Consider the following 57,671-nt stretch of genomic DNA (forward strand, 5'->3'; position numbering starts at 1 on the left):
GCCAAGTTAGCTCAAATTATCCCCAACAAGGCTTGCCAGTTAATGGCTTTGAAATCCATCAAGGGCGATCGCGTATCGAACAGCAAGGCATAGATATTCAATCGTACCATGCCCTATTTGACGATATTAATTTAGGGTTAGTAGATAGTTGTCAATCGGTGTGGGGAAGTTACCTCCACGGGCTTTTTGACAATGGGCCTTGGCGACGGGCTTGGTTAAATCGCCTCCGTCAACAACGAGGTTTAAAATCTTTGCCTACCGGTGTTGCTAACTACCGAGAACAGCGAGAGCAAATTTTGGACTCTCTAGCCATTGAAATTGAAAGCCATTTAGACTTAAGTCTGTTTTTGTCTTAAGCTAAAATTCCTTGAAATGTCATTGGTCATTTGCAAAGGACAAATGACAACTGACAAATGACAACTCTATTAAATGCGTAATATTAATGATTGTTCGTGTCCGTTTTTTACCAGATGATGTCACAGTAGATGCCGAAGTGGGAGAAGCCCTCTTAGATGTAGCAGACCGGGCTGGGGTATTTATTCCCACCGGTTGTCTGATGGGGTCTTGTCACGCTTGCACCGTCGAATTAGAGGATGGAGAGATCGTTCGCGCTTGTATTAACGGAGTACCGCCACGCGAGGAATTGACGATTAATTTGTTTAGCGACCCAACTTGGTAGTTTTTTAATCCTCTAAGTTCAAAATATCAGATGAGGAAGTAGAGGAAAAGAAACAAGATGAGTAAACTTAAATACCAAATGCTTATTCAATGGTCTGAGGAAGATGATTGCTTTTTAGTAGCATTCCCTGATTTTCCAGGACAACGCTGGCGGACTCATGGGGATACTTACAAGTTAGCTGTGGCAAATGGAATTCAAGCTTTAGAGTCTCTAATTATTGCTTACAAAGCTGTAGGTGATGCACTTCCAGAACCAACAGTAAGTAGAGTGCATTAACGCAATTGAGTAGGTGGTAACTAATGCTGCACAATTTGTGCGATCGCCTTTTATTGAGATTAAAATAGTATTTTTACGTAATCTCACTGTTATTTTGGTGGCTGAACTCATGTTATATTTTTTTTGGCTGGGACTTACTCAGCTTTATTGATTATTAATAAATAAAGGTTAACTATAGTGAATAAACTGAATAACTGTCAGCTTGCTGCTGTCCTCGTGGGTGGTATTGGGTTTGGCTTTGCTGTTGTACAGGAAGACTGTCGTTTTCCCTATGTACAAACAGTTATGCCTGCTGCCTTGATTACCTATGTTAAGGCTGATGATTCCAAGCTCCCCTCTGATTCTGACAAGAAATTAGAGGGTAAAGGTAAACGGTAAGCAATTTACCCTCAGCATATATAAAAGTGCTGAGGGTGGGCAAAACTAAATTGATAAATTAGGAGGATAAATGTTTCATTCTGGACAATGCCCTAACTGTAAAAAGTCAATTAGTTCTGTAAAATTTTGTTCTTTAAAAGCAGAGAGTCCTACAACTCATGACATTGTTGGGTACTTGTGTAATTCTTGTAATACTATACTTGGAGTTCAGATTGACCCTACTTCTCTAGCAGAGCAAATAATACGGAGCTTAAAATCTTAGTTTCTTTCAGGCAGTAAGAAACTTTTACACATTGTTTCCTACTGCCTATTTTTGCTATCTATATCAATTAGCTTTAACATTCAGTGCATATTCTTTAAACCTTTCCAAATCAGCTTGAATCGTTGATTCAACTATCCGTCCCAAAAATAAGTTATCCATAATTTTGCCAAGAATGCCGGGGATAGCATAGGAAATAGTCATTTTCACAATACTACTATTGTGGCGATCGTAAAAGCGAATTGCTCCCTGATTTGGCAAACCATCAACCGATTCCCATTGAATAATTTGGTTGGGAATAACTTTGAGAATTCGGGATTGCCAATTAAATTCTAGACTGCCCGTCTTTAATTTCCAAAGAGATATATCTGGATTATCTGGCGGAATTTTCACTGAATCAATCCACTTCATCCACCGGGGCATTTGCTCTAAATCAGACCAGAGGCTCCATACTAAATCTATGGGAGCCTCTACTTCTACCTGCACAGTATGCTCTAACCAGTCTGGCATTTCTCTTTTTCCTTCTCTACGAGATGCTTTGCGATCGCGTTCTTTGCACTCTTTGAAGTAGCCTGCGGCAAGCCACTGGGTGTCTACGTTATTTCTTCAAACTCTCCAAAATCACTTTTGCCGCACGCCGTCCAGAAATAGTAGCACCTTCCATGCTGTCGATGTAGTCTTGCTGAGTATAACTCCCGGCAAGGAAGAAATTATCTACTGGTGTTTTTTGGTTGGGACGGTACGCATCCATCCCTGGCGCTTCTCGGTAAAGAGACTGAGCAAGCTTTACAACACTGTACCAAGTCATATTTAGCTCCCGCGACGAGGGAAACAGTTCATGGACTTGCTTGAGAACATGTTGTGCGATCGCTTCATTACTTTGGGCAATAAACGGATCTCCCGGTGTCAGCACTAACTGTAATAAAGACCCCTGTCCTGGGCGATAATAATCAGCAGGGCTAGTCAACGCTAAATCGGCAAAACAAGAAAAGTCAGCATCGGCTGTGTAAAGTAAATTATCGATTCCAGCCGCCTGATTTAACTGTTTGCGTTGCTCTCGATCGTTCAGTTCTGTTACCCAACCGTCAAAGCGTAACTGCACTGTAGCCACTGGCACTGCATCCAGTTTGTAAATATTGTCAAATTCTGACCACTTACGCCACTCCTGGGGTAGGATGCGTTGAATTCCTGGAACATCACAGGCAAAAACGTAAGCATCAGCTGCGATCGTTTCTACTGCATCACCTTGGGCAACTACTATACCAGTTACACGGGTTTGTTCGGCTGACTCAGTAAACTTAATTTCTCGAACTTGTCGGCGCGTGTAAACTTTGGTGCCTCTAGCTTCCAAATATTCCAGAATCGGTTTGTGTAAATATTCAGCTGGAGAACCTTCCAGCATTCGCAAAACTGAAGCTTCAGTTCTAACTGCAAATAGCTGGAATATGGTTAACATACAACGGGCAGACATATTTTCGCAATCAATAAATCCCAATGCGTAGGCAATGGGGTTCCACATCCGCTTGATGCTGCCATTACTCCCACCATGACTGCGAAACCAATCGGCAAAGCTAACTTTATCTAAATTGCGGATAGTTTTCATCGCCCCATTAAAGTCTACTAATCCGCGAACTACCGGACTAGTACCCAAAGCGATCGCATTTTGCAATTTATCCTGCAACGATAGTTGGGAAGTAGTAAAAAATGCCTTTAACCCATTGAAAGGCGCACCTGTAAGAAAGCGAAAATCCAAAGCACCAGTGCGCCCCCCTTTATTGATAAAAGTGTGGGTATGTTCCTTGAGGCGTAAGTTTTCTAACACCCCCACTTTTTTCATTAAGTCAAATAGTTGGTAGTAGCACCCGAAAAATACATGCAACCCCATTTCTAGATGGTTGCCATCTCCATCAACCCAACTGCCAACTTTACCGCCGACAAACGGACGAGATTCAAAAATCTCTATTTCACAACCAGCATCAGCTAGATCCACTGCGGTTGCTAGCCCAGCCAGTCCCGCACCTACGATTGCAACACGCATTCCGTCGTTCCTTTTCAGTTTCTTTACAGATTGTAACTGGGTTGGTGTCGGAATTTGCTACTTAATATCAACTCCAGCAGCATATTAATACTTGCCAATATCGATACTAAAAACTCTTTGATTACTTCTTTTAGTCCCGGTAAATGACCAGACGCGATAAAAACGCGTCTGTATCATCTAGACAAACTTTTGTCCATAGTAGCGGACTCTCAAAAGTATCAGAGATATTTTTTGGTGGCAAAGCAGTTTTCTGGATAAGTTGTGAAAGTCACTTCTTAGTTGTTTCCATCTTTACCGTCGTCGGAGATAGGCAAACTTCTAATCAGTTCACGAATCACATCAGTTGCAGGTCTACCTGTTTGTTGGCAATATTTTTCTAGTTTTTCCGCTTCCTGCGTTGCAAGATTAACTGTTATGCGTTTAACTGCCCATTTTTTATTTGTCATTATCATGCTATCTGCTGTATATTTAGATGGTCGAAAGGGTCTAAATTAAAGAGGGAACCGATAAGGTTATCAGAGTTTGTCTCACGAAACAAGTAATACCATTAATATTAAGAATGTTTGTTTTGTCAAAGGATCGATCATTTTCTAAAAAAATCAAAATACTACACTTTATTTGTTACTATTGTGACAGCATAAATAGCACATCGTTGCTTTTGAAGATAATAACCCCACTAACAGCATGAGTAAACCCTAACAATGAAATTTTATAAAGGAATTCTAGATACCTACTGTTAACTCAATGAAGATTTCCAAAGTTATTCTCCATTGAAAGCATTTGACCTTCTCTCTTAACTAAGTTCGTCAAACCCAGTTGGAGAGAATATCTGCTAGAACATCAAAAAATAAAGCTTCAGAATCATTATGATGCTGAAATGCTGATTTACAGGAGGTTTGAAGTGGTGTGTGTAGAGCGTTAATAGGGACTTAGAAAGTAGACAAATAAGCGATCGCCTTAAAACAAACACCTACATCTAACCAGACTGTAACCAAGAACTTAAGAGCTACTTGAACTGTTATCAATTTTGGCTTACTTCGATCAAGCTGATTGCTTTTCATTGCCAACATAGTAGCCCGAAAAAAAGGGACAACGCTCAGTCTACTGAGTCAAAATTGCCAATTATCTTGGTAATTTTGACAGTAACATCTGTAATTTTACACAGACGAATTCATCCAGAATATATGTGATGTTATTTGACTGTTGCCGATAATATTTTAGTTTTGCTTCATATTTTTACAATAAATCATCGTCAGAATGCTATAAAGCATTGCATCTTTTTTATCTTCTTTCTAGCGATATAGCTTGCTTTGAAACCAGCAATATTTTTACGATTTTTCGTCTTCATTTATCTAGAGGTTATATAAATCCTTTTTAGCCAAGTAGGGCGTTAGAAGTTTGACATAAAAATCTTTCCTCATATCTAAGCCAAGATATAAATTCCTGCAAAGAAAATTTTTGTCACAACTATTTTTATCTGGTAAGTATACCCGTAAAAACAATCGTATATTTTAATTTTTTCGGCAGTGTGTTTATTATAGCTATTATTTACGCGCTTTAAATAATCTTCATTTAGACACTAGCAAAGCTATTTTTTCTCCTTTATAAAAAAATTACAAAGAAAAACATATTATCTGAACTTTTGCTTAATGATATTGATATATAACAGGAGGCTAAACTCAAAAACTTGTTAAAAAAAAGATTCCAGTATCTCAATGTATTGGTTAGGTTTGATTCAAGCAGTCTTTGGAGATAAAATTTTAGGCTTTTGTAGTTATTTATACTTAGAAATCTGAGATCAAATAATTAGAAAACTATGAAAATATAGGTACTTCATGAAATTTAGGTAAAGTTAGCTTCTCAAGATTGGTCGCGTATTCGTATTGACATATACATGAATATTCATGAAAAAGTGCCGCACGCTGATAAGTACGCAGATCGCGAAGACTGAGTAGAACCGGAAATACTCTGCCTCTACTTGACAGACTAGCTACCAGGGATGGGTTATATACCAATACGATTTAGTTAAAAGTTATTGGTGTAGACAGTTGGTCTTTCAAGACGCGATAAAACGCCTGTCCACATCTGGGTTTTGTTGCTCATTCTGAATTGTATTGGGGTATATACAAAAGTGAAAATCCTGAGTCCTTTTTACTTGCCTGAAACAGTTACTGCTTAATTCAAAATTCTGAATTAAGCAGTAAAACACGCTTGATATTTAGGTAACAGACTTAGCTTGTGTAACTCACTTTCCTTGAAATCTGCTGTCAATGATGCGCCCTTACTTTCATCCGCACGTTTTGCTATAGGGTAAGACAGTACTCAGGACTGGTGAATCAACACTCCGTTGGTAAAGAGAACAGGGGTAAACGTTATAGCAAGGGACTGGGGACTAGGGACTGGGGACTGGGTGAAAAGCCTTTTTGTGTCTAAATTTTATCATCTGTTAATGTCCTAACCTTTTTGACTGTTGCTATAAAAGGCAAAGCCTTCCCTTTTATTCCTCTCAAATGCAGTTTTAATCAATCAAATACACATCAACTTAATTTCTCATACCGATAATTTGAGATTGAGGATTGCGGCAATTCATGTAATTATTCAAATTTCAGTTGGGGCATAAGTTGGAGAGTGCCAATACCTAAATCTTTAGGTGAAAGCGATCGCCCTTCAAACAAAGCCATCATATCTTTTAACTGAGGATTGCCACGGGAGGCTCCCGTTAGTCCTTTGGCAATGATTAAGCCACAGTAGCCCTTAGTATTTTTACACCGCTGATTCCATTTTTTTCGGGCTTCGACATGAATCGGATCTTCATCTAAAAATTCACCGAATAGGAACAATTCGCCATTTTGAGTTTGCAATAAACCCAGGTCGTAGCGATCGCCATCAAAAGGATCGGCACCTGGATTGAAGCAAATTGCTTTCAGTCCGCCTGCTGCTTCAATCCTTTCAATTACAGTCTTCGCCTTGGGCCGAGAAGTTTGAATTAAAATCACCGGCAAACCGTCACCCACTGGTTCGATTTCACTAGCCTGGTGGTAGCTGACCCCCTTTCGCAGAAACTCCAACATTTCCCAAGACACTACACCTAAGCTGAGGAAGGAATCTTCTGGTATCAAGTCATCTCGCAATGATTGGAAATCAAGGTTGTTAATCTCCTCGTCATCAATACCAAAGCCTGCCATTTCCTCTAATTCTGCTGCTAACTGCGGCATGGTAGAGACTGTCACAGCCACAGATTTAGTTGATTCTTCCGACTGCGGTAGAGAAATGCGATAGCGACGGCTTAGAGTTGGGAAAATGTCCTCATGAAGTTGGCGACGGTGATCGCGAATAAAGCGGCTCAGGCTTTCGATCGCAACCAAGATTACCAATGCTTCTTCGTCATACAAAACAGACCGTAGTCCTTCTAAGGGGTGGATATTACCAAAAGTAGGGTCAATTTCTGATAATGGCAGATCCGCCAAATCATCTTCTTCATCGTCATCTTCATCGGTTTCGTCAACGCTCTCAAAAGTGAGAAACAGGCAATCTTGCTTAAGGAACGCTTCTTCTAGATGCTCTGTTGATTCTTCATCCGTTAAAACTGCGGCGCGAAACTGTTTTAAAGAGTCTTCTGAGCGATAAAACAAAATCCCATACTCCATTCCCAGCATTCCCATAACTGAGGCGTAGAGTGTGCCTACATCCCACCTATTAATCTCGATTGACAAAATTTGCTGTTCTTGCAAAAATTCCCAAGGTGCTGCTTGCCAAATTGCAAATGCTTTCTCTCGCAAGATTTGCGCATACTGTGGAGGTAAATCGGGGGTTTGACTATCGAGGATGTCGGCGAATCCCCGAAATAGTTCGTCAATTAAAGGTAGTTCTGCTGCGTAGTCAATGGCGATATCCAAATCTTGCAGCACTCCCCGCAGGTAAAATTGGATCTCGCGGTCTTTGACTACAATTCTTTGGGGTCTAGCAGGTCTTGCCGGACTCTGGGGATGCTCCATTGCTTGCATTAAGGTGCGAACTATTGCTTCTGGTCCGGTATCAGAAGCTACCACGTCCATTCCTCGAACAACACCTTGGGAGTAATCTACCCAAAGAATGCATTCTCCCTTTGCCTCTGAGTCTGACAGCTGGTTTGGTGATGACAACGGACGGCGATCGCCCTCCCATACAGAAGGAATTTGAGTTAATTTCTTCAACCGGCGACTGGTAGAGCGATTAAAACTTGTCATAGAATCAAAAGAAGCAATTTGGAAGTAAACTTTGGGGGCTAGCTAGCCTCGGATTAAATTTTTATGGCTGCACCTGAAGGGTGGTTGCTTCTGTTGCTGCCGTAAGGCTGGAATTTTAAGAATACCGAATGTATAAACACATTGAGTCTCTCAATTCTAGAATAAAAATCTTTGGCTACTTTTGACGGAGTGTTTACAATTTGGTATCTAGCAACATCTAAGCCGCTAGAATGAATACAAAAACACCAAGAGCAACCCAGAAGCATTACAAGCCGATATAGGGTAACGCTTATACTAATTAAGGAGTTGAAAAGCAGATGACACAAGCAATTGAAGCTCAACAACGTGGAATTCTGTTGAGCGAAGCCGCATTGCACCAGGTAAAATCCCTCCGGGACAAGCAAGGCACAGACTTGTGCTTACGGGTAGGAGTGCGTCAGGGTGGGTGTTCTGGGATGTCTTACATGATGGACTTTGAAGATACCAGCAAAATAACCCCTCATGATGAAGTTTTTGATTATGATGGCTTCAAAATTGTCAGCGATCGCAAGAGTTTGTTATATCTCTACGGTTTAATGCTCGATTACAGCGATGCCATGATTGGCGGTGGTTTCCAATTCACTAACCCCAATGCTAATCAAACTTGTGGTTGCGGCAAGTCATTTGGGGTGTAATATTGTCAGTTGTCATTTGTCCTTTGTCATTTGTCTTTTGCAAATGACCAATGGCCGATGACCAATGACCAATGACTAATGACTAATGACCAATGACCAATGACTAATACAGTTGAATCCCTGTTTGATACAGGTTTAGAACGCTATAAAGCAGGAGAATCAGCAGAATCTTTAATCCCTGTATTTAAAGAAGTGTGCGATCGCGCTCCTAAAACTAGTGCAGCTTGGGTTTGTTTAGCGTGGTTGTATCTACTCGATAACAAACCCAATTTGGCTTACAAAGCCGGACAGAAGGCAGTCAAGTTAAATCCACAAGATCCCCAAGCTAGAATTAATCTCGCCTTAGCAATGCTGGAAACAAAGCAAAAAGGCTTGCGGGAACATATAGACGTGGCACAACAGTTGATTTTTGTCAACGAAGAATGGAGTGATGAAATAAAAAATAGTATTGAGGACGGTTTAAGTAGAAAACCAGATTGGCAAAGTTTAGCAAAAGTCAAAAGTTGGCTGTTTGAAAAGTAGAGGATGGGGACTGGGAACTGGAAACTGGAGGTTAGGGACAACGAGGAGAAAAAAGAATTTATTGAAGTAACTCTCTAAGTTGTCTCTTCCCAATTCCCAATGCTCAATTCCCAATGCCCAATGCCCAATGCCCAATGCCCAATGCCCAATGCCCAATGCCCAATGCCCAGTACCTAATCCAATCATGAAAGATAAATTGTTAAATTGGCTAAACATAGTTTTAGTCGCCGATGTTTTTTTGGTTTTATTTGGCTTTGGCTGGTTAGCGATCGCAGCGATCGGTGATGCCGCTGGAGTAAACCTGGGTTTAGATTTGTGGCATCAACTGTGGCAACCCTTGTTTAACCCCGCAATTGGCATTCTCATGGGCGGTGCAATTCTCAGCGGTATTATCAGTTGGGTTTCCAAAAAATTTCTCTCTAGTCAATAGTCAAGGAACTGGGTACTGGGGATTACGGACTGGGGACTGGAAAAAAGCAGGGGAGCAGAGGGGAAGGAAGTTGCAGTAAGTCTTTCCCCTAAGCCTCTTTGCCCCTGTGCCCTTGTCCCCAGTCCCCACTCCCCACTCCCCACTCCCCACTCCCCACTCCCTTTTAATTAAGAATTTGTGTTAATGCCGATTGCAAATTAGGATATTTGTACTCAAAGCCTGTTTGCACAGTGCGTTTTGGGATAACTTGTTGACCTTCTAAAACTACTATTGCCCCGTCTCCTAAAAGAGCTTCGATCGCAAAAGCAGGAACAGGCAACCAAGAAGGGCGATTCATCACTTGTCCCAAAGTTTGGCTTAAATCTGCCATCCTAACTGGGTTAGGGGCAGTGGCATTATATACGCCTTCTATTTCCGGTTTAGTTAAAGCTTGCAAAATCAGGTTAACTAAATCGTCTACGTGAATCCACGAGAACCACTGCCGACCACTGCCAATAGGCCCGCCAGCAAAGAGTTTGAAAGGCGGAATCATTTTACCTAAAGCACCACCATTGCCGAGGACAATTCCAAAACGCAGAATTACTAGTCGCACACCAGCATCTTTTACTTTTCTCGCTTCAGCTTCCCAGGCTTGGCAGACTTGGGCAAGAAAATCGTTACCAGATAGGCTGGTTTCATCAAAGGTAGCAGTTTCACTGGTGCCGTAGTAGCCAATAGCCGAAGCGTTAATTAACACAGATGGTTTAGGGTTCGCCTTGGCTATTGCTTCAACTATTTTTTGTGTACCTAATTTTCGGCTATTGAAAATTTCTTGTTTCCGTTCTGGTGTCCAACGTCCTTCACCAATAGGTTCTCCTGCCAAATTAACTACGCCATCACAACTAGCAATGACACTTTGCCAAGAACCAGATGCATTTGGTGTATGGGCAACAATTTCTACATTAGGGAAAGCCTCAGATGGAAAAACCTTTTGAGCAAAAGCAGTATTCCGAGTTAATGCTACTATCTTATGACCTTCTTTGTGTAATCGTTGTACCAAACGACTACCGACAAATCCTGTTGCTCCAGTAATTGCGACTTTCATTTTCTACCTCAGCCAAACCTTTATTGTAAAGTTTTCGATCAAACTTTCAGCTTACCAAAGAAGGCAGGAGGCAGGAGGCAAGAGGAAGAAAACACATTTTTTGCCCTCTACCACTTTCTTCTAGATCGAGTAAATTTATTTATGTTCGCGAAGCCTATCTTAGAGAAGAAAGAACAAAGTATATATTTCGAGCGAAAAGTGCCACAAAAAACACTGCGTCCTTATTGAAACCCTATTTAGCTGACGCTCTCGGAACGCCTAAATTATTTATGACGTTTACCTCCTGCCCCCAGCAAGAACTGCCTCTTGATTGACTGTATATCTGGTAATACCTGCTCTCAAAAACTTTGATTTTTTAATGACTTTATATTTAGATACTTCGGTATTATAGGATGGACGGAGTGTTGCAAGGCTTGGGGCTATTATGGCTCGCTATACCTGTTCATTTATTATTTCTGTTCCTAGTGACCATCTGGTGCCGTTACTTGTAGAACTTCTACAGGACTGTCAGTTGGATATTCAGTATCACACAGCCGAATATATTATCGGTCGTGAGGTTCCTGGAAATGTTCCTTTTCCTAAATTAATAACAGTAGAAGTACTGATTGACAAATCAAAATCTACTGAAACAGAAACTCGGATGAGTATTGTGATTAAAAATGAAGAACTACCAATTCACCTAGATAATTACTGCCGACAAATGTTTGAGTTAATCAAGCAAGCTATTGAAAGTAGCCGCCATTGGCATTTGATTGAAAGTATTGCAGGATAGTTTTGGTGATTGAATTGATACTTCCACGGTTTGAAGCCGTGGAAGCATCAGACTGTGATTGGTAGTTATAATTCACTCTCTTAATCCTCTAAATCCTCGGCCATACCGGGGTTTATTAGTGTAATGTCGTACTCGCTCGAATCCGTTTGTCCTAAACGCTGAGTGTTTCTTAAAAGGTAATAAATGGCACGTACTTGAGGCCCAAAAACGATCTCGTCTTCATTTCTGAGATCGTGGGCTGGTATTTTACGTCCATTAATCATCAAACCATTGGAACTAGGCTTACCTTTGGCATCGCCATCTACAATCCGGTAATAGTAGCTATGACTATTATGCTCTCGTGGCAATCTCACTAATGTGGCATGGCGGCGGGAGACAAACTGCGACATCAAACGGATATTACATTCGCGGTCTCTACCAATAGAGTAGACGGGGTGCTCCAGAGAAAATTCTTTGCGACCTTGATCGTCTTCAATAATTAGTAGATGGTTTTCATTGGTTTCTGCTGCCATTGACAAATCGTGGAACTGTAATTGATTAAACTTTGTTTAGTATCGTATCTTGCCATTTTTGCGCACCAAAAGTTTGTGGTGCTAATCTAAATAAGCTTTAAAATTGCATAATACCTTGAAAGAGTAGAACATGTCCGTTCTACTCCAGTAGCTATGATAGCTTTGGTAAGTGTCTTAATCTGACGACTGACTCCTAAATTCTGTTTTGATAACCAAGATTTGTGGTGACAAATTGGACGTGTAAAGGAGTATTCTACACGCGATGAGCGAATCGCCGTAATAATATTGAGTTGGTGACGACGCTAACAGAACTAAAAGCCATTAATGCAGCAGCACCAGATGGATTAAGCACAAAACCCAGACTAGGAAATAAAACACCTGCTGCTAAAGGAATGCCAACTGTATTATATGCAAAAGCCCAGAATAAATTTTGGCGGATTTTGTTGAATGTGGCGCGACTAAGCTGAATAGATTCGACGACATCGTTTAGGCGATCGCGCATTAAAATAATTTCAGCAGTTTCCATCGCCACATCTGTCCCGGAGTGTAAAGCAATCCCGACATCAGCTTGAGATAAAGCTGGAGCGTCGTTGATTCCATCTCCTACCATTGCCACAACGGATTGGGGATTGGGTATTGGGGATTGGGTATTAGGAAGAATTTTTCCTAGTCCCCAGTCTTTAGTCCCCAGTCCCTCTTTCTGTAGAGACTGTATTGCCGCCGCTTTTTTAGCTGGGGGAACACCTGCGATTACATCAGCGCTATCTAATCCTAGTTGTTTAGCTATGGCGCTAGCTGCTTCTGGACGATCGCCACTGAGCAACATTACCCGTAAGCCCATCTGACGCAACTTATCTACTGTAGATCGAGCATCCGATCTGAGGGTATCAGAAACACCAATTAGTCCGGCAAAAGTTCCGCCAATTGCTACACAAACAACTGTTTTACCATCTGTTGCTAAATCCTGTGCTACCTGTTGTGCGGTTTCGTTAATGGCAATGCCGTGCCAACTCAACCATTCCCAGTTACCCAATAATACAACTGTGCCTTCTACTACAGCAGATACCCCTAGCCCTGGTTCCGTGTGAAAGTCTACGGCTTCTGGAATAGATAACTGTTGCCGTTGTGCTTCTTGTTGAATCGCTTTTGCTAGGGGATGGTAAGTACCACTTTCTACGGCGGCTGCTAGTCGGATTAGGGATTGAGCATTGTTATTCTTCCCCAGTCCCCAGTCCCTAGTCCCCGATCCCTCAATTAGCAGACAATCTGTAACAATGGGATTACCTGTGGTAAGAGTACCAGTTTTATCAAATACTACGGTGTTTAACTGGTGTATTTTTTCTAAAACATCGCCACCTTTGATTAACAAACCTCTTTCTGCGCCCATAGCAGTTCCAACCAGAATGGCTGTTGGTGTGGCAAGTCCCAAGGCACAGGGACAAGCGACTACCATAACTGCGATCGCTAGTTTTAAACTAATTAATAAGGGAGAGGAATGGGCGTTATGTGTAGCGTGGCTCATCATTTCCATACCACCAGACATAGTGATATCAGTCCAGATGTGAGTGCCGAAAAAGTACCAAAATCCAAATGTTAAGACAGATGCTGTCAGCACACCGTAGGTAAAGTAACCAGCTACTGTATCTGCTAATTTCTGTACTGGTGCTTTGCGAGTTTGGGCGGCTTCTACTAGGGCGACAATTTGAGCTAGAGTTGTATCACTTCCAATCCGGGTTGCCTGAATAGCGATCGCTCCTGACTGGTTTAGTGTTCCCCCTATCACCATATCTCCTGGTTTTTTGATTATTGGCACGGCTTCCCCGGTTAGCATTGATTCATCAACCGTTGTTTGACCAACCATCACTTCACCATCAACGGGGATTTTATCACCTGGCAGCACTTGTAAGCATTCACCGACACGCACCTGTTCAGCAGGAATTTCAACACTAGAAGAACCCATGTCGGCTTTCTCTGGGTTGGCAATCAATCGCGCTAAGAGTGGCTGGAGTGCTAGCAATTTTCTAAATGCAGCCGCCGCACGACCTCTAGCTTGTTGCTCTAATGTCCTTCCTAAGAGAATAAAACCCAGCATCATTACTGGCTCGTCAAAGAAGCACTCCCAACCCAATTGGGGAAAAAGCAGCGCTACTAAACTAGCAATGTAGGCTGTCAAAGTTCCCAATCCCACTAGGGTGTTCATGTTAGGCGCATTTCGTCGCCAGCCCAGCCAGCCATCTACTAAAATCGGGCGACCGGGAATTAACAGCGCCACTGTCGCTAGTCCACAGTGAAACCAAATATTATTTAGCACTGGCAGCACTGAGCTACCAAGATTACCAAAATGTCCAGTTGCCGACAATATCAGCAATACTGCTGCGATCGCTAACTGCCATAGAGAAGAACGCATTTCTCGGCGTTGTCGTTCTGCTGGATCTGGTAAGGTTGATATTTCGCCTGCTACTGTGCCATTAGCTTTTCGGGGTTGAGTCGGGAATCCAACGGCTGTTAATCGCTGTGCCAGTGCATCTACATCTATTGCACCAACTTCTGACTCTACAACTGCTACCTCTGTGGCCAGGTTCACACAGGCACTCTTGACTCCTGGATGTTGGCTCAGTTGTCGCTCTACTGCGTTCACACACCCAGCACACTTCATACCCCCAACATCTAGAATAATCTTCTCTAGGATTGGGTCAGGTTCTAGGGCTGGCTTAGTTTTCGGGACAAGTTGCATGGCTTGTGTTTAGATTCGCTACAGAAATTCAACGCCTGACTAAAAGCGTCTCTAATTCGAGCGTAGGCTAAATATGGAACTATGACTCAATGTCAACCATATTAAAATTATTAATTTATCGTACTTCGTTGAGCATCTAGACTATCGCTGCATTTTAATTCAACGTTCCAAGTTCTCAGATTTTTCTGTAGGGTTCTGAATTTGAAATTTGAAATTCCCCTACAGGGAGTTGACATTTCCAACGTTGATAAGTGACATAAATAATCACTGCCATCTGTATTGGCGCGATCGCAATCAGGTTTTTGAAGAAATAGTTGATTTCTAAATGAGATATAACGCTGAAATATCCTAAGCCTAACAAGAAGAACATTGCCCAGTTAAGCTGTTTGGGTTTGAAATTGAGCATATTAATAAAAATAAATATAGAAGGTAAAAGTGCTGTATAACTTTTGTTAAAGGTAAAAGGTGAAGCGAAAGGGAAAAAGGATGTTTGTTTGGTTGCTAACCTTTATCCCTGCGCTTTTGCTGCAATCCTAAACTTGGCAGGGGGTATCATTTTCTGCTTCCAGTAAGAAAGCTATTCTTGCACTAGAACCAGCCCTGCTTATTCACAAAATAAGTATTTACAAATCCTTCAGAAGATTTATTTAAGTAGATCATGCCTTCAATTAGACCTACAAGTTGCATAACTAACAAAGCAACACCGTAGGTAAAAGAACCCCCAACTACAGAAATCACTAACATGATAAAGCCTTCCGAAGCGTATCCTAGAATAAACTTATGAACCCCGAATGCTCCCAGGATAATGCCACAGTAACCAGCTAGAAGTTGTTTGGTAGGGTGACTGGGGTTAAGATTTGCCATATAAGTGCTGCTCCTCGATCGGTGAGTATAAAAATAAAGTCTTTATTGTAATGGAAGCAAATACATTTACTTGCTTAATAAATAGATTTTTAATTTTTTCAATCTGAGTAAATCTCAAGATGAATAATTAAAATCAGCATGATTCTATTCCAAGGAGACGCTAAGATGTCTTGCGCTATAGGCTGAACTGGCGCTCCTTGATGGCTTTTGCTGGATTTGACGATCGCAAACCCTGATGCAGCAGTTTTGCAGATTTTTAGCTCAGACATTTATCTTGAGCAGAATCAATCTTAAATAATCAGCAAAAGCTGCTACATACACCACTTTTTACAAGTCCATCAGTATTATTTCCGGATTTTTTTGCGATGCTTCCAGCAAATGTGAAACGCCATCGCACCAATGACAAGACAATTACATGGCTAGTGGGAATCTAGAAGTGCAAAAGGCAGCTTCCATATCTTTCTAACCGTTTTTTAGTTACCGATCCCCACTTCCATGAGCGCAAACCGGAATTGCATTCCAATTTATGACAGCTAAAAATGGTTCAAGAAGACAATTAACATCTCGAAAAATGGCTAAAATCTACCAGAATGAGAATAAATGCTTAACTAGATAGTTTGTTGTCTATGTTAATAGCATTCTTTAATTTGCTTTTGCCATTATCGTAATTGGGTTTTCAGCTAGTATTTATGCTTATAACCAATTATTACTAGTAAATTGTCTCTACCTATCGTGATAAAATCAGATATTTTTGTTTTTGGCAACAGTATCTAAATTGTATTAATTACTACCTAAAATGAATAAACTTAATAGTGTACCACTATTCCAAAGGCTGTGGAGGAGCATAGGAGCGAGGAGATTGCGCGATCGCGTGTAGACTACTCCCAACACAATGCCCAATGCGGTTAAGGGGAGAATTTCCGATAAGCTGAGGTGAGCGATCGCAAACAACAAACTACTGATTAGAATCGACCCCCACACGGGTAAGTAACGAGTTAGAGAAGGTAACAAAAAACCACGAAATAGGATTTCTTCAAAAAATGGAGCGGCGATCGCTGCTGTGGAGAAAAATATACCAAGTGCGATACCATCTTGGCTTTCCAGGGCTAATTGCAACAGGGGATTACTCCCACCCTGTCCTTGCCATAGCTGCTGATTAATCAAAGATACCACCACAACTACAGGTAAAGCCGTGCAATAGCCTCCCAGTCCCCACAAAAACCAATTATCTTGAAGACGGAAGCGAAACCAGAATTCTGGTAGTGGAAAAAAGCGCTTGAGAGAGAAATACAGTACTAACAGCGCACCTAATGCTACCAAGAAGTAACTAACCAACACAGAAAATGCCTGAAGTCGCACATCTACAATCGGACGCGGAATGGGTAGCAACGATATTACTAAGGGCACAAAAATTTGCCCCATAAAGAAAAAGCCAATGATAAAAACCTGCAAAACCGTTTCACCACCCCAAGGAGTTGACCAGGGGATATCAGCATTTTGAGCTAATAACGAGGCTTTTCCTTTCAACAAGCGTTGAGCAAATAATAAAATCAGCAGTATTAGACCAATTAAAGCTGCCAAGGTGGGAATAGTGCCAATAACTGCCAATTTAATCACTGCTTGAGCAGAAGATTCTTGTTGTGCGGCTTTTACTGCTGATAACGCATCTTGTCGTTGCTGGAGTTGGTATAACTTAACCAAAGCAGTAGAGCGAAACCAACCTTCTAAATTCTTTTGAATTGGTTCTTGAGCATTTGGGAGGATACGAGGAGGATTGCTCCACAGTCCAGTCAATACAGCGGCGGTTTCCCAAAACCCTGAATTAATATCTGAGCGTTGTTGTAATTCGCTCCAAGTCTTAAAGGCTGTATCCGTCTGTCCTTGCTGTGCTTGTAAAATTCCCAAGCGCAGGTCTAATTCAGCCAGTAATTTTTGTAATTGCTTAAAAGACTGTTGTAACTGTTGCTGTCCCTGTTTAGACGTTTCAATAGTGGGAGGAGCATCCGGTAGAGGTTTCGGAGGCGTGGGAGTTATTTCAGCTTGAGAGCGTAATTGTGCAAGTTTGTTGTTAACTTTGTCTAAATTAGCTTGAACTGATTGACGCGCCTCCTGATACTGCTTTGTAGCGCTTTCTAGAGGTTGCTCACCAAGTATTGCTTCGCGAATCGCCTGGAGTTTGTCATCATTGCTATCTTCTGATTGCCAAGCTTGGGCTTGTAAAGCAATATTTGTTTGGTATAGTTCCAAACGACTTTGAAATTGAGGTTCTTGCCAACTACCGAATAAAGCCGAAACTGCTAACAGAACTGCTATCGGCGTCATCACAAAAAATAAAACCAACCGCTTGAGTGTCATCTATCCCCCTTTAACTGACCAGTGGAGAGCGCGTCCCCCTTGGGAATTATCGCAATAAAAAGTCAGAGGTGGATAGATATCATCAATATTATAAGTTTGCAATGAATGTGCGATGCCTGCGGTAAATGCTCGCCTATGCACCCACAATGTTAAATTACAGTGGTGTTCTCTTACCTTGAGGAAGCCGATAATCTTTGTTTTGAGCGATGAATCACTCACTACGAACTAGGATTTTTTTATGTTTAATTATGCTTACTTACTGAGTCTCAGCAGTTTAAATTATACCAATTTAATGTGAAGTTACACATATCTAGATCCCCCTAAATCCCCCGATAAATTGGGGGACTTTGATATGTTTTTCTGGTTCCTCCCTTTATAAGGGGGGCTAGGGGGGATCGAATTCTATGCAGCTTTATAAAAAATTGGTATTACAGGAATTCAGAATTAAGAACTTGTTCCATAGTAAAAGGACACTCAAGCGGAAAAGTTTCTATTGGCTTTTCAGTCTCATTTGCGGCATCTCGACGAGCGCGGCGATAATATTTCTGTATCCACTCCCAGTTTTCTAGAAGGCGCTGCAAACTGGGAGTATCTTCCAAGCAATCTTGAATTTGGTTTCGGCAGTTTGAGATTGTGTTAACCCAACTTTTAGTTTTTCGCTCTGGTTGATATTGGCATTTGAGTAAGTGCATTAAAAGCACTTGTAAATAACTTCCAAGTTCCTTTTGTTCGCTCCGACCCAAAGCCTCTAGTTCCTCTACCAAATGTTCCACATCTAATTCAGCCCAGCGTCCTTTCTTCAGGCATTCAGCTTGTTGCTGCGTCCACATCAGAAAGTCCTGATTGTAGAGTGTCGTTTTACTCATCAACAGTTACCCCTTTGTTTTCAGCAACATTTTGCCTATTTTTGCTCAATGTTGACCCACGAATAATCTTACAAAAGTAATCTAGCAATTACTCCTCTCATCAGCATCGTCATCTTGCAGGTTGTGTTGGGCACAGCAAGCGCTGATATCTGGGTTGAAAATAAATTCCTTTTTGAGTTGAGGTTCACCATTCACCATGTACTCGATTAGGCGTATACCTTAAATTATCGATCCAAGTTACAAATTCATCAAAGATTACCTACTTAATCGCAGTGATGGTTAGGGTGGGGTGAAACTAAAGCTAAAACCTTAGTAAATCAGGTTTGGGCTGAGGTTTTGAGAATTTATGCAATATAGCAAGGGACTGGGGACTGGTGACTGGGGATTGGGTCAAAAGTCTTGTTATGTCTAAGTTTTATCATCTGTTAATGTCCTAACCACGTTGGCTGTTGCTATAAATATATTGAATTCGGGCGATCGTTTATTGAATTCGGGCGATCGTTTGTTGAATTCGGGCGGTCGTTTATTGAATTCGGGCGATCGTTCATTGAATTCAAGCAGTGGTTAGGGTGGGGTAAAACCCAGATTCAAAGAACAACGTAGAGACTTGAGTGTACACCGTAGCCTACGAGGAGAGGGGAGCAAAAATCCTCTAATCTCGTTACTCCTCCCTCTCCTAAAAGGCGAGGGAGAGGTCTGTCGAACTCACGTTAATCTACTACACTATGGCGCACACTGCGGTTCGATACGCTTATTTATGTATTTTTTATTACTTAAAATTTAAAAATAATGAAGAGTGAAGAATTAAAATTTGAATCCTTCACTCTTCATACATGATTCTAAATTTCTAAGATTCTCTTCCCGATGCCCAGGTATCACGCCATTTTACAGTACCTTCTTTCGCAATCACCCAGCGACGATTTACGAGATTTTCGCGCAAAGGCGATCGCCCTTCCCGCCATATGGCATATTTATAAGCTATGAGATTTCCGGCACTCTCATCAAAGGGAATCTCAGCAAACCAAGTATTGGTGTTGATGTACTCTAGGGGATATGCTTTGCCAATATCCCAGTTACCTAACTCTGGGCAATCTCCTGTCACTACAATGATTTCACCAGGTTTGGTCTCCACGCCATTGAGTTGGACGCGGACAATTGTTTGTGCTTTTATCCGTTCGCCAACGTGGCTGAAAACAATCACTCCCCTTTCTTCTAGTACTAGGTCATAAATCTTGCCATTTTTTACCTCATACTTGTTGCGAGTCACCACGCAGGTATGTTCTCCATCGGGCAATTCTGTTTCTACTTCTGGTAAACTAACTTCTCCTCCCCGGTTTAAAGCTACAAAACACACAGAGTCACGATAACGGCGTACATAGCAGTAAATATCAGCTGTTAAGTATTTTTGCCAATGGCTACCCATTGATACGGCTGGATTCAGTCGTCGTAAGCCAGACAGCAGCCTGATGCAACGATAAATCTCACTCTCAGTATCCCAATTTTCCATCATTGGGCGGTTATACGGGTCGTTACCGCCATCAGTATCGTTATGCAGATATTGTTCTGTACCGTAGTAAATGCAGGGAATACCGCGACAGGTCATAATTAAGGCGATCGCAACCTTCAGCATCGCTGGATCGGGGTTCAGCGATTGGAAGCGGGACATATCATGGTTATCGATGAAGGTAATTAGCTCTGTTGCCCCCTTGTAGCGATAATCCTGATCAAAAATGTATTGAATTGTTTCGAATCCCATTTCTGAACCTTGTCCCAGTGCGGCTCGAATTGCCACACACAACCCAAAGTCTAGAAGTGTCATGCCTGAGTGGTTAACAAACTCCACCGAGCGCTCGTCATTAGGATTACTGTAAATCCATTCACCAAAAATAAATACATCTGGTTTGTGATTCGTCATCTCGCCAGTGAATTCTTGCCAAAACCAAATCGGCATGTGCTTGACAGTATCCACCCGCAGTGCATCTACACCCCGGTCTAGCCATTGTTTAATGGCTGACTTGATATACTCCCGATATTCAGTATTGTTTTCATTGAAGGTTGCTAGACCAGATAATTCACAATTCTGCACTTGCCAATCGTCTTCCCAGTTTTGCACTTCACCATAGTGGTGATACCAATTATTAGCATCATCATTGAAGTCAGCAATTTTGACGCCATCATCATACAATTCACCTTTACTACCGCTAGTATCAGGTGTACTATGGTTGCAGACAATATCCAGCACTAGCTTCATATTGCGCTTGTGCAGTTCTGTAATCAACCGATCAAAGGTCGTATTTTTTTCTTCTTGAGTAGCGTTTAAAGAAGGGTTCTCTCCGTCAGCAATGTATCGAGGATTAAGCCGTTTAAAGTCTTTTGTCCAATAGCCATGTATTGCTGCATTGCCAACAAATAACTCTTCCACCTGCTCGAACAGTGGAGTTAGCCAAAGAGCGGTAACTCCCATATTTTTGAGATAATCTAATTTATCGATGACACCTTGCAAGTCGCCACCCCAGTACTTACCCCAATCTTGTCTAGTTGGATCGTACAGTTCCGAGTTTGCACCTTCGCTGTTTTCTGGATCGCCATCATAAAAGCGATCGACTACGAGAAAATAAATTGTTTCCTGACGAAATTCAATATCTCTGGTGTAAAGGAACTCTAGAGCAATCTCAATATCTAACTGCGGTTCTTGTATAAGAGCTTCTACATTTTCCTTTGCAGGATCTACTTTATATTGATCTGGTGAAAACTGAGATGGTGGGGTTTGTACCATAAAAAAACTCAAAATTTCATCTAATTCACACTTGCAGAACCAACAGTACAACGTTTCAGGTATTGTGTGTCACTACAAACTTCGGTATTGTGACATCCTGCTTACGGTGTAAGTATCTATCGCTAGCTAGTTTATAATTCTATCGGTAGATATAATTCATCTGCTAGAGGATAAAAATAAAACAATATAGCAGTTATTAAGGATAATTGCTAGGTTACAAAAATTTACAATATTTAATTATATTAACCTGTAGTAAATACTGAGTTTGTCTTGTACTTAGGTGTATATTCGAGAAAAGATTTTAGAACAGCTCAAATCCTTGGATATTAAGGATATTAGTTGTCAAGAAGGTTTAGTTACACCTGAGCAATACTGAGTAAACCACGTATCAGCCAACTTTTTCTCTAGAAGATTCGCTCCATTGGTAAACTGACCATTGTCACTTTCAATCTGTTATTACTATCAAGGAATTAATTTAGGTAGCAATTATGACTAAATATGACAAGGTTTTTAACTCACCAAAGACATCAGAGGAATCACTAAGTCCAGAAGAAGCGGTGGCGGCGATCGCAACTGTGACTGCGATCGCTGATTCATTTATTGAAGAGGTAGATGCAGAGAGTTTAGCGGGTATCCTCTGGGAATTCGAGGTTTTCGAGGAATACTCAGAAGATGACATTGCAGAAATAGTTGATAGACTGATCTCCATTGCCGAAGAAGAGGGAATTGGGCCTTTGTTTAATACCGCTAAAGTATCTCTCTCAGATGAATTAGTGCTAGATGGTTTTGCAGCTGGGGTAATAGTGCTTTTAGACGATGACCTCGCCATCCCCAAATCGAAACAAATCTACCTAAAAAAGCTACAAGCAGCTTTAGAACTGGAAGATGAAGAAGCAGAGGAAATCATCAAGGAGGTAATTGCAGCTTTTAAAGAAGCAGAAGATGAAGAATATACAGACGATGAAGATGAGACAGTAGTCATCGAAGATTTTAGCGAACAGACCTATCAATCGCCTTTAGGTAATTTTACCGTGCCGATTCCGGTCGATCCGCAGCAGGGTGGTAGAATTCAAAGCCAGGAAGGAGTAGTTGGCTTTTCTGATGACATCGGTACTTTGCTGAGAATCGATTATTATCCTTTCCCTCTAGAACAGTTAGAGGAGTTGGAGTCTGTTGGACAAGAAGAATATTTACAAACAATTTTAGTAGACAAGTATGTACCCCAAGCGATTTTTGCCAATGTACCAGATGCTTCTGTGGAATATACCGAATATCTGGAAAATACTCTGCGAGGCGCTTACTACGTGTTAATTGATATGCCCAAAGGTTCGACAATTTCTAAGCAAGAAAATAATGGAACTGCGAGCAGATTAGATGCGTACCGGGGGTTGCTCACCTTCATCAGTGGTGAATTTTTGTATATAGTTAGTAGTCAGCACAGTTTTATTAACGGCGAAACTCCTGATTCTGTTGAGGAAGAGGCTGAAGACATCAAAGAAAATATTTTAGAGTTTGTTGAGACTATAGAGTTCACTTAGTACAGTATTTCATTCGTAGCGAAGTAAATTTGGCAGGATTCTGCGATACCAATGCATTGGCTGGCATTAAACATCAGAATGGAGAGACGTAGCAGTGCTACGTCTCTACAAGAATTTTGGATAACGCATATTTAATTTCACCAGAGTATATTGCCTTGCCTTCGCTCATGTGATGTACATTTGGAAAGGGCAATGTCTGACGACAAGTTTGGAGAAGACAAGAAGTCTTTGCCTTTGCACTGGGTGTCTACGCTTATAATTTTTCATGACAATAACCCTGCTAAACAATCGCTATCAAGTTATCCAGGTAATCGGCGCTGGTGGGTTTGGCGAAACCTTTCTAGCAGAAGATGTCCACATGCCTTCTCGCCGCCGCTGTGTAATCAAGCAACTAAAACCGATAACCAATAATGACCCGCAAACCTACCAACTTATCCAACAACGGTTTGAACGGGAAGCCGCAACCTTGGAGTATTTGGGTGAAAGTAGTTACCAAATTCCCAAACTCTACGCCTACTTTTCTGAGAATGGACAGTTTTATCTCGTCCAAGAATGGATTCACGGTCAAACTCTGACAAAAATTGTCGAAGCCAAAGGATTTGAGAGTGAAACTGCTGTTCGGCGAATTCTCTTGAGTCTGCTTTCAGTTTTAGATTATGTTCACAGTAAAGGCATTATTCACCGGGATATTAAGCCAGATAACATTATTCTGCGTTCTATTGATAACGAGCCAGTTTTGATTGATTTTGGTGCAGTCAAAGAAACAATCCGTTCAGTGGTTAATTCTCCAGGATACCCCACGCGATCGCTTGTCATTGGTACGCCGGGATATATGCCTAGCGAACAAGCCGTTGGCCGCCCAGTTTACGCCACTGATATCTACAGTTTAGGTTTAACAGCAATTTATCTGCTGACTGGCAAACACCCGCAAGAACTAGTAACCGATCTAAAAACTGGGGAAATACTTTGGCAGCAGCACGCCCGTAACGTCTCTTCTCAATTGGCCGCGATACTCAATCAGGCAATTAAGCCTCATGCTGGCGATCGCTACAGCACTGCCAGTAAAATGCTACATGCCTTGCAATCTGGTAGTAATCCTCCTGAGTTAGCTGCAAATACTTCTACAGTTAGTTTTTCTCCCACCGCATCGACTCGGCAAACTCAGCCATTATATTCTCCACAAAACAATTCTACGATTCCAAGGTCTTCCAATCCTAGAAACTGGCAAAAACCTGCTGTGATTGTTGGTAGTTTGTTGATAGGCGGCTTGATTGGTGCAGTAGCAATTCCTAGCATCATTCGTCAGCAACAACCAGAAACAACCATTGGCACAAATCCCACGCCATCGCCAGAATCTTTGCCAACTTCTGCATCTACCGAACCGCCCGTTTCCTCCCAAACGTCTCCAGTTCCAGTTATCCCTAGCTCACCACCACGACAGCGACCAACCTCTAATTCCCCAGTTGTACCCATACCACAGCCAGAAAAAGAGCCTGTTACTTTAGATACTCCAGCACCGATAGCAGTATCCACACCACAGCCAGAACCAAAGGATAAGGTAAGCGCAGTTCCGAAACCAGAAGTTCGTTCCACACCACAAAACAGCGATCGCTCGCCTAGTAAATTAGCTACCAATAGCCAAAGCATTCCCGCATTTCCTACAGGTACATCAAGAAGTGACGTAGAAGCTACCCTCGGCAAGCCAAATCAAGATTTAAGAGGCGCATGGGGCAAGACTCGTGCTGTCGTTTACAAACTAGTGCCAAACAAAATTGACCTTGGCTACTTATTCGATCGCAATTCTAAAACGCTGCGTCAAACTGAGGTATCTTTTGCTCAATCGGTAGACCCAGAAGTAATAGAGAGTACCTTAAATGGAATGTTAGCAGGGCAAGCCACTGAAGAAATTAAGCAGGGACTTAAACAGGTACAACAGCGCCAATCTGATAATTTTAGTTTTAAAAATGGCTCAGTCAAAGGTCAAATTATCCGCCAACAATGTGATTTTATTTACATCAGCATTTGGGATGCAGATTTACATGATTTTGTAAATCCATCTACAGCCAAACAGTGTTAACTTTCTGGCAAACACTGTTCTTGAAAGTTAGATTTTTGTATCCTTCAAGACAGACTCAGTATTCAACATAGTGATTTAAAAACTGACTTTATTCAGGTACAATTAAGATAATTTCAGTCTTCCCAAACACAAAAAGCCAATTTTTAGAATTAGTGCATTTGTTTTCTAGATTTTGCAACTAAATCCCTAAAAATCTGTTTTTCCCATTCCCTATTTCTGATTTTCAATTTTTAATCTTCATAAAGTTATAAATACCATTATTAAGTTTTTAATAATACTTGTCTCAGCTTCTACATCCATGTCGTAAATTGCGATCGGAATTGTGTAATCTGAAGACAGCAAAGCTAAATTATTCAATCGAGGTCTGATGACTCCTACAATCATACGTCAGCTTTGGTCAGTGGTTGAAACCGCGCAAGCCAAGCTCCTCTTACAACTGGATGATGCTAGCTTGGTACAGTGGTTAGTAAAACAAACCGAAACGCAAGTGTTGTTAGATTCTAACGAAACTGATTTTCTTAGCCACTACATTCAATCTCGGCTAGCCCTCATACGCGATCTTGCCCATGAACGCCAATGTTCATGATGCCTACGGTGGGCTACGCCAACGCAAAATCAAGATAAATAGATCGATCGTCAAGCGTGATTACTGTTGACTATTAGCTTTTGGGGAAAGATAACCTTCCACTAAGCAGTCAGAGCCTACTACACGCCAACGAACACGTTCTAAAGACAACGCCTCAGTCATGGTAGTAAAACCTAAATCGCCCACTGGTGTGGGAGCAATACTACCACCAATGATCTTTGGGGCAATAAATGCCAAAACTTTTTGCACTGCTCCTTGAGCGATCGCACTAGCAGCTAAAGTACCACCACATTCCCACAACACGCAACAAAAACCCCGTTCATATAAGTACGCCATTGCCTTATCCGGTGTAAGTGATGCTAATTCCACCACCTCTACACCCTGTTTGAGCAACAGTTCTTGAAAATCGGGGTTAGCACCCTTCTGTGTCAACACCAAAGTTGGAGCATCTGCAATTTGCCACAGATGGGCACTGGCCGGTAAGTTGAGATGGCGACTCATCACCACCCGCAGGGGATTATGTGCCCCCACCTGATGGCTGGTTAAGTAAGGATTATCTTGTCGGACTGTATTACCGCCGACAATTATGGCATCACAAGCCGCCCGCATTAGATGTACTTCACTGCGGGCTTCTTGACTTGTCACCCAAGCGCTATGACCAGAGGTAGTAGCAATTTTGCCATCTAAAGTCATGGCATATTTTAAAATTCCCAAAGGTCGCTTGTAGAGAATGCGATGCACAAAAGCTTCGTTGAGTTTTTTGCAGGCTGCTTCTTCTACTCCGACTAACACTTCTATACCTGCTGCACGTAAACGAGCAATACCACCGCCAGCTACCAGTGGATTCGGGTCTATCATACCCACCACCACCTTTGCCACTCCCGCATTGATTAAACCTTCAGAACAAGGCGGAGTGCGCCCGTAGTGGTTGCAAGGTTCGAGGCTGACATAAACTGTAGCATCACGAGCGCTTTCTCCTGCTGCTCTCAAAGCAAAAACTTCAGCATGAGGTTCACCAGCACGGGGATGAAACCCCTCCCCCACAATTTCCCCATTTTTGACAACCACCGCACCCACTAACGGATTTGGCGAAGTCCGCCCTAAAGCACGGCGAGCCAGTTCCAAACACCGCAGCATCATGCGGGAATCAAAGTCACTCCCTATCCTTTTCTCAGTCGAATCTACTGGAAGCGTATTTTCCAGAGTGTAGTTAGGTAGAGATGCATCTGCTTGAGCGATCGCAGGGGAATTATCCATAATTTTGGGTAACATTCTCAATATTTTTCACGCTAGCTGCTCTTCTGGGCGATTTTTTTACAGTAATATTTAGGTTTTACTTTTGGTGATCTTAACTTACAGCAATTTTGCGATCGTCATTTGTCATTTGTCATTTGTCATTTGTCCACCTCATCTCCCATGCCCTAATCGGGAAATCCAGCAAACGCGACGGTAGCTTATCTACAATCGAATTATCCCTACACTCAAGCTGCAATTCCCCTGAATATGGAATTAAATTTGCGTTTCCCGGAGATTAATCAAGTTCTTGTCAGACTTGACGACCTAGAAACCGATAGACTAAATTTTACATCCCCCTTAGCAGCAGAAGATTTGGAAGATATTCGCTGGTATTTTGAAGTCTATGCCAATAGTTACACTGCTGATGTAGATGATGAACGGGCAAAGCGGATTGAAGAGAACTTTCAACGCTGGGGCGAAAGCTTATTTGAGTCTGTTTTTCAGCAACGCCCTGCCCAGAGGATATTTAATGAATTTCAAGATGCAGATGAACCAGGACGCTTATTAACCATCAGCGCCAGTCATCCGGCAATTTTATCTTTACCTTGGGAATTGTTACGCGACCCAGCATCAGATATCTATTTATTTAACGAAAATCCCCGGATTTCTGTGCGTCGTCGCTTGGCGGGGGCGGGGGGTGGACGCAGACCGTTTAAAGTTCAGCCAAAAGACCGTTTGCGGTTGCTGTTTGTGGTCAGTCGTCCCAGTGATGCGGGGTTTATTGACCCCCGTGGGGAAGCTAAGGCGGTGTTGGATGCGATCGCCCAGGAAGCAGTAGGAAAAATTGAGGTAGAATTTTTGCGTCCCGCGACTTTGGATAATTTAGTCGCCCGTTTAGAAGACTCACGCCTACCACCGATTGATATTGTCCACTTTGATGGGCATGGCGTTTATGACTCCGATGGGCGATTCCACGAACAGGCGAAATCCAGCGACCCTGCGGGAGTGACCAAAGGGGAAAATGGCAATGGCAGCAATATGGGTTATCTGTTGTTTGAGAATCCAGAAGGCAAGATGGCCCTGATTACTGCCGAAACTTTGGCGGAAATGCTGCACCGTCAAAAAGTTGGGTTAATTGTTCTGTCTGCTTGTCAGTCAGCGATGGTGGCGGGTGAAGATGCTATGGGTTGTATCGCGGCTAGGTTAACCCATGCAGGGATTCCGGCGGTGTTGGCGATGACCTATTCAGTATTAGTAGTTACAACCCATCAATTGTTTGCCAAATTTTATCAGCACTTGGTGCGGGCTGAAGATATCGGCGCAGCATTAGATAATGGGCGACGGGACTTGTATCTCAACAAAGAACGGGGCGAAAGGCGACGGGGAGACAAGCAAATTACTTTCAAATTACAAGACTGGTTTATCCCCGCTTTGTATCAAGCCGCCGGAGACACCGCCCTATTAACCTCTTCCCTCCCCTTGTCCCCCCTTCCCCTTGTCCCCCCCTCCTCTTCTACCAACCTCCCCGAACTCCAAGAAGCAGGTTTCTTCGGTCGCAGTCGGGAATTATGGAACATTGAACGCTGGTTTGTCCAAGGAACGCGGCGCATTACCATATCGGGTTTTGGTGGACAGGGAAAAACCTATTTAGCAGCAGAAGCGGGGCGGTGGTTATCCCGCACGGGGATGTTTAGGAAAGTATGTTTTGTGGATTATGCCGCTTTTCAGGTAGTGGATGCTGTGGGGTTGGCAGTGAGTACCTTGGCAACAGTGTTGGGGCAGAATTTAATTGATGTGGCGGCGGCGACTGCTGCATTGGGGCAAACACTGACGTTATTAATTTTAGATAACTTGGAAACCTTGCAGTCCCAAGCATTGCAAGAATTGTTAACCGTGGCGAAACAATGGTCTGAGGTGGGGCAATGTCGCCTATTACTCACCAGCCGCACACCGGATTTTTATCATTCAGATTATCGCACCGAAGGCAGTTTGAAACATCGGTCATTACCATTGTCGGGGTTAGAGCGACAAGATGCTTTGGCGTATATCCAGAGTTTGTGGAAGTTACCGCCGTCACCTGTATATAAACTGCCACAACAAAATGAGTTGTGGCGATTATTTAGGTTGGTAGATTTTCATCCCCTATCCCTCAGCTTATTGGCACGACAGTTGAAAGTTCGCCCAGTGGCAGAGTTGGGAGAACGATTGGCAGCGTTGATTGTGGAAACACCCGATAATCCCTTGTTAGCGTCCTTGAATTTGTCCTTGGAACGCTTGGATGAAGAGACGCGGGAGTGGTTGCCGAAGTTGGGCGTGTTTCAGGGAGGGACGCTGGAACCAGCCTTGCTGGAAATTACCGAATTTTCTGAGTCACAGTGGCAACAGCTACGCCCAGCCCTGGAGAACACAGGCTTGATACAATTAGTGAATTTGCCAGGTGTCGGTGTTCCTTTCGTGAAATTTCACCCCACCTTAGCCCCTGTTCTGTGGTCACGCCTGTCACCAGAGGCACAGGAAGAACTCCTTACCCGTTATCGCCTGGGGTATTATCAATTGTCTGGCTACTTATATGTTGAAGATCAGAAAAATCCTTATTTTGTCCGTGCCATTGCCCAGAGAGAACTGCCGAATTTGCTGTATGCAGTCCACGGCGCGTTAGATGTAGGAGAAGAATGGGCAGTGGAATTTGTTGATAAGGTAAACAAGTTTCTCAATTTTTTTGGACTCACCAGAGATAGAGTTGCACTCACCCAACAAGTTGAAGAGATGCATGGGGAAGTGGGTTCCCAAACATGGTATGTCGCCTGGACTAATGTAGGTGAACAATTATTTGATACCGGACGCTATCAAAAAGCGGCGCAGGTGTTTGGTGAGATACTTACTGGTTTGGCTGAGGAACCGAGTGATGAACGCTGTCTAACTTTAAATCGGCTAGGGCGATGTTTGCGGTTTCAAGGACAAGCAGCACAGGCAGCAACATATTACCGTCAGGCGTTGGGAGTGGCAACGCAGTTAGAACAGTCTGACGGTGTGAAGCGGCACATAAGAAACTTACAGACTGATTTGGCGGATTTGTTGAGTGATATGGGGGATTATGATCAAGCGCGAAAAGCTTATGAAGCTTTATTGTCTATTAAAGAAGAAATTGACGACCTTCGTGGTATTGCGGTAACAAATGGGGAACTCGGCACCCTCTTCCTGCGCCAAGGTAACCTCCCAAAAGCCGAACAACACTACCATAAAGCATTGACTACTTTTCAGGAACTAAATGAACCAGCAACAGAAGCTGTGTATAAGTATCAACTAGGTAGGGTGTACGAAAAAGGCGAGGAGTGGGATGCCGCAGAACATACCTACCGAGAAGCAGCACGTATTGACGAATCTCAAGGTAATCTGAGAGGTGCTGCAATGACATGGAATCAATTGGCTGAAGTCAATCGAAAGACTGGCAAACTGGAGGACGCAGAGGCTTGGTATCGCAAGGCAATTGCAGGTGCAAAAACTGTGGGAGATAGATTACAAGCATCATGGTCACTCAGGAACCTTGCTGCCCTCCTACAAAACCAACCCCACCGCCTACCAGAAGCGCGGCAATTAGCAGAAGAGGCATTGGCTATCTTGCAAACTTTAGACTCTGCTATAGCTGAGATTTGGAAAATTTACGCTCTTTTCGCAGAAATTACTGACAAACTGGGCGACACTACCCAAGCTAAAGCATATCGTCGCCTGTCGCGGCAGGCAAAAGCAGCATTTGCTGGAACACGCTATGAGTTGCGGCAACATGGGCGGGTTATTGCTGCGTTTGTTGGGGCGGTGAATGATAGAGAAGTGAGGCAACAGTTAGAACCTTTCCTGGAACAATGGGCGAAAAATGGTTCGGGTAATTTCGTAGCGGCTATTCGCCTGATATTCGACGGTGAGAGAGATGAAGATGTGCTGTGCGAACCTTTGAATTTTAATGATGCTCCGATTATCAATGCTATCCTGCGGGGTATTGCCGACCCCGACACGCTAAACGAGTTATTAGAGGAGGAAGGTTAAATAATTCGTAATTCGTAATTGAAGACGGTTTGAGATGAGGATTTAGAGGCGAAAATTAGGCAGGTTCAGCACAATGGGGTAAAGGCACAATAATATTGTTTACCCATTTATCAAAATAGATTACCTGTTATTGCCCTCCTCGCCTATTGTGAGGTTTATAGCAATTCCCAAAAACCCTGATACATATAGATTTCTCGTAGGGGCACAACATTGTTGTGCCCTCACTAACGTATTTGTATCATTATTAAATGGAAATGGTATTAGGCGTGGTATTCTGCGTATAAGAGAATATTAAAGCATCAATTATCGAGCCTGTTGGGGCATGGCTGCGATCGCATTTCTGTTTTAGCGCCAGTTTTTGGATGTCGTGCCCGTACAATCTGGGTATTTTTGTGATTAATATTCTTTAAAGGTGCATGATTCGAGTTCAGAAGATGGAAGTTGCACCTTAAAACAAGAACATTCCACTACAAAACAAGAACTTTCCTGCTCAAAACGAGAACATTTCACTTCAAAACAAGAACTTTCCTGCTCAAGACGAGAACGTTTGACTTCAAAACGAAAACGTTCCTGCTCGAAACGAGAACATTCCACTTCAAAACGAAAACGTTCCCACTCAAAACGAGAACGTTTGCACTTAAAGCTTGAATGTTGCTGAATAATCATAAAGGCACAACATTGTTGTGCCCCTACCTTGGTTTATTGAATTGCAAAGTGGTGTTTTTCCTAATCCCGGCTACACCGGAAAACTTGTTGGCAAAGCTATTTTAAGATTGCTCCAATAATTTCATCCGTTGCCACCAAAGATTCAGGGGATAATAGACCACAGGTGCCCACAGACTACTCAGAATGGCAGAGGCAAGAGCGACACGCTGATAATATGTCCAAATATCTGTCACCTTGCGCTCATTGCCCAGCAAAGTTAATTGCAACCCAAAGACAGTTTCTGCCAAAACTGCCAAAACAAAGACAATTACAGCAATCGAAATAAAATCTTCTTCGATAAAACGCTGTTTCTGGAGCAGACCAGTTAAAGCCCCCACTATACCTAAACTGATGGCATGAGTCGGGCTAGGTGATGTCATCGAATCTTGAAGTAGCCCCAGAACTATACCTGCTAATGCTCCGGCAAACACTGTGCGCTTCACACTCCAAGCTACCACCCAAATTAACAGCCAGTTAGGGCCAATTCCCAACAATTCCATACCTGGAAATCGGGTTGGTAATAATAGCAAACATAACAGTACAGAACTAGCCGTCACTATCCAACCAAACAACTGACGTATACCGGGATGCCAACGAGCCAGCGGCTGGATTCGGAATTTCGATTTTTGCTGTGACGATTTTGGCTTTTTCTGCCTGCTACCACCAAATGCAGGAATCTTCATTTTTCTATTTTTTCAAAGAATTTATTTAGACTTTTGCGGCACTTGATTTGCCGACTCTTGGATTTCTGGTTTGGGATAAACAGCTACCCAATCAAGAGAGCGGATTGGCGGAAAAAGCTCAATTTTTGCCACTGATGCCGGGAGTTTCTTTAAATCCAGCGACTTAATTCGTCCTACTGCCAAACCGGAGGGAAATTTCTGACTATAAGTAGATGTGGAAACTAAATCTCCTACTTTGACATTTGGAACTTTTTCATAAAACTCCAATACAGCTTCAGCAGAAGAATCTCCTCGTAAAACGCCTTTAGCAGCCGTCCGGCTAACGGATACACCCACTTGACTCTTGAGGTCACTGATTAACAACACGCGGCTAGTATTGGGAGTTACACTCTCCACCAAACCCACCAATCCGCCTTCTGCCTTGACTACGAAGCCTTCCTGAATCCCTGCATTTGCACCGCGATTCAGCGTCACTTGTTGCCACCACTGGTCAGCACTACGTCCTACCACCCGTGCTGGAACTGGCCGTGATGCTAGTGGCTCTTTTTCCACATAGCCTAATAAATCTTGTAACTTTGTCTTTTGACTTTCCAAATCTACTATACGGGTTTGCAATTCCATTATCCGGGCATCTCTAAGACGTTCTTCTGGAGTTGGCCCTGACTGCAACATCTCTAATGGACGGGTAATTGCCTGATATGTCTCAAGCACTAGTTCTCCTTGAGTCTGTCGCAATATCCAAGCACTACCAACTACTAAAGCTAACAAGCCAATTTGCAACCCTTTACGATCCCACCAACGCCGTATTGTCACCATATATACCTACATGTACTTATATAAATTAAGTTCTACTTGGATTCTATGTATATAAAACCCAAATAGAACTCAAATAGAACTCAAGTCTGATATTTTTTTTGTTAGATATTGCGAGAGCTTTCGATAACAACTCGTTCCAACTGTTTAAAGTTTTCTAACACACGACCTGTTCCCAGCACAACACAGCTCAAAGGATCGGCAGCAATGTGGGTAATAATCCCTGTTTCATGGCTAACAAGGGTATCTATGCCTTTGAGCAAAGCACCGCCACCAGCTAACATAATCCCTCTGTCAATAATGTCTGCTGCTAGTTCTGGCGGTGTGCGTTCTAGTGTGCGCTTCACAGCTTCGATAATTACTGATAGCGGTTCCATCATACTTTCACGGATTTCCGGCCCTTTGATAGTTACAGTTCGCGGTAGACCAGAAAGCAGATGTAAGCCTCGAACTTCCATCATCGCGTCATTATCATCATTAGTCGGATAGGCAGAACCCATCCGAATCTTGATTTCCTCGGCAGTACGTTCACCAATGACTAAATTATGAACTTTCTTAATATACTGAACGATCGCATCAGTCAGTTCATCTCCAGCAATGCGTACTGATTCGCTGATTACCGTACCTTGAAGACTCAGCACTGCAACTTCTGTTGTGCCACCACCAATATCGATGATCATGTTGCCAGTTGCTTCGGCAACAGGTAGTCCTGCACCAATGGCCGCAGCTACAGGTTCATCGATTAAATAGACTTTTCTGGCTCCTGCTTGATGAGCTGCATCCATCACCGCTCGTCTTTCTACTCCTGTGACACCACTGGGAATACCAATGACGATCCGGGGTAGAATTAAAGATTTACCTTCATTTACACGCTGAATAAAGCTTTTGAGCATCAGCTCGGCTATATCAAAGTCAGCGATTACACCATCCCGCAAAGGACGGAGAGCAATCACATTTCCCGGTGTGCGACCGAGCATTTTTTTGGCTTCTTCTCCTACTGCTAGTGCCACCTTTTCGTTGACATCGATAGCAACTACAGAAGGTTCTTGTAGTACAATACCTTTACCAGATACATAAACCAGGGTGTTTGCAGTACCAAGGTCGATACCCATATCCCATGAAGTGCGAAAGTTCCTAAAAATACCCACGCGTCTGTAAGCCCCCTATGTGCGATACTTCTTGACTACAACGGTAAGAGTTAATCGTGCTTGATTCGATTATGTTTGTATCCTAAGTTGAGTAAATTAGACAATATTTTTATATGATTCCCAGAAATATTTAGTATGTCTCAAGCCGCGTACTTTTTGATATTCTCTGGTTAAATTAGTATATCCGTATATTTTTATGTGTTTACTCCAAATAATGTGTATAAATTTTCAAGTCAATTATATTGTTAACTGTTTAACACATTATTTTCAAGTCTTTCACAATTCGCTATGATGAAAGTCGAAATTAATGAGTACACTTGTACTGAAAGGTAACACACATGAGTATCAATGTTGTCACCCTCATTGGTCGTGTAGGCGGCGACCCAGAGATTAAGTATTTTGAGTCTGGTAGTGTGAAGTGTAAATTAACACTAGCTGTTAATCGCCGCACAAAAGAAGGCGAACATACCGACTGGTTTAATTTAGAACTATGGGGAAAAACGGCGGAGGTGGCAGGCAATTATGTACGTAAAGGCAGGCAAATTGCTGTCAAAGGTTCTTTGAAGTTTGACACATGGAGCGATCGCCAAACAGGAGCAAACCGATCGTCACCAGTGATCCAAGTAGATCAACTGGATTTATTAGGCTCTAAACGAGATGGAGAAGGCGGTACAGGTGATATGTCTTCAGAACATTTTTAATTGAGCATTGGACATTGGGCATTGGGCATTGGGCATTGGGCATTGATTATTAGTCCTTTGCCTTTACAAATGACAAAGGACTAATGACAAATGACAAATGACTAATAACTAATTTGCAACGTCACCGATGCTTCTACTTGCTGTTCACCACCAACAATCGGGGTGGAAGCATTAGCTGATTTCGCAGCCTCAGCCCGTAAAAACATTGGTGGTGGTGGCGTATTAGCATTATTAACTTGAATGCTGACTATTTCTTTGGATTTAAAACCCAAGGCACTAAAAACGGCATCAGCTTGCTGCCGCGCGTCTTGAGTAGCTTCTTTTAATGCTTGCTTTTGAGCAGCTGCGATCGCTTCATCATTCGCAACAAAACTAATGCCGTTAATTTGTGTTGCACCGGCTTTGACTGCATCATCCAATAATGTCCCAGCTTGCTCAACAGGAATACTAAAACTCACAGTGTTAGTGGCAGCATAGCCTGTAATCCGCTGCACATTATTGGTGTAGCTGTAAACCGGATTGAGACGAATACCGGTAGTTTGTAGTTTTTCAACATTTTTGCTCTTGAGAAACGCAACCACCGCCGATGACCTCTGAGCGGCTTCTTGCTGTACCTCTTGGGCTGTTTTCCCTTGAATCTCCACTCCTAAATTGACTTGTGCCAGAGTTGTCGGAATTGTTTCCACTCCGCGACCACTGACACTAAGGGTTCGCCACAATTTATCTTTTTCTTGTGCGAATGCAGGTAGTGCAAAAGTTGCACATACAAGAATTGCTAAAGGCAGTATTTTCCACAAGTTTCCAGACGGAAATAGAGAACCGGGTAAAGCGGCTCTAGTCATCATATTTGCACTCCTCAAAGTATCCACAGATGTTTTAGATAAAGGTATGTAGCAATCTGCTGGTGGTCGTTGAGAAGCAACAGCCACCACAAGTTTTTCACAACTTAAGTGCGATCGCCAGATACGATTTGTATGTTCTTACTTTGACACTGCGATCGTCAAAAGCGGAAATGGTTACATTTTTTGAAACTAAAAAAATTACACTAGTACTGAATAGCGGAAATGAAACGTTTACGCCGTATTCATTTTGAATTCGGATTGCTTCTCCATAGGATGTTTTTCAGAAACGCGTCAGAATCAAAGAGAAGGATTTTCAGAGAACCTAATGCATTTGTTAGAACCAATCAACTTCTCTTTTCCTCTGCTGGCTAGCGCAACACAAGCCGCAGACAGTTCAATGGTAGTAGCAGCAGTGCTACTAAGCTTAGTAGTCATTTATCTCGCCAGCAAAGTTGGTGGAGAGTTATCAAACCAAGTGGGTTTGCCGCCTGTTTTAGGCGAACTCGTTGGCGGTGTGGTAGTTGGCATCTCTGTTTTCCATCTTTTAGTCTTTCCAGAAGGCGGCACAGACAGTTCTAACTCTTTGATTGTGTCCTTCCTTCAAACCACTGCTGGTTTAACACCTGAAGCTGCTCCAGCAGTGTTTGCAGCCCAGTCCGAGGTCATTTCCGTTCTGGCAGAATTGGGTGTGATCATTCTGCTGTTTGAAATCGGCTTGGAGTCGAATTTAAAAGATTTAATGGCAGTTGGTATTCAAGCCACTGTTGTCGCAGTAGTTGGAGTAGCAGTACCCTTTGCCGCTGGGACTGTGGGACTGATGACTTTGTTTGGGATTGGAGCTGTACCCGCAATTTTTGCAGGGGCGGCTTTGACTGCTACTAGTATTGGTATTACTTCCAAGGTACTGTCAGAATTGGGGCGACTCAATTCTAAAGAAGGGCAAATTATTTTGGGTGCTGCCGTAATCGACGACGTACTAGGAATCATCGTTTTAGCGGTAGTTGCCAGTTTAGCTAAAGACGGCGTGGTGGATGTCAGCAAAGTGATTTATTTGATTATCAGCGCCACTGGTTTTATTTTGGGAGCAATCCTACTAGGCAATGTTTTCAATAAGTCCTTTGTAGCGATCGCCGATCAACTCAAAACACGTGGTGGACTAGTAATCCCAGCATTCGTTTTCGCTTTTGCTATGGCATACCTTGCCGCCGTCATCCACTTAGAAGCAATTCTGGGAGCTTTTGCAGCCGGTTTAGTTCTAGAAGAGACAGATAAGCGTAAAGAACTGCAAAGGCAAGTCTGTCCCATTGCTGATATGTTAGTGCCAATTTTCTTTGTGACTGTTGGGGCAAAAACCGATTTGGGAGTATTAAACCCAGCAATTCCCGACAATCGTGAAGGTCTAATTATGGCAACTTTCCTGATTACAGTAGCCATTCTCGGTAAAGTAATCACAGGTTTAAGCGTGTTTGGTCAACCGGAAATCAACCGTTTAGCGATCGGTGTGGGGATGATTCCTAGAGGCGAGGTTGGGTTAGTATTTGCTGGTGTCGGCGCTGCCAGTGGCGCTCTCTCGAAACCATTAGGAGCAGCAATTATCATGATGGTTATCTTGACAACCTTTTTAGCTCCTCCGTTGTTACGATTTGTGTTTCCAGATCCAAAAACCGTGGACGGAAGCTCAGAGCAACTAATTTTAGACGGTTCCTCTGGGACTTCGTTGGTAATTGAACCACCTCAGTCGAGGGTGCCAGCATCAAATGACAGCAATTTGGGAGTCACTCCAGATTCTGGCGATTGTTAGTTATTGGGCATGGGGCATTGGGCATGGGGCATGGGGCATTGGGCATGGGGCATTGGGCATTGGGCATGAGGAAGAGACAAGGTAGATGGGGGAGACAAGGGAGAGACTTGTTCAATAATTCCCCCTTGTCCCCTTGCTTCCCCTACTCCCCTACTCCCCTGCTCCCCTGCTCCCCTGCTCCCCTGCCCCTCTGCTCCAATTGTGCAGTGGAAACTTCTATCCTCAAATCTCCGTCCCGTGTGATTGTCAAATAATCATTTGTTTATAATTTCTACCAGCATTCAGAATGTTACTTAATTTCTAGTCTCCCTCAGCTTGTGAGCCTTTATCTGAATATTTTCCAGATAATTGGGGAGTAACACCCATAAATCTTGCTAGATCGTTTGACAGTAATGGGAATTATTTAATCAGTGCATCGATGGCAGCAAAGAACAAACACTAATCAGTAAACAGCTATCAATTATCAGTTTTCTAGCCTTATTGGGAGTCAGAGTTCTCCACCTGTAAAGGTGGAAGATTTCGCATGGGGATTTAAACTTAATTTGAAACCCGATCGATGATTTAAATGTGTCTAAATACTGGCTTAAAAATCAAACAAGGGATTCAGAAGTCAAGTTTAAGTGGTGATGGTGTGATGATGATTTACCAATGAGTTGAGATATTGACGGCTCCCATGAATGTGAATTAGGAGAAAGGACTGTGAAATTACATTGGTTACTAGCCAGCACTATTGGAACTATCTTCATACTATCGTCGCCAGCAATGGCCGCGAGACTTGAATCTTGGCGCTTTGATGCCAATCAAAACAGGCTGGAAATTAATACTGTGGGAGCAGTTCAACCCCAAGCACAACTAATTTTCAACCCAACTCGGCTGGTAATTGATTTGCCGGGAACTACATTTGGTCGTCCACAGTTAACCCAACAGGTGGGTGGGGGAATTCGCTCAATTCGTGTTGGACAGTTTGATGTAGATACAACACGCATAGTTGTCGAATTGACTCCTGGTTACAGTTTAGACCCGAAACGAGTGAAATTTGTTGGTACAACTGGCGATCGCTGGACGGTGCAATTACCGAAACCAGAAGTCGAAAAAGTAGCTTCATCTCCTAGAAGTGCTTACAGTGTAGTTACCCCAGACTCCGAACGTCAATCTAATATTTCAAGGGTTGCTACTACACGAGGAGCAACTCAAATTGAGAGCTTACAGGTAACAGGTGATGGGTTGTTCATTCGTACCAGTGGTGGTAATCCACCGATTCAGGTAATTCGTAGCCGCGATCGCGCTACCATCTTTCTAGATATCTCTGGTGCATCTTTATCACCACGTCTGATGCAGCAGAGGAATATACCCGTTAACAAATATGGTATTAGCCGCGTCGAATTCACCTCATTGCAAAGTCAACCTCCTGGTGTCCGCTTAACTTTGCGAGTAGATAAAAATAGCCCAGATTGGCGAGCAACTAATAGTAGCGATGGTGGTTTGATAGTTCTACCTAGTCGAGTTGTCAGATTGCCTAGAAGTAATAATTCGGACAATCAGTCAGAAGTCGTTTCCTCTCCCAGTAGAGCATCTGTCAATAACTCGCTAGCAACAATTGAGTCTGTGCAACTTGCCGATAATGGAAAACAACTGCTAATTAGAGGCAACCAACCTTTATCTGCTACGGGAACCTGGGATAGATCCTTAGGTATTTTCCGCGTCACAATTACCAATGCCAAGTTAGCTCCCAGAGTTATAGGGCCTACTTTTGCTCCCAATAGCCCCATTCTTCGGGTACGTCTGCAACCTCAAGCATCCAATACAGTGGTTGTTTTAGTTCAACCCGCAGGAGGAGTGCAAATTGGGCAACCTCAGCAAATCGGCGACCAGCTTTTGGTACCAATACAAGGTTCTCGGCGAGTTGTCACCCTTCCCGGAAGACCACCCTATGCTTTACCTGGGCTACCACCGCCGAACCGCGGGCCATTCCCAGACCCAAACAATCCAAATCCCCAGTTTCCAAGACAACCACAGCGCCGAGTTACCAATGGGCGAGTGGTAGTTATTATTGACCCAGGACATGGTGGTAAAGACTCAGGAGCGCTTGGCATTGGGGGAGCGCGCGAAAAAGATGTTATCTTGCCTATTGGTAAAAGACTGGCTGAGATTTTGCAGCAAAATGGCGTACAGGTTATTATGACGCGGGATTCTGACTATTTTGTTACTCTTCCGGGACGGGTGCAATTAGCAGAACGAGCTAATGCTGATGTGTTTGTGAGCATCCATGCTAATTCCGCAGGTGCGAGTCGTCCCGATGTTAATGGCTTAGAAGTCTATTATTACGACAGCGGACTGGATCTAGCTCGTATTGTCCGTAGTAGTATTCTTCAAAGTATTAGTACTATCAAAGACAGGGGAGTGCGGCGAGCCAGATTTTATGTCCTGAGAAAAAGTTCTATGCCCTCTATTCTCGTGGAAACGGGTTATATGACTGGTCGACAGGATATGGCTAGGCTCAGAACTTCAGCTTACCAAAATCAAATGGCAGAAGCGATCGCTCGTGGCGTTCTTCAGTATCTAAAGAGAAGATAAGTAATTTAGTCTAAATTTCTAAATTGTTGAGTAAGTACATCTAATCTTTACCATTTTTATCCAATTTAGTAGTAAAACAATTTAAGTATTCTTGCGGCGGAATAAGAGCAGCTTCTTTGTTATTGTCATTTGATACTTTGCAAGTCAACAAATTTTGAATTTTAGACTGTCCTGCGAAATGCTACGCATAGCTTGCTTCTTTGGAGGGTACGGCTGTGCTGAGTCGAAGGATTTTAGATTTTGGATTTGTATCACTTACAACAGGTGTTAGTGTAGCAAGACCCTAGTCTGGCAGAAAACTAAAATCGGGAATCTAAAATCTAAAATTGGCAGTCAAATTTATATAGGCTAATGGCATGGCAAAATCAGAGGAGCGTGCTATATTTTACGCCATTAGCTGTGTCTTAATAACAGCGCAAAACTCAAGTATGCGCGGTGACGGTGTGAGGATTTGCCAATATGTTGAGATGTTGACGGCTCCCATAAATGTGAATCAGGAGAAAAGACTGTGAAATTACGCTGGTTACTATCCAGTACTATTGGAACCATCTTCATGCTATCGTCGCCGGCAATGGCCGCGAGACTTGAATCTTGGCGTTTTGATGCCAATCAAAACAAGTTGGAAATTAATACTCAAGGTGATGTTCAACCCCAAGCACAATTAATTTTTAACCCGACTCGTCTAGTTATTGATTTACCAGGAACCTCATTTGGTCGTCCGCAGCTAACCCAACAAGTGGGCGGTGCAATTCGTTCAATCCGTGTTGGGCAGTTTGACGAACAAACAACGCGCATAGTGGTTGAGCTAACTCCTGGTTATAGTTTAGACCCCAAACGAGTGCAATTTGTGAGTACAACTGGCGATCGCTGGACAGTGCAATTGCCTAGACCAGAAGCCGACAATGTACCTGCAAGAAACACTGAAGGGCAACCAGAACAAGGTATAGCCTCTGATACTTCACCCAGAACATCTACACCAACATTTCCCCCAAGGAATATTTATAATGTGGTGACAAGCGGCTCTGTAAATCCACTGAATACCAGATCGCTGAACAACAGAATGGTTGTCGCCAAAGTTACTCAAATTGAGAACTTACAAGTCACTGGTGATGGTTTTTTTGTCCGTACCAATGGTGGTAATCCTCAGATTCAGGTAAATCGTAGCAACGATCAAAAGGCAATTAACATCGATATTGCTGGCGCAACTCTATCACCAAGTTTAGAACAGCGAGATTTGTCAATTAATCGCTATGGTGTTAGCCGTATCCAGTTCAGCCAGCTGCAAACTAGTCCATCTGTTGTTCGCCTGACTTTACAAGTAGATGAAAATAGTCCAAATTGGCGAGCAACCACTAGCAGTGTTGGTGGTTTTGTGATTCTACCCAGTCGTGGAGTTGCCCAGTTACCTGGAAGTAACAGTCCACGTCCCATAGCACCAAGTAACACACCTGCTAGCATTCAGTCTGTACAACTGGCTAATAATGGTACACAACTGCTGATTCGAGCCGACCAAACTTTGTCTGCTACAGGAGGCTGGGATAGAACCTCTGGTCTGTTCCGCATCACTATCAACAATGCTAAGTTAGCTCCGAAAGTCACAGGCCCGACTTTTAATCCTAATAGCCCGATTTTGCGGGTACGCCTGCAACCACAAGAATCCAACACTGTCACCGTTTTAGTTCAACCAGCAGCCGGAGTACAAATTGGGGAACTCAACCAGATTGGCGACCAGCTTTTAGCTTTAGAATTACGACGTAGTAGCAGCATCACACCACCCATTGCTTTACCTCCTCTGCCATTACCAGACCAAGGACAATTACCAAATCCCATAGATAATCCCCGTCCAATCTCCCAGCCACAGCCACGCCCTTCAGTTCCCAGAGGGAAATTGCTAGTAGTTATTGACCCAGGACATGGTGGAAAAGACTCAGGTGCCCCTGGATTGGGAGGACTTTTAGAAAAGAATGTAATTCTGCCTATTGGGAAAAGGGTAGGAGCAATTTTAGAGCAAAATGGTGTACAAGCAGTACTAACGCGGGATGCCGACTTTTTCGTAGAACTTCAGGGACGGGTAGATATTGCCAAGCGAGTTAATGCGACTTTGTTTGTCAGCATTCACGCTAATTCCGTTGATAATCGCCCTGATGTCAATGGGTTAGAAGTATATTATTTCGATAGTGGTTATGGTCTGGCTGAAGTAGTTCGTAAAACCATTCTCCAGGACATCGGTACTATTAAAGATCGGGGAACCCGCAAAGCGAGATTCTATGTTCTGAGGAAAAGCTCCATGCCTTCGATTTTGGTAGAAACAGGCTATATGACTGGTTACGAGGATAATCCCAGATTGGGAACACCAGAATATCAAAATCGGATGGCAGAAGCGATCGCTCGTGGCATTCTAAAATACTTACAGCAGAGGTAATATAGTACAAATTACTAATTAAAGAGGTGGTATTTAAACTTCTTTGACGCGCAGAATTTAGTAGTCAAATTAGAGATTGTCTGCTAAATTCTGTATTTTAAATCCCAAAACCTAAAAATATATCTGCCTGTGTATTCATCTTCCATTTTTGCAGGGAATCTTGACGATTCTTCCAATCGAGAACCCCAACGTGCCCCAATTGGCATCTTTGATAGTGGTGTGGGTGGGCTGACAGTACTGCGACAAATATATCGGCAACTCCCCAATGAATCAATAGTTTACTTTGGGGATACAGCTAGACTTCCTTACGGAATTCGTTCACAAGCAGAAATTTTACGATTTACACGTGAAATTATTACCTGGCTACAACAGCAGCAGGTAAAAATGGTGATTATGGCTTGCAACACCAGTTCTGCCCTAGCCCTAGAAACTGTACGTCAAGAATTCAGCATACCTATTTTGGGAGTAATCCTACCGGGTGCAAAAGCTGCCGTGCAGCAAGGAAAGCGGATTGGTGTAATTGCCACTCCAGCTACAGCTAAAAGTAATGCTTATAAACACGCTATTCTTGAAATTGCTCCCGATGTCCAAGTCTGGCAAGTTGGATGTCCAGAGTTTGTGCCACTGATTGAGCAAAACCGCATTCACGATCCTTACACTGCACAAGTCGCACGAGGCTACCTAGAGCCTTTATTAGAGCAGGAAATTGACACCCTAGTTCACGGCTGTACCCATTATCCCCACCTGACACCAGTACTGCGATCGCTCCTCCCATCTCAAGTCCAGTTGGTCGATCCAGCTGTTCATGTTGTCGCAGCTTGTGCGCAAGAACTAGACTTACTAGGCTTAAGAAATACTCATCTACCATTACCAACTCGCTTCGCCGTCAGCGGTTGTCCGCAACAGTTTTCTCAGTCAGGAGTGCAGTGGCTAGGCTATACCCCAATGGTTGAAGAGGTTTCTTTCACCGATATCGCTATTTCCCAACTCCAATAAAACTATTTCAAAAGTGAGAAGTTAGGAGTTATAAGTTTTGAATTAATAGCTCCTCACTTCTAACTCCTAACTATTGACTATTAACTGCTTGAGTTACCTTTGTCCTTACTGATATCTCCTCCTGCTTGTGTTTTCCTTCGGTAGATGAAGAAAAACTTGTAGGAACAGTCTTTGTACCCGTTCGCTTCGCCAGTGCTAATAACAGGTAGACTGCGAACAAATATCCAGAGGCTAAAATAAAAATCATCATAGGTATACTTCCGTAAATCATTGTTCTACTAGCACCCTTCTAAACGAATATAAAATTTCATAAAATTAGTAGAACCTCAGCCAAGCAAGTACATTCTTGATGACTGTAGTTTCCTATGGTAAAATTACCTATAGAGATAAAATCCTCTACGGACAAAAAATTTATGACCTAATGCGACTTCTTGCAAACCATAGATCCCACAGCAGTTAGCTTGCCGTTTAGCAATCTAAAACTACGATTCTCAGCGGTCTACTCGATCTGCTTTATTTTTGCTCAAACTGCTGGTAAAAGAGCAATGTTTGCGCTCTACGTGCGCTAAGTACGTGTAGCGGCTTCCCATAGGGATATCACACAGATCTAAACCAAGAGTTTTACATATCGTAGGAAAAATTAAAGAATTTATTCCCTTAATCTACCGACGAATATTTATTTTAGATTCACAGCACCAATTAAGTAAAATCAACTAGTCGCTGACTTAACTTTTGGGCTGCAAACATCTTACAAAATTTAAAATTCCTATATTTTAGCGTAACACAACGACCCTGAATTTTGAGCTTATTGGGCTGCTAAATTTCAAATTTTTTGAAGAGCTACACCTGAATCTAGAGAAATTTAGCCTTGCCTCTTGGAGGCAAATTTAGATTACTTAATTTTTGTCAATAAGTAATATTGCTTGAATTGTTTTTAGACTGTGGCAATAAAGGTGAGATGAGAAACTACTTAAGACAATTTAATGTAACCTGTGTCCCGTGTACTGAGAATTCATTTTTTAAGTTAGTTTAAAGTTTAAGTACCCAAAAATTAAGTACAAGTGCTTATTGACAAAAACCTTAACAACCTTAATTATCACCCATAGACTCATAAAAACGGGATTACCTGATGAAAACTTTGCGCTGGCACAGGGTTATCTTAAAATGAGTATAGGATATGTAAACTTTCGTAACCTAAGTCAGAGTCCGCCCATCCATGACCCCAGCCACCTCCCTGTTTACCCCTGTGGAAGCAGACCTGCGACTACTAGCAGATAACCTAAAACAGCTAGTTGGAAATCGCCACCCCATTCTGTTTGCAGCAGCCGAACATTTATTCGGAGCTGGGGGAAAGCGTATCAGACCAGCAATTGTCCTGCTAATATCGCGGGCAACAATGTTAGAACAAGACATTACGCAGCGTCACCGCCGCCTTGCTGAGATTACAGAAATGATTCACACAGCAAGCTTGGTACATGACGATGTGGTAGATGAATCAGATGTGCGGCGAGGCGTTCCTACCGTTCATAGTTTGTTCGGGAACCGCATTGCCATCTTAGCAGGAGATTTTCTCTTTGCCCAATCGTCCTGGTATTTAGCAAACTTGGACAATTTGGAGGTAGTGAAACTGCTCTCAGAAGTCATTATGGATTTGGCTACTGGGGAGATTCAGCAGGGACTAAATCGTTTTGATGCTGGTATCTCTATTGAAACGTACATTGAGAAGAGTTACTACAAAACAGCTTCGTTAATCGCCAATAGTTCTAAAGCTGCTGCATTACTCAGTGAAGTCTCGCGAGAAACTGTTGAGCATCTGTATAGCTATGGTCGTCATTTTGGTATAGCATTTCAAATTGTTGATGACATTTTAGATTTCACCAGTACAACAGATACCTTGGGTAAACCAGTAGGGTCGGATCTAAAAAGCGGTAATCTAACTGCACCCGTTTTATTTGCTTTGGCGGAAAAACCATCTTTAGAAGTGCTGATTGAACGAGAGTTTGCTCAAGAAGGAGATTTAGAGCAAGCACTAGCACTAATTCAAGATAGTCAAGGTATACAGCAGGCGCGAGAATTAGCTGCTCACCATGCTAAGTTGGCAATTGAACATCTTGCAGTTCTCCCATTCTCAGAATCCCACCAAGCATTGATTAACATCGCTGAGTACACACTAAGTCGCCTCTATTAAATCAGTTATCAAAGTTCTCAGGTAGAAAGTGGGGATTTAGATGTAGATGTGTTGTGGCTTACATAACGTACTGAAAACCTGAAATGTTGTGTTAACGCTTTAATGCACTAAAGCAGTTTTATGTTTAATTCAATCCACTTATTGAACAGCTAGAAAGTGGGGTTTTTATTTGGAGGTTCTTAAGGATTTCCAAAAAATAAATTACTACTTGGGGAGTGAATAGTGTTTGACTAAGCGCTCACTCTAAAAACTTACCCGCTTTTGGTTACTGGGTACCTCACAATCGAGAATGGGATATTTTTTATGTGAAAGTTCTTAAGTATAAAACTCTGCTTCACTAGGAAACTAAAACTTGAAAAGGGAAAATGTTCACTGATAACTATTTTTTAATCAATTTTAGGTTTCACCGAAAGTTGAGTCAATCGCATGGTGTAACGGAAAGAAAAAATTTCTTTTTTCACTGATTTAAAAAACTTTTTTAAAGAAATTTGAGATTTAAAAATTTGGATGTGGGATTGTATCTAAAAAACCCCACATCCAAATTTTTTCTATGCAATATCAGGGGGGATCTGTTTAGGCGATCGCTGTTGTCGTAACTGTTTCTGCATGAGTTTTTCTAGTTCAGTTCGCCGAACTTCGACGGTATGAGTGGTCTTACCCGGCGTCTCCAAAAAAACGATACTATCTACGGGTTCTAATGCCACCAATTGGAACAAAATATGGGTGACAGGAGTAATTTTAGCTAGCATTTGAGGGTCAAGCCCATCAGGGGAAATTAGAGAGACATCCTGTATGGTAGGGAAAGCGTAAATCACACGTTTTTCTAATCCTGGGTTAGCACGATTGCTCAATGTAGTTAAAACCCAGCTTGACTCCGAATTTTGGAGAATATAGTACTGGGAGTAGCGTAATTTTTGAGCGATCGCTCTCAGGGCAGGAGCAATTGCTGCAACAAGATATGGTGTCATACCATCGCGGGGTGCATTGTCAATCAGCAATTGAATTTGTACTTCTAAATCCATAATGACTTGTATACGACTCTTGGGTAATGGCAATAACATCTATCAAGTGTGAACAATCCCATCAGAATTGGGAATAATAAAATCAGCCATATCCTTAATATAGGATTGGCCTGCGTTTAGCTTATACGTAAAACCAAACTAGCCAATACCCACAGTCCTACAGGTTGTATTTAAGTTAAGTTAGGGTCTTTTGAAAACCGAGACTATGAATTCAGCCGCAACCGCAACTATTCCATCTGCAACTATTCTGGGAGAAAATTCTACAGGCGTGGAGGCGATCTTTCAACTCCTGTCCAAGGAGTTTCAGCAGTCAACTAAAGCTTCAGAACAGAATTGTCACGATGTCGCAACACGTATTACCAGCGAAGTTTACCGGATTTGTCATGAGAGTAAACGTATCCAAGCTTCTGGATCTGTAGAAAGCTCGGCGATGACCTTAGCTCGGCATCGGCTGCAACAATGTCTCAGGTACTATCAGTTGGGTTCAAATCGGGGCAGAGTCGAATTACACAGTACTCTGAGTGCAATCATTTATCGGTATATTAATCCTCCTCAGAGACAATTGAGCTATCAAGGGCGGCTGACGATAATTGAAGATTTCCTCCAGAGTTTTTATTTAGAGGCGTTGAACGCTTTCCGGCGAGAAAATCAACTTGGTGCTACTTATCGCCCTCAGACGCTCTTGGAATTGTCCGAGTATATGGCATTTACTGAGCGCTACGGCAAGCGACGCATTCCCTTACCAGGTCGCCAGCAACAGCTAATTATCCTGCGGGCACAAACTTTTTCCCAACAGCAGCCCCCAGAAACCAGCGTAGATATAGAACAAGCCGCAGAAGGTAGCAATAATGAAGGTGACGGTTCTTGGGAAGAACCAGCAATTCACCAATTGCGCTCCACAATGGCAACGCAAGCCGAACCCGAACCTGAAGAAGACACTTTGCGCTCCGTTGTCGTTACAGAATTAATGAATTATCTCGAACAACGACAACAATCTGACTGCGCTGATTACTTTTCCCTCCGCCTCCAGGATTTATCAGCACAGGAAATTGAGTCGATTTTAGGTTTAACTCCTCGTCAGAGAGATTATTTGCAACAACGCTTTAAGTATCATTTGATTCGGTTTGCCCTGTTGCACCGTTGGGAATTAGTTCACGAGTGGCTGGAAGCTTCTTTGCACACCAATTTGGGTTTAACTCCTCAGCAATGGCAAGTATACACAGCACAGCTGGACAATAAGCAACGGTCTTTATTAGAGTTGAAGCAACAAGGACAAGCTGATGAAAAAATAGCAAAAACTTTAGGGCTGTCAATGGCACAACTACAAAAACGATGGTTTAAGATTCTTGAGCAAGCTTGGGAAATTCGTAACTCATTAGTTTCCGGATCGGGTGCATCTACTCATGAATAGTGACTCAGAATCCTTACAACACCAGTGTCTCGATTGGTTATTGACAGATGATGTCAAAAATAACGAGCAATCGGTAGAATGTGAGGAAAATGACGGGGTAAAAAACCTCCTCAATGAAGCCACTGCTTCAAAAAGCAGTGAACCAAAATTAGGAGGAACGCCCCAGACCTTTCAACTGGGAGAAATTCCTACTGTGCAAGATCGTTTTCAAGCTGTCCTTAAGCATCGGCTACAAATCCAAGCCCAAGAACATCCACCGTTGTTTCCTTGGGAAACACAATTAATCGAATATCCTGATTTTGTTGATGAGCCGTCAATGACACTCGTTCCGAGCTGGGGATGGATGGTACAACAGTCAAAGTTGACCTTGCCAACCCGCTTACCGGAAAGAGTTTTCCAGCAATTGCTAGAACAATGTCAGGCTTTAGTGACATCTTCAGTGCCATTGGGGGCAAAATTAGTTCAAGTGGTGGAGAACTTTTTTCCCAATGAGTCTCAAGCACTAAATGATATAGCTGGATTGGTGCTAAGAAGCACCTATCGGTCTGCAAGCACTCTGGAGACAATGCCCGCTATTCAGAGCGATTACTCAGATTTACAACCGCGTCAACAGATGGCTTTGTCGTTGCTAGCAGCTAAACAACTGCTAGAAAATCTGACTCTACCAGTTTCAACAACCAGTCCGGTGGTAGAAAGACAATGGCTAACTAGTGTTGGTGCTTTGAACATCAGAGTAGAATACCAGTCTCTAGGTAAACTTACGAAGTTGCTTGTTCAAGCTGAGTTACCTGTTAAAGGAACTTTGACGCTGCGGGGAAGTGGCACTTTAGCAATGACAACATCTTCGACTTCGGGATACTTAAATGTAGAGTTAGGCTGCGAGCAACTTAACCCAACTTATACCTTGGAAGTTGAATTTCCAGAAATAGAGGAACAGTCGTTGTTGTTTGTGATTAATCCCACGATTTAGTTGAAATTGCCACCGCTAGCACACTATCTCAATCAACGCCGATATATATTAAAAGGATTTTCCTGGTTTTGAAGCTTATCCTATTTTTCAATAAACGGTCATTAGGGTGTCTACGAGAAGCAGTTATTACAAAGACACAGGGACACGGGGATATGGGGACATAGGGATATTGAGAAAGTATTTGATTTCTCGATTTACCACGTCACCCATTTCTCGTGTATCTCCATCTCTACCCCTTATCTATAGCGGTTCTCGCTTGAGTGAAGTACAAGAACCCCTCCCCCAACCCCCTCCCTGCAAGCGATGAGGGGGCTACGATCTACCTTACTTGTGGGAAACGCTAGGTCATTTTTTGACACAGTAGTAGGGTAAGTAATTATCTCCCCTGCATTGTGTTTGTTGCATCTACATCATTGCTTCTACTAGACTCAAATGTTTAACTTATCCAGGATGAATCGGTTTTGGCGTATCCCTGCAGGTAATTTCTGGCGGCAAAATCCGCAGGGATCGCCTTTGATTGAAGTGGAAGATTCTATTTCTTTGCGGGTGCTGGTGCTAGCGTTGGTTATTTTGGGAATTGTAGCGACGGATATTGCTGCTGAGACTTCATTTAGTTTTTGGGCGTTACCCCTAAGTGTAGTAGGTGCGATTTGGAGTTATTATCGTCGCCGCGATCGCAATGTTGCAATTAAATTCTGTATCGCCATCGGTATGTTAGTAGCACTGGGTGCTTTCTTTGGGCGATTAGTCGGAGAGTTAAATGATACGCGGTTGGGTTTGGCAGAGTTATTAATTCAACTCCAGGTGTTACACAGCTTTGATACACCGCGCCGGAAAAATTTGGGCTATTCGATTGTGATCGGACTGATTTTATTGGGTGTGGCAGCAACCCTAAGTCAGACTTTAGCATTTGCACCTGTGTTGCTGTTATTTTTAGCGATCGCTCTGCCAACTTTAGTACTAGATTACCGCTCGCGCTTGGGTTTGCAGCCATTAAAAACTCAAAAGGAAAAATTCAATCAGAAGAATTCCTCAAGTCTTAATTTTAAATTTTTAATTCTAACTTTTTTACTAATTGTCGGTCTAGGGCTGGCAATTTTTGCTGTTTTACCCAGATTTCCCGGCTATCAATTACGAAATTTTCCTGTAAGTTCTGCTATTCAAGTAAAAAGTAATTTCACCGGACGTAGTATCATTAATCCCGGTTATGTCCGCCAAGGTAAAGGTGAGAATCAAGGCAGTGGTAGCGGTGGTACAGGACAAAATAAAACAGGTGAACCAGGTAAATTAGATAATAATTTTTATTACGGTTTTAATAGCCAAATAAACCAAAACCTGCGCGGCGAGATGAAACCCAAGGTAGTGATGCGGGTGCGATCGCAAGCTGAGGGTTTTTGGCGAGTATTAGGATTCGATCGCTATACAGGTAAGGGATGGGAAGTTTCTCGCAATGAAAATGTTACGACTGTTAGGCGATCGCCTTGGTCTTACCAAATTTTTCTTTCTCCATCCGTACTCACTGGTAAAACCCAAGAAGTAGTGCAAACTTATACAGTGGTGTCAGATTTGCCTAACCTGATTCCAGCGATGACTTATCCCAAAGAAGTTTACTTTCCAGCACCAGTGATTGCTGTTGATAAAGAAGACGGATTGCGATCGCCTGTAGAATTATCAGAAGGCTTCACCTACACAGTAGTTTCCCAAGTGCCATACCGCGATCGCACTTTATTAGGTGAAGCTTCTACTAAATATCCACCACAAATTAAAAAGTATTATCTGCAAATTCCTCCCGAAATTGCCGAAAAAGTCCGGCAACGTACCGAAGAAATCCTCGCTAACTATAATCAAGAAAAAGTCTCGAAGTCTGTTAAAAGCCTAGATTCACCCTACGAAAAAGCTCTCTACTTAGCTCAATATTTAAAGCAACGCTACTCTATTCCCCAAAATCCCTTAGACCTACCTTATTTGAGTGAAAAAGAAGATTTGGTAGAAACTTTTTTGTTTAAGCAAAAGGGAGGCTATCCAGACCACTTTTCAACAGTTCTTACGGTAATGTTGCGTTCCATTGGTATCCCAGCGCGGTTGGTAGCAGGGTTTAGTGCGGGAGAATTTAATCCATTTACAGGGCTGTATGTTGTCCGTAATACTGACGCTTATGCGATGACGGAAGTGTATTTTCCGAAATATGGTTGGTTTGCCTTTGACCCTATTCCCAATCATCCTTTGATTCCGCCATCCATTGAAGACACTCAGACTTTTAGTGTGTTACGTCAATTGTGGCATTGGGTTGCTGGCTGGCTACCTTCTCCGCTGACAGGTTTGTTGAATAATCTATTTGAGACAATATTTAAGTGGGCGATCGGAGCGATCGCTTGGTTTTTAGCTTTATTCTCTCAAGGTTGGTTCGGCGTATTGACTGGCTTAATCTTGTCAACTACAGCAGCTTTCTTCGCTTGGCTGGGTTGGGGTCAGTGGCGAGAGTGGCGCAACCGCCGATGGTTAAAGAAATTGCCAGGGATGGAGAGCCTTTATCAACAAATGCTGCAATGGACAACCCAAAAAGGTTTAGGCAAACATCCAGCACAAACACCTTTAGAGTATGCCAGAGTCTCATACCAGCATCATGCTCTAGCAACTGCTGAAGTCATAGATGAAATTTGTCAAGCTTATGTTGGCTGGCGTTATGGCGGTCATACACCTAACTTGCAGCGATTGCAACAAAGATGGCAAGGTTTGAAAAAAGCTGCTAAGTAACTCATCAATGCTAAATCACTTAGTTGACTTAAATACCCCCTACAAAGAAATTAAGGCAAGTAATTGATGGCTTCTCTATGTATATAATTGGGTTATTTTTAATCTCTGGAGAAGTATAGAGAGATTATTCATATTTATTACCTACAATTAAATTTAGAATAAGTGTTATGCCGTAGGCTAACACACCTTAATGTTCTCTGCTTAACCCAATACGGTTAGCTTAAGATCCCCCCGCCTACGGCGACCCCCTTTTTAAGGGGGTAAAAGAGGCTTGGAAGCCCTCCAATTTATCGGGGGGTTGGGGGGATCTTCAAAATATGAAAACGTTAACCGAACCGTATTATTGAAGCAGTCCTAAGTGTTGACTTAGGGATAAAATTTAATGGATAAATAATAGTTATAAATGGTAATCGTTTCGTTTTTGCCAACTAAAAGCAATCAAGAGAGCGAAATATTGCTGAATTGCAGTCAAAAGTAGAAAAGTTGACAACATTCAACATTAAAGTCCACGAACAACGTCGGACTCGCGCCAGTAACTCTAAGGTACTGCGTGGAAGTAGGTGATACCATAACTGCGATCGCTGTCCAAACACCACACCGCCGATTTCGCCAAGGGTTTAATCCCAATAACCTAGCTGTGACAGATGTCAGCTGTAGTATGCCTGCACGAACAAACCTATTCTGCTAAGTGTGCATTTCCATAAATCTAGCAATAGCTAGATGCTGAAATTCTCTCAAAGGCTATAATTTACATCTGTTGCACCGAGAGATTAACTTGTGGATGTCATATTAGAACGATCGCACGAATTAAAACAAGCCTTAGTTGATTTTGTCCTTGATGCTGAAGGCGAACTGGCACAAGCACTAGAAGTTTATGCCGCAGAACAGTTGCGTCGTGGCAGTGGTGATAGTACGCAGCAGGACTTAACCATCGATAGCTTTTTGACAGATGGGAAAGTCGGTGATAAGTCACCATTAGACTTGTTTATCGAAAGCCATCCAGATTTAGCAGAAAGCGATCGCAGCCTAATCAATAGTTGGCATCATAGTTTTATTGGCTTATTTGCCATCACTAATATTTTACCTGATGGTTTTGAACTGACGAACTGGTTGACAGATAAACACTACATTGTCAAGCCAAACAATCCTCAAACATTACAGGCAATATCTCGCTTGAAAGTCGGAGAAATCTTGCTAACTCGCATTTCTCCCGTTACCGATAGCTACTGGATGTTTTCTGGCCCCTACACAATAATGGGTAAATTAGGTAAACCAAAACTTGCCGTAGCAATTGGTAATTTTAAAGAAAACTATAAAAGTAATCTTTACAGCGATGCTCCAGACTTGCTAGAAGAAGCTTGGCAGTCAGTAGAAAAATATCATCAGCAGTTTGTGGACTTTTTTGGCACTGATGAAATCACACTACCTGGATACCAGCTGAATAAAAAAATAGCGGAATTTCAAGAAGTAATTACTGAAAAAACCTTTGCAGCCGCAGGAATTGATACTTCTAAATCTCTTGCGGAAGTGGCAGAAGCAGCTGGCATTGGCGACGAGGAAATCAAAGCAGCCGCACAAGAATTTGGTGCAGATTCCAATCTAGTCTCTGAGATGCTTAACAGCAAAAGCAGCAAGAGCAAAATGGTGATGCCAAAGGTTGATTTGCCTGCTGAACTCAAAAAAGCAGAACAGGTAACGGCTCTTTCTCATCCCCGTTGGGGACAAATGTTTTTACCAACATATAGTAAAGTACAAGCAATCTTATCAGCAGAGGATTGGCAAAGTGTTCAAGGAGCGGAAAAACTAATTCGCTACTACCTCGAAGATAAAAGTATTAATGCTTTTATTTGGCATCGATTGGCGCAACAGTATCCAACTCAATTAGAAAATGTATTGCAAACATTTTTGCAACGTCCAGAGTTTAGGCTTGAAAGTGACTTGGATACACTTTTGCAAGAATTCCATAAACCTATCGAGCCAGAGTTGCCAGACATTGCCAGTGTACCCATACATTTGCATAACTTATTTCAGGAAGCTTTAGGAGAAGTTAACAAATCTAAGCCCAAGGGTAAGGGGCAACAAAAGCCAGCAAAGGGTTTTCAACGAGGATAACAAATATATCCAACATTTTACCCTACTCATTTAGGGTTTTATGGTTTCTTTTCTTAAAATCGTTTTTAGGAGTATATAGCTAGCTGTGCGCTCCCACAGAGTATTGTGTGGAAGCAGTATCAAAAACGAGATCGAGGCTAGCTAGTTATATTTAAAGCTTGGTAGATAGCAGGTTAGCAATCTCATTTACAATTTCTTCTGGACTTTCAAGCTTGACTAAAAATCGATTAAAACCAGCATTCAAAGCCTTATAGCTTGAGACTTCCCGTGTATAAGAAGTGATAGCGATCGCAGGCAATTGTCTTAATGATGGGCAAGAATTCACTCGAATTTGCTCAATTAACCAATTTCCATCGCGATTGGGCAACTTCATATTGCACAGCAGAATATCGGGATGAAGCGATTCGACCAAAATAAGGGCTTCTTCTGCGTCGCTTAAAGCCACTACCTCTGCACCTGCTGCTTCCAAAATGAAGGTGAGCAAATCTGCAATCTCTGGCTCATCTTCTACCAGTAAGATTAGGGTTCCAACAAGTTGCTGAAGCGAATTTAACTCTGTTTCTTGATTGATTTTTTGATTCGTTGCCATACCGTCCTCTTATTGGCTATCTACTTAGTCTGCTATTTCTATTGCAATGCATAGAACAAAATAAGTATTCAGCCTAAATATACAAACTTGGAGTGAAAAGCTTGAGAACAGGCTTTAATTATTTTTTGGTAACAGGTAATTAGAGAAAAGCCCTTACCCATTACCCATAACCGATCACCGAGGTTCAGCTTGAGTCGAAACTGTTAATACTTGCGGAGGTGTAGCATCTGGCGGATAGAGAAAGTCAACTTCTACTAAAGAGCGATCGCCTGGTTTCATCTTTAATAAAACTAATGGTTCCCCTGGTTGACCTCTCTTTTGTACTAAATGCACAAACTGAGTTTGCGGCTGATTTTGGTCATTTTTGTAACGTACTCGCACTGTTCCTCGAAAAAATACTTGAGGATCTGGTGTACTCAAAAAGCGTAACCCTGGTTTGACTAACCGATCTTCCTTTAGTGGTGTTTGTATCGACACACTAACAGTTTGAGAACTTTGAGTATTGTTGTATAGCGGCAACTTGAGGTTATATTGAATTCCATAGTTGCCATGAGCGCGATATGCAGTGTCAGGATAGCGCACCAGCATAGGCGCACTTTGAATTTGACCAGTTCCTAATGTACCGCCATGCAGGGTATTCAAAGCGTAGGAAAACACTTGACCAGGCTGGGGAATAGTTAGATATCTGGCTTGAGGATTATCTACTAATAAGGCTCTCCATCGCGAACCACCAACCACTCCCGCAACTCGCCCATAAATTCTTGGCTTACCAGTTTCTTCTAAGGGAGTGGGAGTTTTATCTCGCGGCACAGCCAAATCGCCATTATCTAGTAAATTCTGCCATTCTTCTAAAGTAGGCGATCGCTCCCTGCCATCAGGATTCTCGCGTGCAAACATCGCTAGGCTAGCTGCATAGACAGTGCCATCACTTTGCAGTCGCATGAATGTAGACCGACCATTTAAGGGTGGTGTCAATCCCTGCACAGGAATTGGTAAACTTAGTAACATCCGACTTTGCTTTGGTGGAATCTCAATTTGGGCAGGAAAAATCTCTTGTCGCACTCCCCGAAGCACATCAGACATGACGCGATCGCCAGGCCCGGCAAAAATTTTACCTAAAGGATTTTGGCTAAAAGATGGTAATTGAATAAATGGTGCATCCGGTTGACTTAAATAACTCGCCGCCTGCCAAATATTTACTTTCACTGGTTCCGAACCAGGGTTATGCAAAATTATCCCTAAATAAAGAGAACGTAAATTCTCTGCTGGTTCAGCCTTCGCAACGTGATGGGCAAAAATATCAAATCGTCCTCGAAAGGGAAAATTCAGATGCGCTGTTGGCACTTTTTTCCCATCTGGTGGAAAGGTGGAAAGTAAAATTCCTTCTTTCAACACCAATTCTGGACTATTGCTGTTAAAGGTTGGCACTGTATCCAATTGACCTGGTAAAGGACGTACTTCTTGTGGTTGTACGACTTCTTCAGGTGGTAGCGTGGCAGGAGTTGATTGGGCAATTGGGAAAATTAGTAACAATGGCAACATATACTTAGATATTTATTTCACCATACAGACATTAACAACTTGATGAAAGTGCCAGTTTGTTAATAATTAATACGAAATCGGCAAGAATCTCCATCAAATTTTCTTGATTGAGAACCGGAACATGGACAAAAATACAACGTGCTGTGAGTTTATTTTGGTTTAAGTAGTCCAACACTGAATAGTAAAGACCTTCACAGACAAATTTTCCACAGTCGTGGCTAATCTGAATTTTTGCTGCTCCCGCCACTAATTTTTCTAAATCAACTTCTGTCTGTAAAATACTTTCTTTCCAGCTAGCACCTGCTTCCACACTTAATTGTGTACGGCTTGCAGCCATGCCACAACAGATGATGTAATCAGGTTGGATTGCCTTGATTTTTTCAATTACCTGAGTACTAGCAAGTTGCACATCTACGGGTAACTGGCGTAAAAAAGTTAAGTCATGTGGTATCAACTCAAGTTTGCTCACTTCAAGTAATAAATCATCAGAAGAATTTGACTGTTGATCTTTTAGCCAAGTGTCAAAAGAAGTTAATAGAATTCTTTTCTTCATAACAAATATTATTTAGAATAGAAAAACCCTCCATAATAAATTTACAAGGAGCAGGTAAATGCCAGTAATTGCGGTCGTAGATTATGAGATGGGAAATTTGCACTCAGTTTGCAAAGGCTTGGAAAAAGCTGGGGCAACTCCTAATGTTACTTACTCTCCAAAGGAATTAGAGCAGGCAGATGCTATAGTTTTACCGGGAGTGGGAGCATTCGATCCAGCAGTGCAACACCTGCGATCGCGTGGTTTAGAACAACCTATTAAAGAAGCGATCGCATCTGGTAAACCTTTTTTGGGAATTTGTTTAGGATTACAAATTCTCTTTGAATCAAGTGCCGAAGGTACTCAACCAGGGCTAGGAATTATCAAAGGAAAAGTGCGGCGGTTTCGTCCCGAACCTGACATAACTATTCCTCACATGGGGTGGAATCAACTAGAAATCACTCAACCAAAAAGTATTTTGTGGGAGCATTTACCGTCCGATCCTTGGGTATATTTTGTCCATTCCTACTATGTTGACCCGATAGACCCGCTAATCCGTGCAGCAACTATCACTCACGGCACTCAAACCGTCACAGCTGCGATTGCTCATGAAAATTTGATGGCAGTACAATTTCACCCCGAAAAATCCTCTAATATCGGATTGCAAATCCTGTCTAATTTCGTTGCTCAAGTCCGCGAAAAAATTCCTGCATAATTATTTTGTCATTTGTCCTTTGTCCTTTGTCCTTTGTGAATAAATCAAAATCACCACCGACCATTAAACATTGACTAATGACCAATGACTAATGACTAATGACTAATGACTAATAACTAATGAGCCTGAGAATTTACGGTAATCGCCAGCTAAAAACTTTACCTGGGAAAGAAACTAGACCCACTAGTGCGCGGGTAAGGGAGGCAGTATTTAATATTTGGCAAGGAG

General features: G+C 42.5%; 49 protein-coding genes (2 of these 49 cut by a window edge). 25 read left to right on the top strand and 24 right to left on the bottom strand.

Features of this window, described 5'->3' with window-relative positions; translation table 11 throughout:
* The 4 genes from cobQ to RMY32_RS03945 form a co-directional block, all read left to right on the top strand.
* Positions 1–356, top strand: the final stretch of a protein-coding gene (gene cobQ, locus RMY32_RS03930; protein WP_322709013.1) for a cobyric acid synthase CobQ. Its footprint begins 1,129 nt before the window's first position; the window shows 356 of its 1,485 coding nt (coding positions 1,130–1,485); its start codon lies off the left edge, out of view; the stop codon is at positions 354–356.
* Positions 357–442: 86 nt separating this feature from the next.
* Positions 443–679 (top strand): 2Fe-2S iron-sulfur cluster-binding protein, encoded by a 237-nt coding sequence (locus RMY32_RS03935; protein ID WP_322709014.1) that lies wholly within the window; start codon positions 443–445, stop codon positions 677–679.
* Between the two features lie 57 nt (positions 680–736).
* Positions 737–955, top strand: a complete 219-nt coding sequence (locus RMY32_RS03940) for a type II toxin-antitoxin system HicB family antitoxin (RefSeq protein ID WP_322709015.1) — start codon at positions 737–739, stop codon at positions 953–955.
* A 177-nt stretch (positions 956–1,132) separates the two neighbouring features.
* The gene (locus RMY32_RS03945; RefSeq protein ID WP_322709016.1) at positions 1,133–1,333 is read left to right on the top strand and encodes a hypothetical protein; all 201 of its coding nucleotides are present in this window, start codon (positions 1,133–1,135) and stop codon (positions 1,331–1,333) included.
* A 325-nt stretch (positions 1,334–1,658) separates the two neighbouring features.
* On the opposite strand, the gene RMY32_RS03950 is transcribed toward RMY32_RS03945, so the two are convergent.
* From RMY32_RS03950 to RMY32_RS03965, 4 genes are all read right to left on the bottom strand, one after another.
* A complete protein-coding gene (locus RMY32_RS03950) occupies positions 1,659–2,102 on the bottom strand; it encodes an SRPBCC family protein (RefSeq protein WP_292786899.1) in 444 nt (147 codons plus the stop codon).
* Positions 2,103–2,190: 88 nt separating this feature from the next.
* Positions 2,191–3,630: a 9,9'-di-cis-zeta-carotene desaturase gene (gene zds, locus RMY32_RS03955; protein ID WP_322709017.1), complete on the bottom strand. Its 1,440-nt coding sequence runs from the start codon at positions 3,628–3,630 to the stop codon at positions 2,191–2,193.
* Positions 3,631–3,905: 275 nt separating this feature from the next.
* Positions 3,906–4,082 (bottom strand): CopG family transcriptional regulator, encoded by a 177-nt coding sequence (locus tag RMY32_RS03960; protein ID WP_322693645.1) that lies wholly within the window; start codon positions 4,080–4,082, stop codon positions 3,906–3,908.
* Between the two features lie 2,142 nt (positions 4,083–6,224).
* Entirely contained in the window at positions 6,225–7,856 is a 1,632-nt protein-coding gene (locus RMY32_RS03965; RefSeq protein WP_322709018.1) for a DUF6930 domain-containing protein, read from the bottom strand.
* Between the two features lie 317 nt (positions 7,857–8,173).
* Between RMY32_RS03965 and RMY32_RS03970 the strand changes: the two genes are divergently transcribed.
* The 3 genes from RMY32_RS03970 to RMY32_RS03980 all read left to right on the top strand — a co-directional run bounded on the left by RMY32_RS03970 (position 8,174) and on the right by RMY32_RS03980 (position 9,482).
* Positions 8,174–8,530, top strand: coding sequence for an iron-sulfur cluster assembly accessory protein (locus tag RMY32_RS03970; protein ID WP_322665540.1), 357 nt, complete (start codon positions 8,174–8,176; stop codon positions 8,528–8,530).
* A 99-nt stretch (positions 8,531–8,629) separates the two neighbouring features.
* Positions 8,630–9,052, top strand: coding sequence for a hypothetical protein (locus RMY32_RS03975; RefSeq protein ID WP_322693643.1), 423 nt, complete (start codon positions 8,630–8,632; stop codon positions 9,050–9,052).
* A gap of 184 nt (positions 9,053–9,236) precedes the next feature.
* A complete protein-coding gene (locus tag RMY32_RS03980; RefSeq protein ID WP_322693642.1) occupies positions 9,237–9,482 on the top strand; it encodes a hypothetical protein in 246 nt (81 codons plus the stop codon).
* A 163-nt stretch (positions 9,483–9,645) separates the two neighbouring features.
* Here the strand turns inward: RMY32_RS03980 and RMY32_RS03985 are convergent, their stop codons facing one another.
* Positions 9,646–10,566, bottom strand: coding sequence for a TIGR01777 family oxidoreductase (locus RMY32_RS03985; RefSeq protein WP_322709019.1), 921 nt, complete (start codon positions 10,564–10,566; stop codon positions 9,646–9,648).
* A 424-nt stretch (positions 10,567–10,990) separates the two neighbouring features.
* Between RMY32_RS03985 and RMY32_RS03990 the strand changes: the two genes are divergently transcribed.
* A complete protein-coding gene (locus tag RMY32_RS03990; protein WP_322693640.1) occupies positions 10,991–11,338 on the top strand; it encodes a hypothetical protein in 348 nt (115 codons plus the stop codon).
* An 80-nt stretch (positions 11,339–11,418) separates the two neighbouring features.
* Here RMY32_RS03990 and RMY32_RS03995 read toward each other — a convergent pair whose 3' ends face one another.
* The 9 genes from RMY32_RS03995 to RMY32_RS04035 all read right to left on the bottom strand — a co-directional run bounded on the left by RMY32_RS03995 (position 11,419) and on the right by RMY32_RS04035 (position 21,445).
* The gene (locus RMY32_RS03995; RefSeq protein ID WP_409882195.1) at positions 11,419–11,856 is read right to left on the bottom strand and encodes an FHA domain-containing protein; all 438 of its coding nucleotides are present in this window, start codon (positions 11,854–11,856) and stop codon (positions 11,419–11,421) included.
* Positions 11,857–12,103: 247 nt separating this feature from the next.
* The gene (locus RMY32_RS04000) at positions 12,104–14,584 is read right to left on the bottom strand and encodes a heavy metal translocating P-type ATPase (RefSeq protein WP_322709020.1); all 2,481 of its coding nucleotides are present in this window, start codon (positions 14,582–14,584) and stop codon (positions 12,104–12,106) included.
* Between the two features lie 175 nt (positions 14,585–14,759).
* Positions 14,760–14,990 carry a hypothetical protein gene (locus RMY32_RS04005; protein WP_322709021.1) on the bottom strand — a complete coding sequence of 77 codons (231 nt, stop codon included), beginning with the start codon at positions 14,988–14,990 and terminating at the stop codon, positions 14,760–14,762.
* Between the two features lie 182 nt (positions 14,991–15,172).
* The gene (locus RMY32_RS04010; RefSeq protein WP_322709022.1) at positions 15,173–15,448 is read right to left on the bottom strand and encodes a TM2 domain-containing protein; all 276 of its coding nucleotides are present in this window, start codon (positions 15,446–15,448) and stop codon (positions 15,173–15,175) included.
* A gap of 98 nt (positions 15,449–15,546) precedes the next feature.
* Positions 15,547–15,717 (bottom strand): hypothetical protein, encoded by a 171-nt coding sequence (locus tag RMY32_RS04015; RefSeq protein WP_322709023.1) that lies wholly within the window; start codon positions 15,715–15,717, stop codon positions 15,547–15,549.
* A 511-nt stretch (positions 15,718–16,228) separates the two neighbouring features.
* Positions 16,229–17,803, bottom strand: coding sequence for a type II CAAX endopeptidase family protein (locus RMY32_RS04020; RefSeq protein WP_322709024.1), 1,575 nt, complete (start codon positions 17,801–17,803; stop codon positions 16,229–16,231).
* Entirely contained in the window at positions 17,804–18,022 is a 219-nt protein-coding gene (locus RMY32_RS04025; protein WP_322709025.1) for a hypothetical protein, read from the bottom strand. It lies immediately after the preceding gene.
* Between the two features lie 209 nt (positions 18,023–18,231).
* A complete protein-coding gene (locus RMY32_RS04030; protein WP_322709026.1) occupies positions 18,232–18,669 on the bottom strand; it encodes a DUF29 domain-containing protein in 438 nt (145 codons plus the stop codon).
* Between the two features lie 847 nt (positions 18,670–19,516).
* Positions 19,517–21,445: an alpha-amylase family glycosyl hydrolase gene (locus RMY32_RS04035; protein ID WP_322709027.1), complete on the bottom strand. Its 1,929-nt coding sequence runs from the start codon at positions 21,443–21,445 to the stop codon at positions 19,517–19,519.
* 488 nt (positions 21,446–21,933) lie between these two features.
* Here RMY32_RS04035 and RMY32_RS04040 point away from each other — a divergent pair, with 488 nt between their 5' ends.
* From RMY32_RS04040 to RMY32_RS04050, 3 genes are all read left to right on the top strand, one after another.
* Positions 21,934–22,983 carry a hypothetical protein gene (locus tag RMY32_RS04040; RefSeq protein WP_322709028.1) on the top strand — a complete coding sequence of 350 codons (1,050 nt, stop codon included), beginning with the start codon at positions 21,934–21,936 and terminating at the stop codon, positions 22,981–22,983.
* 265 nt (positions 22,984–23,248) lie between these two features.
* Entirely contained in the window at positions 23,249–25,060 is a 1,812-nt protein-coding gene (locus RMY32_RS04045) for a protein kinase domain-containing protein (protein WP_322709029.1), read from the top strand.
* Between the two features lie 367 nt (positions 25,061–25,427).
* Positions 25,428–25,646, top strand: coding sequence for a hypothetical protein (locus RMY32_RS04050; protein WP_322674241.1), 219 nt, complete (start codon positions 25,428–25,430; stop codon positions 25,644–25,646).
* A 60-nt stretch (positions 25,647–25,706) separates the two neighbouring features.
* Here RMY32_RS04050 and ribD read toward each other — a convergent pair whose 3' ends face one another.
* Positions 25,707–26,903: a bifunctional diaminohydroxyphosphoribosylaminopyrimidine deaminase/5-amino-6-(5-phosphoribosylamino)uracil reductase RibD gene (ribD, locus tag RMY32_RS04055; protein WP_322709066.1), complete on the bottom strand. Its 1,197-nt coding sequence runs from the start codon at positions 26,901–26,903 to the stop codon at positions 25,707–25,709.
* A 246-nt stretch (positions 26,904–27,149) separates the two neighbouring features.
* Between ribD and RMY32_RS04060 the strand changes: the two genes are divergently transcribed.
* Positions 27,150–30,923 (top strand): tetratricopeptide repeat protein, encoded by a 3,774-nt coding sequence (locus RMY32_RS04060; RefSeq protein WP_322709030.1) that lies wholly within the window; start codon positions 27,150–27,152, stop codon positions 30,921–30,923.
* 767 nt (positions 30,924–31,690) lie between these two features.
* Here the strand turns inward: RMY32_RS04060 and mreD are convergent.
* The 3 genes from mreD to RMY32_RS04075 form a co-directional block, all read right to left on the bottom strand.
* Entirely contained in the window at positions 31,691–32,311 is a 621-nt protein-coding gene (mreD, locus tag RMY32_RS04065) for a rod shape-determining protein MreD (protein ID WP_322709032.1), read from the bottom strand.
* A gap of 21 nt (positions 32,312–32,332) precedes the next feature.
* Complete coding sequence (gene mreC / locus RMY32_RS04070) at positions 32,333–33,127, bottom strand: rod shape-determining protein MreC (protein ID WP_322709033.1); 795 nt, start codon at positions 33,125–33,127, stop codon at positions 32,333–32,335.
* A gap of 101 nt (positions 33,128–33,228) precedes the next feature.
* Positions 33,229–34,236, bottom strand: coding sequence for a rod shape-determining protein (locus RMY32_RS04075; protein ID WP_322709067.1), 1,008 nt, complete (start codon positions 34,234–34,236; stop codon positions 33,229–33,231).
* Between the two features lie 374 nt (positions 34,237–34,610).
* Here RMY32_RS04075 and RMY32_RS04080 point away from each other — a divergent pair, with 374 nt between their 5' ends.
* Positions 34,611–34,973, top strand: a complete 363-nt coding sequence (locus tag RMY32_RS04080) for a single-stranded DNA-binding protein (protein ID WP_322709034.1) — start codon at positions 34,611–34,613, stop codon at positions 34,971–34,973.
* Positions 34,974–35,074: 101 nt separating this feature from the next.
* Here the strand turns inward: RMY32_RS04080 and RMY32_RS04085 are convergent, their stop codons facing one another.
* Entirely contained in the window at positions 35,075–35,815 is a 741-nt protein-coding gene (locus RMY32_RS04085; RefSeq protein ID WP_322709068.1) for an SIMPL domain-containing protein, read from the bottom strand.
* 325 nt (positions 35,816–36,140) lie between these two features.
* Between RMY32_RS04085 and RMY32_RS04090 the strand changes: the two genes are divergently transcribed.
* The 4 genes from RMY32_RS04090 (at position 36,141) to murI (ending at position 43,608) form a co-directional block, all read left to right on the top strand.
* Positions 36,141–37,616, top strand: coding sequence for a cation:proton antiporter (locus RMY32_RS04090; protein WP_322709035.1), 1,476 nt, complete (start codon positions 36,141–36,143; stop codon positions 37,614–37,616).
* A gap of 699 nt (positions 37,617–38,315) precedes the next feature.
* Positions 38,316–40,190, top strand: coding sequence for an N-acetylmuramoyl-L-alanine amidase (locus tag RMY32_RS04095; RefSeq protein WP_322709036.1), 1,875 nt, complete (start codon positions 38,316–38,318; stop codon positions 40,188–40,190).
* A 508-nt stretch (positions 40,191–40,698) separates the two neighbouring features.
* Positions 40,699–42,612 carry an N-acetylmuramoyl-L-alanine amidase gene (locus tag RMY32_RS04100; protein ID WP_322709037.1) on the top strand — a complete coding sequence of 638 codons (1,914 nt, stop codon included), beginning with the start codon at positions 40,699–40,701 and terminating at the stop codon, positions 42,610–42,612.
* Positions 42,613–42,741: 129 nt separating this feature from the next.
* The gene (murI, locus tag RMY32_RS04105; RefSeq protein WP_322709038.1) at positions 42,742–43,608 is read left to right on the top strand and encodes a glutamate racemase; all 867 of its coding nucleotides are present in this window, start codon (positions 42,742–42,744) and stop codon (positions 43,606–43,608) included.
* A 70-nt stretch (positions 43,609–43,678) separates the two neighbouring features.
* Here murI and RMY32_RS04110 read toward each other — a convergent pair whose 3' ends face one another.
* The gene (locus tag RMY32_RS04110; RefSeq protein ID WP_322709039.1) at positions 43,679–43,879 is read right to left on the bottom strand and encodes a hypothetical protein; all 201 of its coding nucleotides are present in this window, start codon (positions 43,877–43,879) and stop codon (positions 43,679–43,681) included.
* A gap of 945 nt (positions 43,880–44,824) precedes the next feature.
* On the opposite strand from RMY32_RS04110, the gene sds reads away from it, so the two are divergent.
* On the top strand, positions 44,825–45,796 hold the full coding sequence (sds, locus tag RMY32_RS04115; protein ID WP_322709040.1) for a solanesyl diphosphate synthase: 972 nt from the start codon (positions 44,825–44,827) through the stop codon (positions 45,794–45,796).
* A gap of 548 nt (positions 45,797–46,344) precedes the next feature.
* On the opposite strand, the gene RMY32_RS04120 is transcribed toward sds, so the two are convergent.
* On the bottom strand, positions 46,345–46,818 hold the full coding sequence (locus RMY32_RS04120) for a hypothetical protein (protein WP_322709041.1): 474 nt from the start codon (positions 46,816–46,818) through the stop codon (positions 46,345–46,347).
* A 205-nt stretch (positions 46,819–47,023) separates the two neighbouring features.
* Here RMY32_RS04120 and hetZ point away from each other — a divergent pair, with 205 nt between their 5' ends.
* The 5 genes from hetZ (at position 47,024) to RMY32_RS04145 (ending at position 54,065) form a co-directional block, all read left to right on the top strand.
* Positions 47,024–48,229: a heterocyst differentiation protein HetZ gene (hetZ, locus tag RMY32_RS04125; RefSeq protein WP_322709042.1), complete on the top strand. Its 1,206-nt coding sequence runs from the start codon at positions 47,024–47,026 to the stop codon at positions 48,227–48,229.
* Positions 48,222–49,199, top strand: a complete 978-nt coding sequence (locus RMY32_RS04130; RefSeq protein ID WP_322709043.1) for a PatU — start codon at positions 48,222–48,224, stop codon at positions 49,197–49,199. The genes hetZ and RMY32_RS04130 overlap by 8 nt, the downstream gene beginning before the upstream one ends.
* 450 nt (positions 49,200–49,649) lie before the next feature.
* Positions 49,650–51,953, top strand: a complete 2,304-nt coding sequence (locus tag RMY32_RS04135) for a DUF3488 and DUF4129 domain-containing transglutaminase family protein (RefSeq protein ID WP_322709069.1) — start codon at positions 49,650–49,652, stop codon at positions 51,951–51,953.
* Between the two features lie 550 nt (positions 51,954–52,503).
* Positions 52,504–52,641, top strand: a complete 138-nt coding sequence (locus RMY32_RS04140; RefSeq protein ID WP_322709044.1) for a hypothetical protein — start codon at positions 52,504–52,506, stop codon at positions 52,639–52,641.
* 89 nt (positions 52,642–52,730) lie between these two features.
* Positions 52,731–54,065: a hypothetical protein gene (locus tag RMY32_RS04145; protein WP_322709045.1), complete on the top strand. Its 1,335-nt coding sequence runs from the start codon at positions 52,731–52,733 to the stop codon at positions 54,063–54,065.
* A gap of 151 nt (positions 54,066–54,216) precedes the next feature.
* Here RMY32_RS04145 and RMY32_RS04150 read toward each other — a convergent pair whose 3' ends face one another.
* From RMY32_RS04150 to RMY32_RS04160, 3 genes are all read right to left on the bottom strand, one after another.
* Complete coding sequence (locus RMY32_RS04150; RefSeq protein ID WP_322709046.1) at positions 54,217–54,654, bottom strand: response regulator; 438 nt, start codon at positions 54,652–54,654, stop codon at positions 54,217–54,219.
* Positions 54,655–54,828: 174 nt separating this feature from the next.
* Positions 54,829–56,196 carry a DUF3370 domain-containing protein gene (locus RMY32_RS04155; protein ID WP_322709047.1) on the bottom strand — a complete coding sequence of 456 codons (1,368 nt, stop codon included), beginning with the start codon at positions 56,194–56,196 and terminating at the stop codon, positions 54,829–54,831.
* Positions 56,197–56,227: 31 nt separating this feature from the next.
* A complete protein-coding gene (locus RMY32_RS04160) occupies positions 56,228–56,749 on the bottom strand; it encodes a peptidase C15 (protein WP_322709048.1) in 522 nt (173 codons plus the stop codon).
* A gap of 58 nt (positions 56,750–56,807) precedes the next feature.
* Here RMY32_RS04160 and hisH point away from each other — a divergent pair, with 58 nt between their 5' ends.
* Together hisH and rsmD are read left to right on the top strand one after the other, a co-directional pair.
* Complete coding sequence (gene hisH, locus RMY32_RS04165) at positions 56,808–57,443, top strand: imidazole glycerol phosphate synthase subunit HisH (protein WP_322693612.1); 636 nt, start codon at positions 56,808–56,810, stop codon at positions 57,441–57,443.
* A gap of 119 nt (positions 57,444–57,562) precedes the next feature.
* On the top strand, positions 57,563–57,671 hold the 5' end (the start) of the coding sequence (rsmD, locus tag RMY32_RS04170) for a 16S rRNA (guanine(966)-N(2))-methyltransferase RsmD (RefSeq protein WP_322709049.1). The gene runs 482 nt beyond the window's last position; 109 of the gene's 591 nt are visible here — the first part of the coding sequence; the start codon lies at positions 57,563–57,565; the stop codon falls past the right edge of the window.

The sequence above is a fragment of the Nostoc sp. ChiSLP03a genome, from assembly GCF_034531215.2.
Lineage (GTDB): Bacteria > Cyanobacteriota > Cyanobacteriia > Cyanobacteriales > Nostocaceae > Nostoc.

Excerpts from the sequence above, each read along its gene's own strand:
- RMY32_RS03935 (WP_322709014.1), top strand. The coding sequence starts at position 443 with ATGATTGTTCGTGTCCGTTTTTTACCAGATGATGTCACAGTAGATGCC.
- RMY32_RS03940 (WP_322709015.1), top strand. The coding sequence starts at position 737 with ATGAGTAAACTTAAATACCAAATGCTTATTCAATGGTCTGAGGAAGAT.
- RMY32_RS03950 (WP_292786899.1), bottom strand. The coding sequence starts at position 2,102 with ATGCCAGACTGGTTAGAGCATACTGTGCAGGTAGAAGTAGAGGCTCCC.
- zds (WP_322709017.1), bottom strand. The coding sequence starts at position 3,630 with ATGCGTGTTGCAATCGTAGGTGCGGGACTGGCTGGGCTAGCAACCGCA.
- RMY32_RS03960 (WP_322693645.1), bottom strand. The coding sequence starts at position 4,082 with ATGATAATGACAAATAAAAAATGGGCAGTTAAACGCATAACAGTTAAT.
- RMY32_RS03965 (WP_322709018.1), bottom strand. The coding sequence starts at position 7,856 with ATGACAAGTTTTAATCGCTCTACCAGTCGCCGGTTGAAGAAATTAACT.
- RMY32_RS03970 (WP_322665540.1), top strand. The coding sequence starts at position 8,174 with ATGACACAAGCAATTGAAGCTCAACAACGTGGAATTCTGTTGAGCGAA.
- RMY32_RS03975 (WP_322693643.1), top strand. The coding sequence starts at position 8,630 with ATGACTAATACAGTTGAATCCCTGTTTGATACAGGTTTAGAACGCTAT.
- RMY32_RS03980 (WP_322693642.1), top strand. The coding sequence starts at position 9,237 with ATGAAAGATAAATTGTTAAATTGGCTAAACATAGTTTTAGTCGCCGAT.
- RMY32_RS03985 (WP_322709019.1), bottom strand. The coding sequence starts at position 10,566 with ATGAAAGTCGCAATTACTGGAGCAACAGGATTTGTCGGTAGTCGTTTG.
- RMY32_RS03990 (WP_322693640.1), top strand. The coding sequence starts at position 10,991 with ATGGCTCGCTATACCTGTTCATTTATTATTTCTGTTCCTAGTGACCAT.
- RMY32_RS04000 (WP_322709020.1), bottom strand. The coding sequence starts at position 14,584 with ATGCAACTTGTCCCGAAAACTAAGCCAGCCCTAGAACCTGACCCAATC.
- RMY32_RS04005 (WP_322709021.1), bottom strand. The coding sequence starts at position 14,990 with ATGCTCAATTTCAAACCCAAACAGCTTAACTGGGCAATGTTCTTCTTG.
- RMY32_RS04010 (WP_322709022.1), bottom strand. The coding sequence starts at position 15,448 with ATGGCAAATCTTAACCCCAGTCACCCTACCAAACAACTTCTAGCTGGT.
- RMY32_RS04015 (WP_322709023.1), bottom strand. The coding sequence starts at position 15,717 with ATGTCTGAGCTAAAAATCTGCAAAACTGCTGCATCAGGGTTTGCGATC.
- RMY32_RS04020 (WP_322709024.1), bottom strand. The coding sequence starts at position 17,803 with ATGACACTCAAGCGGTTGGTTTTATTTTTTGTGATGACGCCGATAGCA.
- RMY32_RS04030 (WP_322709026.1), bottom strand. The coding sequence starts at position 18,669 with ATGAGTAAAACGACACTCTACAATCAGGACTTTCTGATGTGGACGCAG.
- RMY32_RS04035 (WP_322709027.1), bottom strand. The coding sequence starts at position 21,445 with ATGGTACAAACCCCACCATCTCAGTTTTCACCAGATCAATATAAAGTA.
- RMY32_RS04040 (WP_322709028.1), top strand. The coding sequence starts at position 21,934 with ATGACTAAATATGACAAGGTTTTTAACTCACCAAAGACATCAGAGGAA.
- RMY32_RS04045 (WP_322709029.1), top strand. The coding sequence starts at position 23,249 with ATGACAATAACCCTGCTAAACAATCGCTATCAAGTTATCCAGGTAATC.
- RMY32_RS04050 (WP_322674241.1), top strand. The coding sequence starts at position 25,428 with ATGACTCCTACAATCATACGTCAGCTTTGGTCAGTGGTTGAAACCGCG.
- ribD (WP_322709066.1), bottom strand. The coding sequence starts at position 26,903 with ATGGATAATTCCCCTGCGATCGCTCAAGCAGATGCATCTCTACCTAAC.
- RMY32_RS04060 (WP_322709030.1), top strand. The coding sequence starts at position 27,150 with ATGGAATTAAATTTGCGTTTCCCGGAGATTAATCAAGTTCTTGTCAGA.
- mreD (WP_322709032.1), bottom strand. The coding sequence starts at position 32,311 with ATGAAGATTCCTGCATTTGGTGGTAGCAGGCAGAAAAAGCCAAAATCG.
- mreC (WP_322709033.1), bottom strand. The coding sequence starts at position 33,127 with ATGGTGACAATACGGCGTTGGTGGGATCGTAAAGGGTTGCAAATTGGC.
- RMY32_RS04075 (WP_322709067.1), bottom strand. The coding sequence starts at position 34,236 with ATGGGTATCGACCTTGGTACTGCAAACACCCTGGTTTATGTATCTGGT.
- RMY32_RS04080 (WP_322709034.1), top strand. The coding sequence starts at position 34,611 with ATGAGTATCAATGTTGTCACCCTCATTGGTCGTGTAGGCGGCGACCCA.
- RMY32_RS04085 (WP_322709068.1), bottom strand. The coding sequence starts at position 35,815 with ATGACTAGAGCCGCTTTACCCGGTTCTCTATTTCCGTCTGGAAACTTG.
- RMY32_RS04090 (WP_322709035.1), top strand. The coding sequence starts at position 36,141 with ATGCATTTGTTAGAACCAATCAACTTCTCTTTTCCTCTGCTGGCTAGC.
- RMY32_RS04110 (WP_322709039.1), bottom strand. The coding sequence starts at position 43,879 with ATGATTTACGGAAGTATACCTATGATGATTTTTATTTTAGCCTCTGGA.
- sds (WP_322709040.1), top strand. The coding sequence starts at position 44,825 with ATGACCCCAGCCACCTCCCTGTTTACCCCTGTGGAAGCAGACCTGCGA.
- RMY32_RS04120 (WP_322709041.1), bottom strand. The coding sequence starts at position 46,818 with ATGGATTTAGAAGTACAAATTCAATTGCTGATTGACAATGCACCCCGC.
- hetZ (WP_322709042.1), top strand. The coding sequence starts at position 47,024 with ATGAATTCAGCCGCAACCGCAACTATTCCATCTGCAACTATTCTGGGA.
- RMY32_RS04130 (WP_322709043.1), top strand. The coding sequence starts at position 48,222 with ATGAATAGTGACTCAGAATCCTTACAACACCAGTGTCTCGATTGGTTA.
- RMY32_RS04135 (WP_322709069.1), top strand. The coding sequence starts at position 49,650 with ATGAATCGGTTTTGGCGTATCCCTGCAGGTAATTTCTGGCGGCAAAAT.
- RMY32_RS04150 (WP_322709046.1), bottom strand. The coding sequence starts at position 54,654 with ATGGCAACGAATCAAAAAATCAATCAAGAAACAGAGTTAAATTCGCTT.
- RMY32_RS04155 (WP_322709047.1), bottom strand. The coding sequence starts at position 56,196 with ATGTTGCCATTGTTACTAATTTTCCCAATTGCCCAATCAACTCCTGCC.
- RMY32_RS04160 (WP_322709048.1), bottom strand. The coding sequence starts at position 56,749 with ATGAAGAAAAGAATTCTATTAACTTCTTTTGACACTTGGCTAAAAGAT.
- hisH (WP_322693612.1), top strand. The coding sequence starts at position 56,808 with ATGCCAGTAATTGCGGTCGTAGATTATGAGATGGGAAATTTGCACTCA.